Origin of the sequence: Montanilutibacter psychrotolerans (assembly GCF_003719825.1) — a bacterium.
Classification (GTDB): Bacteria; Pseudomonadota; Gammaproteobacteria; order Xanthomonadales; family Xanthomonadaceae; genus Montanilutibacter; species Montanilutibacter psychrotolerans.
Genome location: NZ_RIBS01000001.1, coordinates 519044 through 574924 on the forward strand (window position 1 = coordinate 519044; position 55881 = coordinate 574924).

Below are 55881 nucleotides of genomic sequence, written 5' to 3' on the forward strand. Positions count from 1 at the left end.
GAACCACGCGGCAAGGCGCGGCCGACCGGCGCGGAAATCGGGCAGTTCACGGAACTCTAGCCAGTCCAGCGCCGTCGCCACGGCGATATGGCCGACGTGCAACGTGCCGTCGACGTCCAGCTCACGTTCCAGCCAATCGTAGCTTTCCGTCAGCTTCAGGACGTAGCCGTCGCGCAGGGGCGCGTAGCGAAGTGCTTCGGGGCGTCGCACGGTTTCCCAGCGCACCGCGATGCCGGCCTCGGCCATACCCTGCGCCACTGCCTGCACACGCAGTGCGTGCCAGCGGGCTTCACCCTGCTCGGGAATCAGGCGAACGCCATCGTGCAGCGTGTCGAAGTAGGCGCAGATGACGTCCGAGTCGAACAGCGCGGGCTTGCCCTCGCGCAGCAGGACCGGCACCTTGCCGAGGGGGTTCTGATCGAAGACGAGCGGGTTGCGCTGCGTGGGGCTGGTTTCGTGATGCACCACCTCCAGCTGCGACGACAGGCCGAGTTCGTGGGCCACGACGAGAGCCTTGCGGGCGTACGGCGAATGGGTCTGATAGAGCAGTTGCATGTGGATCTCCAGCGGGTACGGGGGGAAGGTCAGGCTTGCGCGGCATCGTTGCCCGGCGCGTCGTGCAGCAGCTGCGCGAGCACCGCGGTGATGCGCAGTGCGGTGGGAATGTGGAGGAACTCGTTGGGTCCGTGCGCGTTCGACTGCGGTCCCAGCACGCCGGTCACCACGAAGCCGGTGGTGGGAAAACGGCCGCCAAGCATCGCCAGGAACGGAATGCCACCGCCACCACCCATCGATGCCGACGGCGCACCGAAGGCGTTCTGCGAAGACGCTTCGAGAGAATTCTGCAGCCATGGCGCCATGGGCGCGGCGTGCCAGCCCGGCGACACCATGTCGACAGTGAAGTTGATCTGCGCGCCGTAGGGCGGATCACGTTCGAGCAGGGTCTTCAGTTGGCGTGCCGCCTCGGCCGGGTCGAGGGTCGGCGGCAGGCGCAGGCTCACCTTCATGGTCGTGGCCGGTTGCATGACCGCGGCGGCGTGGGCAACGCCGGGCAAGCCGTCCAACCCGGTGATGGCCAGCTGCGGGCGCCAGGCGCGGTTGAGAATGAGTTCGGCCGGCGCCGCGTCGATCGGCTGCAGGCCTGGAACGCGCGGCAGGCTCTCGTGCAATCCGGCCCCCAGAGCGACGGCGGCATCGACCGCCTGCGTGCGACGCAGTGGCGGAATGTCTGCGTGGAATTCCGAGGCGATCGTGCCGTCGTCCTCGCACTCGATGCGCGAGAGCAGTCGCCGCGCGATGCGGAAGCTCGACGGCACCACACCGGACGCATCGCCCGAATGCACGGCTTCGTCGAGGACCTGCACGCTGAGTCGCCCGGCCACCTGGCCACGCACCGACGTCGTGAGCCACAGCTGCGAGTAGTTGCCGCAACCGGCATCCAGTGCCACGACCACGGACGGCGTGCCCAGTCGCGGTATGAGTTCCTCGATGTAGGCCGGCAGGTCCGGACTACCGGACTCTTCGCTGGCCTCGATCAGCACCAGCAGGCGAGGGTGGCGCGCCTTCTGCTCTCGCACGGCGCGCAGCGCCACCAGCGCGCTGAACAAGGCGTAGCCATCATCCGCGCCGCCACGTCCGTACAGGCGGTCTTCCTCCAGTACTGGCGACCACGCACTGCGGCCGTGCGTCCAGCCCTCCATCGACGGCTGCTTGTCCAGGTGGCCGTAGACCAGCACCGGCTCTCCGTCGCCAGGCACGTCGATCAGAAGCAGCGGCGTGCGCTCCGGTGCTCGCAACACGTTGATACGCACGCCGGGAACATCCTCGAGGTAGGAGCGTGCCCAATCGACCATCAACGTGACCGCGCGTTCCATATGACCGGTGGCGGACCAGGTCGGCTCGAACGCCGGCGATTGGCACGGAATGGCGATGTACTCGACCAGTGCGGGCATCACGTGCGCCTGCCAATCGCGTTCGATGAAGTGCTGCAACCGCGGGAAGTCCATGGATAAGCCAGTGGGGAAGGGGCCTTCATGCTGCTGGCGTCAGACTGCGCAATCCCGTCGATATCGGGCGCTTCCGTGCCAGAATTCGGCGCATTCGCTCCACTATCCTTGCTCCATGGATCTCGACCGCTTCGATCGCCAACTGCTGAATCTCGTACAGGAAGACGCCGGCCAGACCGCGGAGCGTCTGGCGGAGCAGGTGGCGTTGTCGCCATCGGCCATCCAGAGACGTCTGCGTCGCCTGCACGAGCAGGGCGTCATCGAACGTGAGGTGGCGGTCGTCGATCCCAAGGCGGTAGGACGTCCGACACTCTTCATCGTTGCTTTGCAGGTGGAACGCGAGCGTCCCGACCTGATGTCGCAGCTGCGCCGCTGGCTGTCCGCGCAGGAGCACGTGCAGCAGGCTTTCTACGTCACCGGCGAAGCCGACTTCATCCTCGTGGTGACCGCGCCCGACGCGGAGAGCTATGACGCGCTCATGGGGCGATTGATGAGCGAGAACGCAAACGTCAAACGCTTCACCACCAACGTGGCGATGAGCGTGGTGAAACGCGGGCTGAGCATTCCGATCACAATGGGTGACGGCGCCTGAGACGCGCGTCGGAGACAACTGCGGCGCAAATGTGCCGTTTGGCCGCGTGTCGGATTCCCTTGTTGCCGAAGTTCCCCGCAGGCAGTGCGCCACAGTGTGGGCATGAACCCGAACCCTTCCGATATCGCGGCCGAGTACGCCGCCCTGTTTCCCGATCACGGCCCCAGCCCGCTGCTGGAACTGCCCGCGCTGGCCCAGCACTGCGGTGTCGCGCGGGTCTTCATCAAGGACGAAGGTGCCCGCCCTTACGGCAACTTCAAGATTCTCGGCGGCATGCTGGCGGGGCTTCGCCTGCTTGCACGGCGCGGCGGCGTCGATTCGATTCAGGCGTTGCTGACGCGCACGACACCCGTCTCGTTGCCCACGTTGCTTTGCGCCAGCGATGGCAACCACGGGCTGGCAGTGGCGCTGGCCGCGCAGCGTGCCGGCACCACGGCGCGGATCTTCCTGCCGAACGCGGTCAGTGCCCAGCGCGCCGAGCGAATTCGCGCCTGTGGCGCGGACATCGTGTGGATAGACGGCACGTACGACGACGCCGTGAATGCCGCCGGTGAAGCCGCGCGAGAAAGCGGCAGCCTGCTGGTTGCCGACACCGGCGCGCGCATCGACGATCCAGTGGTCCAGCAGGTGATGGCCGGCTATGGGCTGGTCCTGCACGAGTTGCGTCGGCAGTTCCACGACGCGGATGCGCGAGCGACGCACGCGTTCGTCCAGGCCGGTGTCGGCGGGTTGGCGGCGGCGGTTGCCGATGGCATGCGCGACATCTCGTCGCCGCCGGGCCGCCTGCTGGTGGTCGAGCCCGAGGCCGCGGCGTGCGTCGCGCAAGCCCTGGTGCACGGCCAGGCCGTACAGGTCCCGGGCGATCTGCACACGGTGGCGGACATGCTGTCGTGCGGTGTGGCCTCCGCGCCCGCCATTCCTGTGCTGCGCCAGTACGGCGCGAAGGCGGTGGCCGTGGACGAGGCGCTGCTGCGCCATGCCGTCGAAGTGCTGTACGCGGCGCACGGCCCGCGCGCCACACCGTCGGGCGCCGCCGGACTTGCCGGCCTTCTGCACGTGGCCGGGCAACCGGATCTGCGGGACGAACACGCGCTGCAGCACGACAGCCACGTGCTGTTGATCGTGACCGAACGTCCCATCTCGGGCCTTGATGGTCACCGGCCACTCCCGCGACGGCGCAACCGCAACGCCATTCGCGCATCGGCACGGAAGGTTTGATGCAGTGCGGCGCCGGGTAGGCCGGCGGCCCGCTCGGTAGAGGCCGGTGCGCTCGTGGCCTGAGAAGCGCACGCGCAGGGCCGCGCCCCCTGGTGCAGGACCTCCGTACACGGCCAATCCCCTAAGATCGGGGCGACAGCTCGGGGGAGGTGACGCCATGTGCTACTCGGCCCAGGTCACGCAGAACTACCGCGAGTACGTGCGGCTGTTCGGTGCCGACATCGATCTGAAAGAGTTCGTGCGGCTCTACTGGGAGCGCCCCAAGAGCAAGGCGCGCATCGCCAAGGGGCTCGACGCCGCATTCGCCGATGCCGATGGCGACGACGCCAGGACCATCAAGTCGCTCATCGACACCTACAACGATGACCAGATCGCCCTGATCGAGGCAGACCTGGTCAAGCAACGCGATCGCCTCGCCGCGGCAAGACTGACGTTGCAGAAGCAGGTCACAAAGAAGGCGAGCGAGGACCTGCGCATCGCGACCGACAAGATCGCCAAGGGACTGGCGAAGCTCGAGGACATCCTGCGACCGGAACTGCAGCCGCGCGACTCGCGCATCTTCCCCGGCTGGTACGCGCCGGTGATGATCTCCGAGCAGGGCAGGCACGTCGTGAAGCCGATGCGGTACCAGTGTCGGCCGGCGGGCAAGCCCGAGTTCTACGACACGAAATTCCCGGGCACCTACAACGCGCGGCGCGACAGCCTGGAAGGCTTCTGGCAGCAGCAGTTCGGATACACGCATGGGGTCGTCATGGCAACCGCCTTCTACGAGTACGTGAGGCGATACAGGCCCGAGACGCGCGCGCCAGGCGACAACGATGTGGACGAGAAGGTCGTGCTCGAGTTCAAGCCCAGCACCGGCGAGCCAATGCTGATCGCCTGCCTGTGGTCGCGCTGGGAGGGGCCGGGCGGGCAGGAACTGCTGTCGTTTGCAGCAATCACCGACGACCCGCCGCCGGAAGTGCTGGCCGCCGGCCACGACCGCTGCGTCATCCCGATCAAGGCCAAGAACGTGGATGCCTGGCTCAACCCGGACCCGCAAAACCTGGCCGCGCTGTACGCCATTCTCGACGACCGCGAGCGACCCTACTACGACCACCGCCAGGTTCCCTGAGGCCCTGCGCTGGCGGCTCGCGATGGCAGGTCGGGTGCCGGGTGCTGCCGGACGTTTGCACATGTGCACGAATCACCGTTCTGTCACGCCGGGACGCGATATTCCGCTGCCTCGGCTAGCATTGGCACCATCCCCCACCTCGGAGCGCACCGGATGCGTCGTGTCGTACCAGTCGCGTCGTTGGCCTTGCTGCTGACGTGCCTGCCCATTGCGGGCGGTGCTGCCACGCCCTTGCAGGCGCCGCCGCAGGCCGTCGTCGAACCGCCCGTGGCTAGTGCGGACGAACCGGTCGCCGACCTCGGCCTGGTGGTGGTCAGCGGCGAATTGCCCGGCCCCGGGTTGTGGAAGATTTCGCGCGGCGAGCACGTGCTGTGGCTGCTCGGTGATCTGTCTCCGCTGCCGCGCGACATGCAGTGGCAATCGCGCGATGTCGAGGCGGCGATCGTGCAGTCCCAGGAGATCATCCAACCGCCCACCGTCGGCCTCAGCGCCAACATCGGCTTCTTCCGTGGCCTCACGCTGCTGCCGTCCTTGCTGGGCGCGCGCAAGAACCCCGATGGCAAGACGCTCCAACAGGTGGTGCCGCCCGAGCTCTACGCGCGCTGGAGGCAGCTCAAGGCCCGCTACATCGGTCGCGACAACGATGTCGAGCAATGGCGCCCGGTGTTTGCTGCCCTGGAGCTGTACGAGGCGGCCATCGCCAAGGCCGGGCTGACACGCAAGGGTGTGGTCGGGCCGTTCGTCGATGATGCGGCCAAGCGTCACGAGATCCGGGTGACCGCGCCGCGCGTGACGGTGGTGATCGACGACCCGAAGCAGGCGTTGAAGGAGTTCCGCGACGAAACGTTTGGCGACCTCGATTGCTTCCGCAAGACCCTCGACCACCTCGAAAGCGATCTGGGCACGATGACCGCGCGCGCCAACGCCTGGGCCACCGCTGACCTGGAAGCCATGCGGGCACTGCCGTACACCGATCAGGCCGCGGCTTGTCGTGAAGCGCTCAACGATATCGGCGTCGCGCGCAAGCGCGGCATGGCCGATTCCGAGGCACGCGCGTCGCGTGCCTGGATGGACGCGGCCGACGCGGCGTTGGCCCGCAACGCCAGTACGTTTGCGCTGCTGCCGATCGCCGAGCTGATCAAACCCAACGGCTACCTGGATCGGCTGCGCGCGCGCGGCTACACGGTCGAAGCGCCGTTGTAGTTCGTCGGTACCGGCGACGCGCGAGCGGGTCCGCCCCGCGCGGTCGCCGGTTTCCTCGCTCAGCCGCCTGCGGCAAACAGCGCCGCCTGCGCTGCCTCCTGGGCGGCGCGGCGATCGAACAGCACCTTGTGCAGCATCTCCGTCGACAGCCCATGCAACGTCAGGCGGAAGCCAGCGCGCAGGGTCGACATCGGCACCAGCGGGTGGCGGTTGTTGAGCAGCACCAGGTGCGAACGCGCATCCAGGATCGTCGCCGCATACAGGCCGATGGTTTCGTCCAGTTGCAAGGAGTTGGTGGCGCGCCAGAAGTCGTCGTCGGTCAGCAGCAACTGGTAGATCGGGGTGAACAGCTCGATCGAGCTTTGCAGGTCGAGGAAGTTGAATCGGCCGTCCGGCATGTCCTCCAAGCGCAGTCCGGGCTGGGCGATCATCGAGAAGTCCGGCTCGGCGACGTGTTCCAGCTCACGTCCGGCGGCGTGCAGCGCGCGGTTGAGGCGGATCACGAAGTTGTAGAGATTGAGGTCGTGCACCAGGAACAGGTCATCGCGCACGTCGCCGATCCGCTGCGGCGTCAGCGGGCTGGTTTCCACAGGTGCCGGAGAGTTGGCGCCGATGAAGGCAAGCACCTGCGACCCGACGTGGAAGTGGCGCAGGATCAGCCAGTTGGCCTCCGGGCGGATGAAGTTCTGCATGCCCCAGGCGAGCAGGCGGTGCAGCGTGCGCGAGAACGCCAGCTTGCGTGGCGTGACGAACTTCAGGACCTGGAACAGCACGATCAAGGTGCGGGCGAACGGCCGCACGAACGGCAGGATCACCTGCCGCGAACGCGAGCTGGAGTCGGCCAGCCAGGCACGCTTCACCTCGTCGTCGATCGGCGTGCTGCGGTCGAGATACATCGCCAGCCAAGGATTCGGATCGCGCGGATCGTGTTCCTGGGAAAGAAAATCGGGAGCGTGCTTCATGGCGTCGTTTCCTGGCTCAGGACAGCACGTGGTCGAACTGCATCAGGTACAGCTGCGCGGTGCGGCGTGCGGTGTCGATGATCGCGCGCGCGCCGTCGCCGTCGGCATCGTGTTCGAGAACGATCTCGACCGCGCGCAGCCAGCGCAGCAAGTGGTGCTCGTCGTTCGCACCATGGTATTCGAGGAAACGGAACGCATCGGCGGGTAGGTCGAGGCTGGCCTTCATCAGTGGCAGCAGCGCCGGAATGATGCGCTGACCCGTGCCTTCGATGATGTAGATCGCGCCCAGCAGGCCGAGCGGATTGGCGGTTGCCGCCAGCGCATGCAGGTAGGCATTGAGCGCCTCGCCGCCGGGATTGCGGCGCAGCGCGTCGAGTTCGGCGATGTCGCCGCCGGCACGCCGGTAGTCCTCGAACAGGATCAGGTAGTCGTCCTGCTCCTCGCCGGCGTGGGTGCCGATCAGCTCGGCCAGTGCCTGGTACGGTGGCTGCACGGACGCCGCGCCCTCGCGCATCCACAGGCTGCCCTCGCGCACCTGGGGAATCCAGTGCTGCATCCAGCGACGGTAGTCGGCGGCTTCGAAGCGGCGGTCGCGCAGCTTGCGGATCAACGGCGTGCGCCAGGCGCGCGATCGGTAATCGTGCCAGAGGGTGGCCAGCTCACCGAGTAGGTGGCGCAGTGCCTGGGGGGCGTCGGCGGGATCGTGGGGCGGGGCGATCAGATCGTCGTCGCCGGCCGTTGCCACGGGCGCCGAACGCAGGTCCGGTCGAACGTCAGGCATCGCCGCATCCGCGGCCTCCACCTCGATCAGCGCGAACGCCACGGTGAAGCGCCCGGATTCCGGGATGAAGCACAGGATCTTCTCGCCCGGACGCGGCGTGCGGGTGCGAAGGAACTCGTCGAGCATCACGAAGATCGAGGCCGAGCCCGTGTTGCCGCGCTGCACGAGATTGCTGAACCAGCGCTCGCGCGGAATCGCCAGGCCAGCCTTGACCATCAGTTCGTCCACCACGGGAGCGAAACGCTCGGACGAGTAGTGGCACAGGAAGTGGTCGATGGTGGTCGGATCGATCCAGCCTTCGTGGCACAGCTTGGCGTACTCGTGCACGCCCACGTCGAACAGGTGCGGCAGCAGGCGGATGTCCTGGCGCAGGAACAGCGCGCCGGCGGCTTCCGCGTCGCGCCAGGAGTCGTAGTCGAGATGGGCGGTCGTGCGATCGGCGGTGAGCCCCATCTGCATGCAAACCGGGTAGTCACCCGAGAACGAGCGCTGATGCATGAATCGCAGGCGCAGGCGGATGCCACCATGGGCCTGCGGCGTATTGCCCAGCAGCAGGGCGCCGGCGCCGTCGGACAGCATCCAGCGCAGGAAGTGCGCATCGAAGTCGGCGTCGTAACCGTGCGCGGCGAAACGCGAGCGCTTGAACAGACGCGACGGGAACTCTGCCGCCGCCACCAGCGCCCGCGTGTGCGAGCCCAACTCGACCGCCGCCGCCGCCGCTTCCCAGGCGCCCACGCCGGACGCACAGATGCCGTGGCTGGAAAGGGTCTGCATCGGCGGCGCGGACAGCTCGCCCTGCACCATGCTGGCGAACCCCGGCATCAGTGCGTCACCACCGGACGTGCCGCACGCGAGCAGGCCCACTTCGTCCAGGCGCGTCCCGGCGCGCTGCAGGCACGACTGGATCGCTGCCGCGGCCATGCCGGCGCAGCTGTGCGTCGCGGCGCCGTTGGCATCGAGTGCGTAATGGCGCGACTGGATGCCGTTCTCGGCGAGGATCCGTCGCTTGATCCGGTTCGACAGCTTGTTGAGCGGTGCGACGAAGCCATCCATGGCCGCGTTGTCGACCGGCTCGCCCGGCAGGTAGTGGCCCGTGGCATGGATCCACGTGCGGTCAAAGCGGGTTGGCATCAACATTCCTCGTAAGCGGAACAGGGGCGCGCAGAGAACGCGAGCGATGCCGCGCACTGGCGATTCCCAGCAGGTAGACCCGCAACACGTAGCCCGCAAAGCTGCGTTCGAGCAATCGCGGGTCGATACGGTGACGGTATTGTCGGTGCAGGCGCGGCAATTGCGACCAATGCGCGCGGGCGTGCAGATGATGGGCGGTGTGCAGCCCGATGTTGAACAGCAGGGGATTCAGCAGGCCCTCGAAGTTGCGCGCCGCACGCATGGGCTCGCGATCGTCGGCGTGTGCATGCTGGAGGTAGTTGGCCGCCAGCAGCCAGTGCAGGCCGAACAACTGCGGCGCGATCACCAGCACCAGCGCGCGCCACGGATCCAGCACCAGCAACGCGGCCCATGGAAGCAGCCATGCCGCGAACTGCAGCGCATACCAGCGTGCCACCGCCGGCTTGCGCGTGTACAGCGCAGACAGCCAACGCAACACGAAGGGATACAGCACCGCGATCGCCTGCAACGGGTGCATCAGCCAACCGGACAGGCGATTGTGGTCGCCAAATCGCCAGGTGCGGGCGACGTCGTCCGGCCCATGCCAATGACGGTGGTGGTTGCGGTTGTGGGCCGGGTGAAACACGAACGTCGGATGGCCCTGAAGCGCGCTGATGGCCAGATCGGTGAAGCGATTGAGCCCACGGTGCCGCCACATCGGCAGGTGCGCGTGGTTGTGGTGGATCACGCTGATCGCCACGGCGAGGTAGGCGTTGAGCGCGTACAGCGGCCACTGCAGTCCATGCCGCCATTGCCAGGCGATCAGCAACGGCTGCATCAGCAGGCAGACGATGCTGTACAGGTCGCTGCGATCGCGCAGCGGTCCCAGCGCGCGACTCATCCCGGTGGCACCCGCTTGCGCGCTAGGTGCGCGTCGGCGGCATCCCACGGCAGCACGCTGCCGGCGATCCGGTCGAACACATCCAGCAGAAAGCCGTAGTTGCCCTGGTAGCACGCGTGATGCAGGTGGTGCCGGCGACTGGCCGCCCGCCAGCCGCGTGCCGGCGCGGTCGAGCTGAACTCGTAATTGGAATGCCCAAGGTTGTTGAGCGCGATGCTCAGCACGGTCAACGCTGCCAGTGCGAACAGGCTGAAGTCGTGCAGCAGCATGGGCAGCATCGGAACACTGCCCAGCATCATCGCCTCGACCGGGTGCAGGGCGTAGGTCGAGAACGGCGTGGCCACGTGCGATCGATGGTGCGCGCCATGGAAGCGGCGCAGCCAGCGCGTGTGCAACAGCCGGTGGTTGGCGTAGAAGTGCAGCTCGTTCCAGACGAACAGCACCGCGATCTCCAGCGCCACTTGCCCGGCGGAAGGGGCATGGGCGAGCGTTGCCCAGCCCAGCTTGAGCGTCGCCCAAGGCGCCAGCAGGCCGATGCCGAAGATGAGAATGGCGACGATCGATTCGCCGATCTCGCGGCGCAGTTGTCCGGGGGGCAACGGACGCGGGTCGAGTTGGCGACCGTAGCCCAGCCGCGGCAACAACGAACGCGACAGCCACCAGGTCAGGCCGCCGAAACCGAAGTACAGCAGGGCAAACCATGCCACGCCATACGTGGCCACCTGCCATGGCCGCAGGTTGAGGAAGACCTCATCCACGCGAACGCAGCCCCAGCCAGGAACGCGTGGCGATGCCCGCGGTCGCGCGCTGCCAGACCGCGCCGACCGTGCCGGCAAGTTGCCGACACCACGGGACCGGGCGGCACGCGGGCGACGCGTGATGCGACGACGGGAACGGCGGGTTGGCGGTCGACATGCGGGGTTCGGCGGACGACCGGTGGACGAGGTTTACGCGCTGTGTGGCAAGGCCGACGGAACGGCCAGCTGCGGCCAGCGCGCCAGCACCGCGGCGCGGATCCCGGCGGCATCCAGGCCCGCCTCGGCCAGCAGCTGTTCGCGGCTGGCGTGGTGCTGGAATTCGTCGGGCAGGCCCAGGTGCAGGATCGGCATCACCACGCTCTCCGCGGCCAGCAGCTCGGCGACGCCGGCACCGGCACCACCGGCAACGACGTTGTCCTCGAGCGTGACAAGTCCGATGTGGCTGGCCGCCATCTCCAGCACCATGGCGCGGTCGAGCGGCTTGACGAAGCGCATGTTGACCACCGTCAGGCCCAGGGCTTCGCCAACCTGTCGGGCGGCCGGCAGGATCGCGCCGAACGCCAGCAGTGCGACGCGTGAACCGCGATGGCGCAGCTCGGCCTTGCCGATCGGCAGGGTGTCGAGATTGGGCTGCACAGCGACGCCGGGGCCGGTGCCGCGCGGGTATCGCACCGCGGCCGGACCGGGATGTCGGTGTCCGGTGCTGAGCATCTTGCGGCACTCGTCTTCGTCGCTGGGCGCCATCACCACCATGTTGGGCACGCAGCGCAGGTAGCTCAGATCGAGGTTGCCGCCGTGCGTCGCGCCATCGGGACCGACCACGCCGCCGCGGTCGATGGCGAACAGCACGTCGAGGTTCTGGATCGCGACGTCGTGGACCAGCTGGTCGTAGCCACGCTGCAGGAAGGTCGAGTAGATCGCGACCACCGGCTTGGCGCCTTCGCAGGCCATGCCGGCGGCCAGCGTGACCGCGTGCTGCTCGGCGATCGCGACGTCGAAGTAGCGGTCCGGGAATTCCTTGCTGAAGCGCACCAGGCCCGAACCTTCCCGCATCGCCGGCGTGATACCCAGCAGCGTGTCGTCGGCGGCGGCCATGTCGCACAGCCACTCGCCGAACACGTCGGTGTAGGTGGGCTTCTTTGCGCCGGGCTTGCTGATCAGTCCCTTCTCGGGATCGAACGGGCCGACCGCGTGGTAGCCGATCTGGTCGTCTTCGGCCAGTTCGTAGCCCTTGCCCTTGGTGGTGATGATGTGCAGCAACTGCGGGCCCTTGAGACCCTTGAGCGTCTTCAGCGCACTCAGCAATGCGGGCAGGTCGTGTCCGTCGATCGGGCCGGTGTAGTGAAAACCGACCTCCTCGAAGAAGGTCGACGGCACGAACATCCCCTTCCAGTGTTCTTCCCAACGCTTGACGAACTTCGCCGCCGGTTTGTTCTTGTCGCCGAGCAGTTTCTTGCCGCCTTCGCGGATCGCATTGAGCGTGCGGCTGCCAGTGAGACGACCGAGCATGCGGGTGACGCCACCGACGTTCTCGGAGATCGACATCTGGTTGTCGTTGAGGATCACCAGCAGGTTGGGCTCGGGCCCGCCAGCCCCAGCACCCATGCCGCCGGCGTGGGCGAGGGCCTCGAACGCCATGCCCGCGGTCATCGCGCCGTCGCCGATCACCGCGACCACCTTGCGGTCGTCGCCGCGCTGCTGCAGCGCGATCGCCATGCCCAGCGCCGCGGAGATCGAGGTCGAACTGTGGCCGACGCCGAAGGTGTCGTACTCGGACTCCTCACGCTTGGGGAACGGCGCGACGCCGTCCTTCTGCTTGACCGTGTGGATCTGGTCGCGCCGGCCGGTGAGGATCTTGTGCGGGTAGCACTGGTGGCCGACGTCCCAGACCAGGCGGTCCACCGGCGTCTGATAGAGCCAATGCAGCGCCACGGTCAGCTCGATCACGCCCAGCCCGGCGCCAAAATGGCCGCCGACCCGCGCCACCTGCTCGATCAGGTAGTTGCGCAGTTCCTCGGCGACAGCGCCGAGTTCCTCTTCGGGGAACTGGCGCAGATCGGCGGGAATCTGGACGCGAGACAGGCGCGGGTAGCGTTGCGGATCGATCATCACATCGGAATCTGGCGACTAGCCCGCAATTGTCACGCCGACGCCGGGGCGCGGCAAGGCGCAGCCCGGCGGTGGCCGTGCGCGGTCAGCGTCCGCGCAGTCGACCGAACAGGCCGCCGCCCTTCTGCGGCTCGGGTTCGGGGTCCGGCGCGCGTTCGATATCGGCAAAGCCGGTGGCCAGGTTGGCGTTCACGAAGTCCGCGACCTCCGGAAGCGTCACGCCGCTCGCGCTGGCAACTTCGGCCAGCGTGGACGGGCCCTTCATCATCACGGTGGCGATGCGGAAGTGCTTCGGGTACTCGCGTTCGGTCTGCGGCCATTTCACCAGCTGGTAGCGGGCGAAGGGGTCGAACCCCGGCAGCAACTTGCCATCGCCGGCAAGCAGCCCGCCAAACCACACCAGTCGAGACAGCGGCATCGCCTCACCCAGGCCGGCGACGGCTGCGGTCCATGAGGCGCTGTCGAGCATTTCGAAATCGGTGACGGACAGGTCGGTGGTGCAGTGGCCGATGAGCGCTTTCAGCGCTGCGGGGCCGTGGTAGACGCGCTGGCCAACATCGACCAGAAGGGCCGTGCCTTCGTGCTTCACGCGAACCCGGCCAGACAGTCGGCCCGAGGCCAGCCAGTCGAGCAGCTTGTTCTGGCTTGGAATGCTGGGAGCGGACGCCGGAGCGGGAGTCGGAGCCGGCGTTGGTACGGGCGCCGGCGCGGTTGGAGCGGGCGCAATCGGTGCCTGGGCGACGACGGGTGCCGGCGCCGGTGTCGGCGTCGGAGGTGCGACTGGGGGCGCGGTCGCGACCGCAGGTGCCGCGACGGGCGGAGCCGGAGCGGTCGTCACCGGGGCGGGCGTCACTGGCGCGGGCGTCACCGGCGTGGTCGCCACCGGTACAACGGGGGCCGGCTGGCTCGGCGCCGCAACGGGCACGTCCCGCGGCGCTGGCGCGACGGGCGCTGCCATGCCGCTGGACGGCGCGTCGGGCAGTGCACCGGGTCCGGCGATTTCCTGCAGCAGCGCCGCGACGGAGTTGACGTCGAAAGGCTGGGCCAGGCGGAACTCGGTCTGGGTACGGGCGGCGCTGGTCAGCCCGATCACCACCTTGCCGGCGGCATGCAGCCGCAGCCAGCTCATTGGACCGTACATGCTGTCCATGTCGACCACGACGTGGTCGGCCTGGGTTTCCGGCACCAGCTGCCAACGGCTGCCGTGTCGCGAATTGGCCTCGTTGAAGGCGCTTCGCAACGCGGTTTCGGTGGAGGGGTCCATCCCGGTCAGGCCAAACGTCAAGGACATGGTGAATCCGTAGTCTGCAATACCGTCGAGTGTTGCGGAGGGCGTCCCCCGCGTCAACGCGCGCTCTGCGGCGCAGACTGTCGTGATTGGTCACGCGGACGGCGGCCCGACGGCGCCGTCGATCACTCAGGAGCGCCGGCGTCGCGCATCCTTGGGCAGTTGGTTGCGCAGGAATTCCATCTGGTCGGCCAGGATGTTGCGGTTGGAGAGGATCAGGTGTTCGACCCAGCTCGGCCGGTACGGCACGGCCAACAGCGGCATGCCCGCCTGTTGGGGGCTGCGGTTGCCCTTGCGCGAATTGCAGTGGAAGCAGGCGGCGACAACGTTTTCCCAGATGTCGCGGCCGCCCTTGGACACCGGCACGACGTGATCCCGCGTCAGCAGCGGGCGGGCATAGGCGTGGCCGCAGTACAGGCACAGGTGGTCATCGCGCGCGAAAAGCGCGGCGTTGGTGAGCGCCGGCGTGGGGTCGAGGGCGTGCGCCCGCGCGTGCCCGCGGGCGGCCACGATCGGATGCAGCTCGATCAGGCTCCGGTTGCCGGTCAGGCGACTGGTCCCGCCCCGGACCTGCAGGCAGGGCTCGCCGAGCGTCCAGGCGACCGCATCGCGGGCGTAGAGGCACGCCGCGTCCTGCCAGTTCATCCAGTTCAGCACCCGGCCGTGAGCGTCCAGCGAGAGCAGGCGCACCGTGTTCAGGCGTTCGAGGGGGTGCAGGGGGATGGCCCTGAGGGCCAGTTCCGAGGTGAAGCGGGGAGAAGCCGGATCCAGATGGGCTCCGGTTCGGACCAAGCGCAGCGTCGCTGTATCGCTCTCCATTTGAACCGCAGCCTACACCCAAAACATGACGGAATGGGGTTGGGCTGCGGTGTCCAGCCGGAGCGGTCAGGCGTCGAAGGCTTCCGCGTCCAGGGCGAGCAGGGTGGCTGCGCCGCCGCCGATCGCACTGGCGTGTGCCAGCGTGCGCGGCAGGATGCGCGCGAAGTAGAAGCGTGCGGCCTCGCGCTTGCCGGCCCGGAAGGCTTCCGGATACGCCGAGGTGTCGCTGGCCACCACGCTGCGCGCCCACCAGTAGGCAAGCGAGACGTAGCCCGAGTACATCAGGTAGTCGTACGCCGCCGCGCCCACTTCGTCGGCATTGGCCACTGCGCGCTGGCCGATCTGCATGGTCAGCTGCTGCCACTCGCCGGCCTTGGCACGCAGGGGGGCGATGAACTCCGCGGCGGCCGGGTGGCTGGCGTTCTCGCTGCAGAACTGCTCGATCATGCCCAGGAACACGCGCAGGCCAGCGCCCTGCAGCTGCATGACCTTGCGGCCCAGCAGGTCCAGCGCCTGGATGCCGGTCGTGCCTTCGTACAGCGTGGTGATCCGCGCATCACGGGCCAGCTGTTCCATGCCGTGCTCGGCGATGTAACCGTGGCCGCCGAAACACTGCAGTGCGTGATAGGTGCATTCCACGCCCCATTCGGTCAGGCAGGCCTTGACGATCGGGGTCATGAAACCCAGCAGCGCGTCGGCCTGCTCGCGTTCGGCCGCGTCGGGCGCGTTGTGGGCCAGGTCGACCAGCAGTGCGGCGTGGTAACCCATGACCCGCCCACCTTCCACCAGCGACTTGCAGGTCAGCAGCATCCGTCGCACGTCGGGGTGGACGATGATCGGATCGGCCGGCTTGTCCGGGAACTGCGTGCCCGACAACGCGCGCATCTGCAGGCGATCGCGCGAATAGCGCAGGGCGTTCTGCAGCGCACGATCGGAAAGGCCCAGGCCCTGCAGACCGACCGCAAGCCGAGCGGTGTTCATCATGGTGAACATGCCCATGAGCCCCTTGTGCGGCTTGCCAACGAGCCAACCCTGGGCGCCGTCGAAGTTCATCACGCAGGTTGCCGAGCCGTGGATGCCCATCTTGTGCTCGAGGCTGCCGCAGCGGACGGCGTTGGGTTCGCCGAGCGTGCCGTCGGTGCCGACCTGGATCTTGGGCACGATGAACAGCGAGATGCCCTTGCTGCCGGCCGGGGCGTCGGGCAGGCGTGCCAACACCAGGTGCAGGATGTTGTCGGTGAAGTCGTGATCACCGGCGGTAATGAAGATCTTGGTGCCGGTGATCGAGTAGCTGCCGTCCTGCTGGGGTTCGGCGCGGGTCTTCAGCAGGCCCAGGTCGGTGCCGCAATGCGGCTCGGTCAGGCACATCGTGCCGGTCCAGCGGCCTTCGACCAGCGGCTTCAGGAACACGTCCTGCTGCCAATCGCTGCCGTGCTGGACCAGCGCCTCGGTGGCGCCGTGCGAGAGCAGCGGGAAATTGCCCCAGGCCAGGTTTGCTGCGTCGATCATCTCCTTGATCGGCACACCGGCGGCGTGCGGCAGGCCCTGGCCACCTGACTCGGTGGAGGCCGTCAGGCCGGCCCACCCGCCGTCGACGTACTGCGCATAGGCCTGCTTGAAACCCGTCGGCGTGGTGACCGCACCGGTTGCCTTGTCGTGCTTGCAGCCTTCGCGGTCGCCCACTTCGTTGAGCGGCGACAACACGGTTTCGGTGAAGCGCGCGCCTTCGTCCAGGATGGCGTCGAGGATGTCGCGGCTGGCGTCGTCGAAGCCCATCTTCTGGAATGCCGCCTCCACGCCAATCACGTCGTACAGGGCGAAGCGCATGTCGTTGAGAGGGGCTTTGTAGGTGCTCATGGGTGAGTTCCGGAATCGGGAATGGGTGGAGAAGGGTGGGGCGCCGGTCCGAGCCCGGGGCCCATGGGCGAAGCGAGTGCGCGCGCATGGCGCGGGGACGTTCGGCCGCGTGTTAGCGCATCACGCCCGGCAGACCGGGTGCCGGGCTCAGGGCGCTGTTGCGATCCAGGGTGAAGCGACGGGACTTGCCGTCCTCGGGGGTCGCTTCCAGCGTTCCCTGCAGGCTGTAGGCAAGTGTCCGGCCGGCGCCGAGCGCGTCGGCAACCGCCAGCTTGGCTGCAACGGCCGGGGTAAGCGCCACGGTCACGACATCGGCCGATTCCGGCCCGATCGAAACCGCGGGTTGGGCCTGCAGTCGGCCTGCGGCGTGCTCACCGAAGCCCAGTGAGAGGTCAACCGAATCGAATCGCATGGGGATGCTGCTGAAGTTCTCGATGCGCAGGTCGACCGCCCAGCTGCCGTCCGCACGAACGGTAAGCTGCTGGATGCGCGCGGATGGCTCGGATACGCGCCGCACCTGTCCACCGCCACAGGCGGCCAGAAGGCTCACGCAAAGCAACAATCCAAGCCAACGAATCGCCTTCATCCTGCCGCTCCGGTGTGTGGGAACGCGAGGATACACCGGCGCATGGTGGGCTCAGTCGGGTTGCGATACGGGGAGTGGCGTTGCGTTGCGTGTCGTTGCCAACGATTCCGGGGCGGCGGCGGGCAGTGCCGCCGAACGCAACGGGTCGTCGTCTGCCAAGCGCATGAGGAGCCCGCAGCGAGCGGGGGGCGGATTCGGTGGCGCGGCCGGACGTGCTGGGATCGGGGGCGGTCACCTGGGCCGGTCGGCCGATCGGCCAATCAAGTTTGCCTATGCTCTGCCTCGTTCAACGGCGGCCTTCCGCCAACGACGCCGCGGCTTGGCGCAGTGCAACGCCGGGGCGTTCGTGATCAGCAATGGCATCAGCCGGTGCTGCGAGGAAGCACCGCTAGGTGGCGTTGGGTCGGTCGACGACGCGGTTTGGCGCAATGCAACGCCGGGGCGTTTGTGATCAGCAATGGCATCAGCCGGTGCTGCGAGGAAGCACCGCTAGGTGGCGTTGGATCGGTCGACGCCGCGGCTTGGCGCAATGCAACGCCGGGGCGTTCGTGATCAGCAATGGCATCAGCCGGTGCTGCGAGGAGGCACCGCGTGCGGTGACGTTGGATCGGGCGACCCGTCAGCAGCCAAACGACCCTTCAGCGGCCAAGCGCCCCCTTCAGCAGCCAAGCGTCCCCTTCCGCAGCCAAGCTCTATCAGCAGTCGAGCGACCTATCAGCAGCCCTCGGCACGTAGCGCCAAGCGGCTGGATCCCACCCTGGGCAGGCCCGTGTGGGTGAGATAGGTGGGGCGGTTGTGTCGGGCTTATTCGTAGCGTGCGGCGAACACGCCTTCGCCATTGGCCATCTCAACGATGATGGCGGTGGGCATGCCCGTGGCCACATGGCGTTCGTAGGCAAAGCAATCGGCGGCCTTGAGCGCCCAGAATCGCGACGTGAACAGTTCGGCGATGCGGTCTCCGTCCAGCAGCAGCCACCCGGCCTGCGAGGGCGCCACAGTGAAGAATGGGGATTCCATCGAAGCGTTTCCGGAAAGGTGGAAAGACCGGCGGGGCTGACATCCTGGTCCAGTCCCGCGCTTGAGGTGACGTCCGAGTCACGCGTGCTGCCGGCGTGTGCTCAGGATGAGCGCCTGGCCTTGTCTTTACAGTCGGTGGAATGCGCAATGAAGAGTAGGGAAATCCCTACTCCGGCCTGCTTCGACGGCTGCCTGGGCGGATCTGCCAGGCCCGGCGCATGCCGCCATTTCCGTCAGCGACGAGGCAGGTAGCGATTGAGAGCGTGTTTTCCACCGCGAGAGGTGGTGTGACGGTCTGCCGGGTCATCGCGTCACGGGGCGGCCGGCGTGCGGGACAACATGGCTTCCCGCGCCGCGCGGGCCGGGTTACAAGCTATCCCAGCCGCGGTTTGCTCGGCGGTCCTTGCCTGAACGCCGGTCCGAGTTGAAGCGCAGCTCGTCGCGGCGTTCGTTCATGACGCGGCGGTTTCCGACCTTGCGCACGTCGGTCCGGAACTGGGCCTTGCCACTGACGGTCGTACACAGCGGGGCGTCCAGCGGTTCCAGCGACCACTCGCCAAAGGATTCCGCAACGTGGTGATTGATCGACATGAATGCGTCCCCGACCTGTGGTGGCTGCCGCGCGAGGGTCGCGGCCAGCCGGTTCACTTCCGTCGGTAACGAGTCCGGAGGCGGAGGTCGGCCAGTATTCACGTGATCGTATTCGCGGAGCGGCGGGTTCAGGCGCATCGAGCGCCCACCGCCTGCGGGCACGGCGGTCGGTTTGGCGGGAACTTCAAGGCCGCGCCGATCCAGTCAACGTCTGTGTCTGTTTGACAAGGACTGCTTGTCGGCAACGAGGGTGCCAACGAGTCGACGGCTCAAGGGGGCGTGTCGCGTGCTGGGTCTCGACCTCCAGAAATACAGAAGCCGCCGGCGTCGGCCGGCGGCTTCTGAGTCCTGGGGACGTCCGGCCCTGCTCGACGGGGCTGCGCGGTTCGAGCGACCATCCTGGGTCCCGCGACTGGACGGTGTCAGATTGCTACGCCGCCAAGCAGGGCGCCATCGGGGAAAGCCGGAACGGGGCGTAAGGAAAGTCTGATGTTTCAGTCAGACAACCGGCTGAAGGCGTGTCGGCAGGCGACGTCGCAGGAATCGCGGGGCCGTCGGGCGGTCGATGGCGAGGTCCCGAACCGCGGCGCCGTCGGGCGGCCGAGGCATTCCCTGTTCGGCAAGCAGCGGTGGCCCGAAAAAGAAAAAGGCCGCGATTGCTCGCAGCCTCGATCCGTCAACTTCACAAAGTCCACCAAAATGGTGGCCGGGGAGGGAATCGAACCCCCGACACGGGGATTTTCAATCCCCTGCTCTACCAACTGAGCTACCCGGCCACGTTCACGATTGGCCGTGAAGAGGAGCGGGATGATACGGATGGATTTCGAGACTGGCAAGCCCGGATCGCGGCTGAACCCGAATTTTTTCCAGTGTGCCGCCCCGATGACGCGGATGCATGATGCTGGCAACAGTCGTGCCGCTGCGGCGGCGGAGGTTTCACCATGAAATCGCCAGTCCTGCTTTTCAGCATGGCGCTCGCCGTTGCCGTGTGCGGCTGCGCCAGCAATCCCTCGATGGGCGACAGCGAACGGCTTGCGCTGTATCGCGCGCATGCAGGCGCACCGGTGCAGAGCTTCCACTACTTCGGCCGCATCGATGGCTGGACGCCGCTGGGCGACAGCGCGGTGGCGGTCTGGACGCGGCCGAACCGGGCCTATCTGCTCGAGCTGTCCGGCACGTGTCCGGATCTCGATTTCGCGCCGGCCATCAGCCTCACCCACCAGAGCGGAACCGTGTACTCCCGCTTCGACAAGGTGGTGCCGTTGAACAGTACCTCGCCGTCGATCCCGTGCTACATCCGGCAGATCAGCCCGCTCGACACGGCGGCGATCAAGCAGGCACAGCGCACCGCACGTGCGCAGGCTCAGGCCTCGGGAACGTAACCGGCGGGTTTCTCGGCGCCACCACCGAAGAGGAACTTCTCCATCTCCGCCTCGAGGAAGGCGCGGTGCTTGGGGTCCAACGGCGACAGGCGGTTCTCGTTGATCAGCATCGTCTGGTGCGCCAGCCACTTCGCCCACGCCGGCTTGCCGATGTGGGCGAACACGCGCTTGCCGAGGTCGCCGGGCCAGGGAACGAAGTCGAGGCCTTCGGCTTCGCGCTGGTCGTAATCGCAGTGGACGGTGCGGGGCATGGGGCGGCCTTCAGTGGGAGGGTTGGAGCAGCTTGCGGATTGGCGCCGGGATGCCCAGCGCGACCAATTCGTCGCGGGTCACCCAGCGCAGCTCGGCATTGTCGCCGACACCGCTGTGCAGGGCGACCGACTGCCAGCGCGTGGGTTGCAGTTGCAGCTTGAAATGGCTGAAGGCGTGCGCGATGGGTGGCAATACGTCGCCCGAGTCGAAGTTGCCGGTGATGTGCGTTGCGAACCACTCACGGGCGAGCGCTTCGTCATCGGCCTGCGGCAGCGTCCACAGCGACGACCAGATGCCCGTGGGCGGGCGTTGTTGCAGCAGGAGACGGCCGGCGGTGTCCTCCAGCCAAAGCACCTGGGCATGTTTCTGCGGGCTGGCCTTGCCGGGCTTGCGGGTGGGCAGCTCATCGGTGCGCCCCTCGATGCGGGCGCGGCAATCGGTTTGTACCGGGCACAGCACGCAGGCGGGATCGGAGCGGGTGCATAACGTCGCCCCGAGATCCATCTGCGCCTGGGTGTAGTCGGCGAGGCGGTCGTCGGGCAGGTGGCCTTCGGCCAGCGCCCACAGTTGCCGCTCGATCGCGGGCAGGCCCGGATGCCCGGCAACGCCGTGGTAACGGGTCAGCACGCGCTTGACGTTGCCGTCGAGGATCGCGTGGCGATCGCCCCAGGCCTGGGTTGCGATGGCCGCCGCGGTGCTGCGTCCAATCCCCGGCAAGGCCGTGAGCGCCTCCACGTCGCGCGGGAGTTCGCCACCGTGCCGCTCGACGCACCGCTTGGCGGCAGCGTGGAGGTTGCGCGCCCGGGCGTAGTAGCCCAGTCCCGACCACAGCGCCAGCACCGTGTCCGTCGGGGCCGCGGCGAGGGCAGGCAGGTCGGGCAGGGTTTGCACGAAACGCTCGAAGTAGGGCCCGGCGGTTTTCACCTGGGTCTGTTGCAGCATGATCTCCGACAACCACACGCGGTACGGCGTGCGCGGGTGCTGCCAAGGCAGGTCGTGGCGACCGCTGACGTCGAACCAGGCGAGGAGGCGGGAAGCGAAGGTATCGATGGTGTTCACGGCGGCAGCATGGGCGGTGGCGTCGAGGCGGTCGGTGTCGTGCCGCTGGTGACGGGCCTTGGGGTTGGCATGCGTGGCGCGCGCTGCGGTGGGTCCCGTGGACACGCTCACGGTCCCGGTTCCTCGTTGTCGTCCACTTCTTCGAATTCGATTTCCACGCCCTCGAGGACGGCGCCGGAGACCTCCATCCGGGGTGTCACCAAGCGGCCTTCGATGGGCGGAAGCGGTGCACCGGTGCCGGTGGCATCGATCCATTCGAGCACTTCCGGCAGGCGGAAGCGACCGTCAAAGCGCGTGCCGTCGCGCTGTAGTTGCAGTGTGGTGGTCGCCGACAGGTCGGCCGGGCCCTGGTAGTGCAGGACGAAGGGCAACGCGGCATCTGATTGTCCGATCGGTGGAGGCAGTGCAGGCCACGCATCGGGCCAGCGCGCGATCGCGCCGACAAGCTGCAGGCCCATGCCGTCCTGCCAGGCGAAGCGGCCCCGCGCGTCGAGATGCGGCACCACGCCCGTGCCGCGCAACGCGGCGCCAAGCGGGGCGATCGACAATCGCGCATCACGGTAACGCGCGTTTCCGGCGATTGCGTAGACGAACGGCAGATCGGTGTCGCCAGACAGGTAACGCGTCGGCGCGGCAAGTCGCATCGCATCCAGACCGATGCCATTGGCGTCGTTGGCCAAACGCCCCGAGAGCCGCAGTCGCATCGGCAAACGCCAGTCGTGTTGTTCGACGCTGGCCGTGCCGGCCAGGCCAAGGGCCGCGTCGGCTGTCGGGCCGCTCAGCGCGGCCTGCACCTGGAAGGGCACGCGTGTGCCGTTGCTGTCCAGGCGCCCGGACAACGCGGCGCGCACGGCGCGTTTGGGATGCAGCTTGGGCAGGTCCAGTGTCAATGCCTGCAGCGACCAGCCATCGCCCACGAGTTGGCCACGCACCACGCGCAGGCCGCGCGTCAAGGTGGGGATGCGGGTTTCCGACGGCGGCCGACCGGCCTGCCAATGCTGGAGTGCGGCGAGGTCGAGCTGCGGCGCGTCCAGTTCGATGCGCTGTACGGTGAGGTCGGTGCCGCGCGCGCGGATCGTCGACCACGGCAGTTCGAGCAGCACGCGCTCCGCGCGCAGCACCGGCGTCGTGGCGCCGGGCTCTCGGGCGACCAGGTCGCGCACCATCAGCATCGGCGTCCCACGCAGGCGGTACTGGCTGGCGCCACTGGCCGTGATGTCCAGGCCCAGGGCACTGCCGGCCTGGTTGAGGATCAGGCCCGCCAGGCGATCGGGGCGGGATACCCAGTGCAGCGAGAGCGCGACCGCCAGCAGCAATGCCAGCAGCGCCCAGGCGGCACGTCGACGTGGTCGACGGGCGGTGCCGGAGCCGGCGCTGGCGTCGCCACTGGCGTTGATGTTGGCGGCGGGGCCGGCCATGCCCCGCGGATCAGCCGCCCAGCGCTTCGGGCAACAGCGCGTCGACGAAGGCCTCGGCGTCGAACACGCGCAGGTCTTCAGGACGTTCGCCAATGCCGGCGAAGCGGATCGGAACGCCGAACTCGCGCGCCAGCGCGAACACCACGCCGCCCTTGGCCGTGCCGTCGAGCTTGGTCACCACCAGGCCGGTCACGCCGACTGCGGCGTGGAACTGGCGCAACTGCGACAGCGCGTTCTGGCCGGTGGTGCCGTCGATCACCATCAGCACCTCGTGCGGCGCGGTGGCGTCGAGTTTCTGCAGCACCCGCTTGATCTTTCCCAGCTCCGCCATCAGGCCCTGCTGGGTGTGCAGGCGACCGGCGGTGTCGGCAATCAGCACCTCGGTGCCGCGTGCCTTGGCCGCCTGCAACGCATCGAAGGCGACCGATGCGGCATCGGCGTTCTGGCCCTGTGCGACCACGGGCACGCCGTTGCGCTCGCCCCAGGACTGCAACTGCGCGACGGCGGCGGCACGGAAGGTGTCGCCGGCCGCGAGCATCAACGACCGCTGCTCATCCTTGAAACGCTTGGCGAGCTTGCCGATGGTGGTGGTCTTGCCGACGCCGTTGACGCCCACCGTCAGCAGGACGAACGGACGCGCGTTGCTGTCGATCCGCAATGGCTGGGCGACCGGCTTCAGCAGCGCGACCAGATCCGCGCGCAACGCCGCGAGCAGGCCGTTGGCATCGGCGAACTCGCGCGATTTCATGCGGCGGCGCAAGTCTTCGACCAGGTCGCTGGTGGCCGCCACGCCCACGTCGGCAGTGATCAATGCCGTCTCGATCTCGTCGAGGAGGTCATCGTCGAGTTTGGGGTTGCGCGAGAACAGGCCGCCGAGGCTGCGTGCGAACACGCTGTTGCGCAGGCGATCACGCCAGCCGGGGTTGCCGGCAGGGGCGGCCGGGCGCTCGGCTTCGGCGGGCATGCCGAACGCGGGCACGTCGCCGCCGGCGTCGATGGCCGCCGTGACGGGCCCGGACGGCGGGGCGACGCCGACCGCCGGCGCGGAGTCGGGTTCGGGTGCCGATGCAGGTTGGAGGGCGGCCGGGGCGTGCTCGACGACAATGTCCGCCGGCATCTCGTCCTCGAGTGCCGCGGCGATCACCTCCGGCGGCACCGGCTGCGTGGCACCGGTCGCGGCAGCGTCCACGATGGCTTCGCTGATGGCGGCGTTGGCTGCTGCCGGCGTAATGTGTTCCACCGCCGGCTCGGAAACGGCCGGTTGCGTGGACGTGTCGATCCCGGTGGTGTCGGACCGCGCGTTGTCGAGCGCTGCATCGTCGTGCGGCGCGTCGGATCGTTCGTGGACCGGGAAGGCGGCGGCCAGCTCCTCGATGCCCAGGCGTTGCTTGGCATCGGGAGACGCGGCCGTTTCCGGCTTCTTTCGGCGGAAAAAACTGAGCATCGCGTGGGGCGTTCCGTGAATGCGCGAGAATGTGCACATGCTAGCACCGGCCCCCGGAACCCCTCGATGAAGCCCGCCCCCGGAAAAGTCCGCCTGATTGGTGGTCGTTGGCGTGGCACGCGCCTGGACGTGCCTGAAGTCGCCGGTCTGCGGCCGAGTTCGGACCGCGTGCGCGAGACCCTGTTCAACTGGCTGGCACCGATGCTGCCGGGCGCGCGCGTGCTCGACCTGTTCGCCGGCAGTGGCGCGCTCGGGCTGGAGGCGGTGTCGCGTGGCGCGGCATCGGCGGTACTGGTCGAGCGCGACCGCGCGCTGGTCAACGCCTTGCGCGCGACGGCCGCCCGCCTGCCCGGCGGCGACGCCCTGACGGTGGTGCAGGGCGATGCGCTGGCGTGGTTGCCGACGCAGCCCGTGGACGCGTTCGACCTCGCGTTCGTCGACCCGCCATTCGCCGCAAACCTTTGGGAGGCGGTGTTGCCGGCCTTGCTGCCGCGCCTTTCGGGGCAGGCCTGGCTGTACGTCGAGGCCCCCCTCGCGGCGGTTCCGAACGTCGGGCCGGGCTGGGCATTGCACCGCGAAGGCGCCACGCGCGAGGTGCGGTACGCGCTGTACCGTCGCCATGCGGGCGCCGCTGCTACACTCGGCAGCGAGCCTGGCGCGGCAGGGATGGCGCCGACCCCGATCCCAACTCCATGACCCGCGAATGAGCCCGACGCGTAACCGAATCGCCGTCTACCCCGGCACGTTCGACCCCATCACCAATGGCCACATCGACCTTGTCGATCGTGCCGCTCCGCTGTTTGAACGCCTGATCATTGGCGTCGCGGCAAGTCCGGGCAAAAGCCCGGCGCTGCCGCTGGAGCTGCGCGTGGACCTTGCCCGCGAGGCGGTGTCGCACCATGCCAACGTCGAGGTCCGCGGCTTCGATTGCCTGCTCGCGCACTTCGTCGCCGAGGTGGGCGGCGGAGTGTTGCTGCGCGGCCTGCGCGCGGTCTCGGACTTCGAATACGAGTTCCAGTTGGCCAGCATGAACCGGCATCTGATTCCCGATGTCGAGACGCTGTTCCTCACGCCGGCCGAGCAGTACGGCTTCATCTCGTCGTCGCTGGTGCGCGAGATTGCGCGCCTGGGCGGCGACGTCTCGGGCTTCGTGCCGCCGGCGGTCAGCGCCGCGCTGCAGGCCTATCGGCGCAACAACCACTGACGCCACCGGTTTCCGTTCCAGGCTCCACTCCAGGTTCCACCCGCTCCACAGACGCAGATCCGCAACGCCCGCACCGGCTTCGCGAACACGCTGTCGAGGTAGCGCAAGCCTTCAATGTTCAAGTCGTCCACGTCCAAGCCATTCATGTCCAAGCCGTCCACGTCCAAGGGGAAATCGATGAAGACCACCACCCGCCTGCTGCTTATTGCCCTGCTTTCGCTGCCGATGCTGGCCGCCTGCAACAAGGAGGCGGAGAAGCCGGCCGTCGTCGATGCGCCGTTGAGCGCGCCCAAGACCTCCGATGAAGCGGCATGGGGCGACTACCTCAGCGACGTCATCAAGCGCAACGCCAACGGTGCCACCAACCTGTACGGCTACACGCTGCCGGCGCCGGACTCCGCGGATTTCCAGGGTTCCTACGATCGACAGCTCGAAGCCGCGACCGGCGGTGTTTCGCGCGGTGGTGTCGAGGGCACGATCATCGCGTTCGGTTCGCCGTCGTCGCCGAAGTCGGCCGACCTCGCGGTCTCTGCGTTCTCGGTCGCCCAGCCGGCGTCGATGAAGGGTGTGGTCGTGCTGTTCATCGGCGACACCGCCGACAGCGCGCGCGTCGAAGCCGCGGTGGTCCCGAGCGGCGCGACCTATCGGTTCGTCCAGGTCAAGTGACCCCTGCGCGCGTGGCCGTAACGCGGCCACGCGCGCAACTCGCGGTACCCGGACGCAGCAGGAAGCCACTCCCACGCTCCACCCGGCATGGAATGCCCCCGCTGCGGTTCGGAAGACAGGTTGCGATGTCCCTCAAGATCAACGAGTTGTGCGTCAACTGCGATGTCTGCGAACCGGCTTGCCCGAACCAGGCGATTGCGCAGGGCGAGACGATCTACGTGATCGATCCGTCGCGCTGCACGGAGTGCGTCGGGCACTTCGATGAACCGCAATGCGTGGTGGTGTGCCCGGTCGAATGCATCGACCCCGACCCGGCGTTTCCCGAATCCAACGAGCAGTTGCTGGCCAAGCTGGCCCGCCTGCAGCAAGCCGGTTGAACCAAACCCCTACGAACCGGGAGTGACCCGATGCGCGGAGCGTTGCGTGTGCGATTGTCGGCTGGCCTGTTGAGCGCCAGCCTCCTGTTGATGACGGCGTTTCCCGCAGCGATCTGCGCGCCCGCGGCCATGCCGGATGCTCCCGCCGCCGCCACGCGGCCGCCCGGCACCGCCATCGCCAGTGCGCACTCGTTGTCCACCGACGCCGGGCTGGAGATCATCCGCGCCGGCGGCAACGCGTTCGATGCCGCCGTCGCGGTGTCGGCGGCCTTGTCGGTGGTCGAGCCGATCAGCTCCGGCATCGGCGGCGGCGGGTTCTTCCTGCTGCACGATGCCAAGTCCAACCGCGACGTGTTCGTCGACGCGCGCGAGACGGCACCGGCGGCCGCAACGCCGGCGGCGTTCCTCGATGCGGCAGGCGAGCTGGACCGCAATCGCGCCACCAACGGTCCGTGGTCGGCGGGCATTCCGGGACTGCCCGCCGCCCTGGTGCATGTTGCGCAGACCTACGGTCGGCTGCCGTTGGCTACTTCCCTGGCGCCGGCGATCCGCCTGGCGCGCGAGGGTTTTCCGGTCTACCCGCGCCTGGTGAAGGGCTACGCGACTCGGCGCGAGGTCATGGAGCGCTATCGCGGCACGCGCGAGGTGTTTCTGGCCGACGGCACGCCGCCGCAAGTCGGCGAGATCCTCAAGCAGCCCGACCTTGCGCGCACGCTGGAGTTGCTGGCAGCGCAGGGCCACGCCGGCTTCTACCAGGGCGAGGTTGCCGGCAAACTGCTGGCGTCGGTCAAGGAAGAAGGCGGGCAATGGCGCGCCGAGGAACTGTCCGGCTACCGCGTGCGCGAGCGCGAGCCGATCCGTCTGCAATACCGCGACTGGGCGATCACCACCGCACCGCCGCCGTCTTCCGGCGGCGTGGCACTGGCCGAGATCCTGCAGCTGCTGAAGGGCTGGGACCTGGCCAAGCTGGACCCGCCCCATCGCGTCCACGTCATCACCGAGGCGATGCGCCGCGCGTACCGCGACCGCACCATCTACCTGGGCGATCCGGACTTCGTGAAGGTGCCGCTGGCGCGCCTGACCAGCGCCGACTATGCCGCCGGCCTGCGCGCCACCGTCCACCCGGACAAGGCCACCCCGAGCGATTTGTTGTCCGGCCAGCCGGCGCCGCTGGAGGACGACGAGACCACCCACTTCTCGATCATCGACAGCGAAGGCAACCGCGTTTCCGCCACCCAGACCGTCAACCTGTTGTACGGCTCGGGCCTGGTGGCGCCGGGCACCGGCGTGCTGCTCAACAACGAGATGGACGACTTCGCGCTGCGGCCCGGCACACCCAACGCCTTCGGTGTGATGGGCTTCGACGCCAACGCGCCGGCGCCGGGCAAGCGCATGCTCAGCTCGATGACACCCAGCTTCATCGAATCCGACGACAAGATCGCGGTGCTCGGCGCCCCCGGCGGCAGCCGCATCATCACCCAGGTGCTGCTGGGCATCCTGGCCTACGACGACGGTCTGTCCGCGCAACAGGTGGCCGCGCTGCCGCGCTTCCACCACCAGTGGATGCCCGATGTGATCTCGGTCGAGGCCGGTGGCCTGGACGCCGCCACGGTCAGCGCCCTGCAGGCGATGGGCCACACGGTCAACGCGGGCGAAACCACCTGGGGCAACCTGCAGACGGTGTCCTGGGACAAGCGCAGCAACACGCTCGACGGCGGCACCGACCCGCGCAACCCCGTCGGCAAGGCCGCGGTGCTGCCGTCCGCGCCACATTGACCACCGGGACATAGGCAGCATGGACATCGACGCGCTGAGAGCGCAGGCGGAGCAGGGCACGGTTGCGGCGCAGGTCGCGCTGGGCATGCGTTACCTGGACGGCGACGGTGTCGACGAGGACTTCGCACAGGCCCGTCACTGGCTGGCGCTGGCGGCAGAGCGCGGCCACCCGCGCGCGCAGGTCAATCTCGGCGCCATCCACGAGAACGGCTGGGGCGTCGAGGTCGACCTCGATCAGGCTCGCTCGCTGTACGAACGCGCTGCCGCGCAGAACGAGTTCATGGCGCTGGTGTTGCTGGCGCGCATGCACGCCGCCGGTCGCGGCACCGTGCGTGCGCCGGCACAGGCCGCTGCGCTGTACCGGCGTGCGCTGGCGTTCGATGGCCGCGTGGATGCGGACGAGGAACTCGCCGAGGCACGCGCGTTTGTCGCTGAAGCCGACCGCACCGCGGCTGGCCTGGTGCCGGCGACCGCGCGCTCGATCAAGCGCGAGGAGCGCCTGCCCGAACTGAGCTTCAAGGACCACGACGCCGACAAGCCCGCGCACGGCGCGAAGCCTCGCGGTGGCGATGGCGAGCGCAAGTCGCGCGTGTCCCATCTGCCGGCGATCCTGACCGGCGCCGCGGCGTTCCTCGCGGCGGCATCCACGTTCTACCTCAACGTGCGCAACGACCTGCGCGATTCCAGTCGCGAACCGGCACCCGCGTCCGCGCCGGCACAGGCGGGCGCGCCGCGCACATTGCGGCTGAAACTGCAGCGCATCGAAGTGCTCGACGACGGTAGCGTGGGCGCCACCGATTGGCGTTTCCGCATCGAAGCCGACGGCCGCGAACTGTTCGAGCTGTCGCGCCGGCCGTTCATCGACCGGGTCGGCGACAACGTCGTCATGCCCACCACGGCCGACGACGCGCAGGCCACCGTGTCCCTGCTTCCGGGGCAGCAGGTGCTGGTCAAGGTGACCGGCGACCACGGTGGCATGCTCGGCGGCGACAGCATCCACGGCACCGCGATGCTCACCGTCGGCGGCATGACCGGGCCGGTCGAGCTCAAGTCGGCCGATGCCGCGGGCCGTTTCGTGTTCCATTTCGGCGCCACGCCCGCGCGCGATTGATCGGTGCGGCGGGCCTGACAGCCAACGCTGGCGCGGCCCGCAGACGTGGCGTCGATACGCCGCCGCGCGCCGAGGTTTCAATGCCCGCGGCAATCGCCGATCATGGCGGCATTCCGCATTGGGAGACGGCGATGAAACTCTGGTCGCTTATCGGCAACAGCCAGAAGCTCGACGGTGGCGCGATGTTCGGCAACGCACCGCGCGCGCTGTGGGAGCGGTGGACCGCGCCCGACGAGCTCAATCGCATCGAGCTGGCCTGCCGCGCACTGCTCGCCAGCCCGCTGGCCGGCAAGACCGTCCTTTTCGAAGCCGGCATCGGTGCGTTCTTCGATCCGAAGATGCGCGAGCGCTACGGCGTCGTCGAAGAACGCCACGTGCTGGTCGATTCGCTCGCCGCTGCCGGCTTCACGCCGGCCGACATCGACGTCGTGGTGCTCTCGCACCTGCATTTCGATCACGCCGGCGGATTGCTTGCGGGTTGGCAGGAGGGTGAACCGCCGCGCCTGCTGTTCCCCAACGCCACCTACGTCGTCGGCCGTGAGCACTGGCAGCGCGCGATCCATCCGCACGCACGCGATCGGGCCAGTTTCATTCCCGAACTCGCCGGCCTGCTCGAGGCCACCGGCCGGCTCGAACTGGTCGACGGCGCGCACAGCCAGGTGCTGGGCAACACGGTGCGATTCCACTACAGCCACGGCCACACGCCGGGGTTGATGCTCTCTGAAATCGTCGGGCCGGAAACGGTGGACGGTGAGCCGCACGGCGGCGTCGTGTTCTGCGCCGACCTGATTCCGGGCCGGCCGTGGGTGCACGTGCCGATCACGATGGGCTACGACCGCAATGCCGAACTGCTGATCGACGAGAAGCAGGCCTTCCTCGCCGACAAGCTGGCGCGCAATGTGCACCTGTTCTTCACGCACGATCCGGGCTGCGCGCTGGCGCAGGTGGTGCGCGACGACAAGGGCCGTTACGGCACCGCGCACGAGGTGGCCGAGCTGCATGCGAGGACGCTGGCGGCATGATCCGTGGCGCGGCGTTGGTGGTGCTGCTGGCACTGGCCGGCGACGTGGCGGCGCAGGACGAGGAAACCCTCGAACCCGCGCCCGGTGCCGCGCTGGAAGACCCCGATTTCCGCGTCCGCAGTCGGCAGTTCGGGCTTGAGCGGCGTGTCGAGATGTACCAGTGGCGCTCGGATGCGGACAGCTACCGGCGCGTCTGGAACGCGGCCTGGATCGATTCCAGTGGGTTCGCGCCCGGCCACGTGAACCCGCCGGGGCTCCCCTTGCCCGGCGAGCGCTGGTGGGCGCGGGACGCGCGGATCGACGGCAAGCCCATCGCGCCGGAAGTACTGCGTGCGCTGGGTCACTGGCAGGTGTTCCGTCCGAATTTTTCGCGGCTGCCCGGCAACCTTGCCGCGACCTTCCAACCCGACGGCGACGGGCTGTCCAGCTCGGAAAACCCGCTCGACCCACGTGTGGGAGATCTGCGGGTGGCTTGGAGCGAACTGGTGCTGCCGCCGCTGGAGGGCAAGGTGGAGTTGCGCGACGGCCGCTGGCAGCTGTCATCGCAGGCCCGCGATGCCATCGCCGCCGGCGCACTGCCCGATCCGGCCACGCAGAGCGCGCCGCTGATCGCACCGACCCTGTTGCAGCGTCTGTGGCCGTGGGGCCTGGGGGCGCTGGTGTTGCTGCTGTTGTGGCTGGGCCGCCGTCGTCGACGTCGCGCAAAGCACCGCGCTGGCCACCGGGCCACGGACCACAACGGCGGGCACGCCAACCCGTCAAACCGGGATGGCAGCCCGTGACCGGGTCGATAGTGACCCTGCCGCTGGTGACGCTGCTGTTCGCTGCGCTGCACGCGCTACTGATGCTGGCGTTGCTGGTGCCGATCTCGCGTCATCGCCATGCCAGCCGCATCAGCCTGGGTGACGGGGGCGATCCGGCGCTGCTGCGCAAGATCCGCGTGCACGCCAATTTCGTCGAGAACGTGCCGCTCGCGCTGGTGATGCTCGGTCTGCTCGAACTATCTGGGCTGGGCCGTAGCTGGATCGCAGCGCTCGGCGCGGCACTGCTGGTGGGTCGACTGCTGCATGCCGCCAGCTTCTCGCGCCGCCCTGGAAACTCGTTCGGCCGCTTCTGGGGCACCGCCATCACCTGGGGCGTGTTGCTGGCGATGGCGGTGTCGGGCGCCTGGCTGGCGGGTGGGGCGTTGTTGGCAACGGGCGGCGCGTAGCACCGTCGGCCCGGCGATCGCGGACCAAGCCGCGATTGCCTGCTCAGTAGCGCGTACCGAAGATCTTGTCGCCGGCGTCGCCCAGGCCGGGGAGGATGTAGCCCACGTCGTTCAGGCGCTGGTCGATCGAGGCGGTATAAACCTCGACATCCGCATGGCGCGCCTCCAGCGCACGCAGGCCCTCCGGTGCAGCGACCAGGAACAGGCCCTTGATGCGGCGGCAACCGGCAGCCTTGAGCATCTCCACCGTGGCGATCAGCGTGCCGCCGGTGGCGAGCATCGGGTCCAGGATGAGCGCCGTGCGCTCTTCCATGCGGCCGCTCAGCTTCTCGTAGTAGCCAACCGGCAGCAGCGTGTGCTCATCGCGCTGCAGGCCGACCACGCCGACCTTGGCCGAGGGAATCAGTTCGAGCACGCCCGGCAGCATGCCCAGGCCCGCGCGCAGGATCGGCACCAGGGTGATCTTGGCGCCCTTGATGCGCCGGGTTTCGACCGGCCCGGCCCAGCCGTCGACAGTGACCGATTCGGTTGCCAGGTCGGCGGTGGCTTCGTAGGTGAGCAGCGTCGCCACTTCCGATGCCAGTTCGCGGAACTCCTTGGTGCTGTTGCCGGCGCGCCGCATCAGGCCGAGCTTGTGCTGTACCAGCGGGTGACGCACTTCAACGACTTTCATGATGGGTTCCCGGGCAGGTGGCGGAAGGCGTGCGAGTGCACCGACGGCATCGGCCGTGCGCTCTGTCGTAGTGACCGCATCCTACGTTGCCGGCGTCACGCGGCCCAGCCCGTCCAGACACGACAAGGCCGGGTTTCCCCGGCCTGGTGATGTGCCGTTGCGCGGCGTTGCGGCGTTCGCTCACGCCGCGCTGAAAAGGCGGGGCGCGGCGCGCCAGCCAGGCGCGCTCGCAACGATCACGCCGTGCGCGTGTAGCCGATCTCGATGCCGTCGCTATCGCCAATCGCGGTGCGCAGCACGGTTATCAGCGAGCCGGCGTTGAGGTGGTTGATCTCGATCATGTCGACCGTGGCGTGGTCGATCCAGTAGTCCTGGTCGCGGCTGTTCTCTTCTTCGAGCGCGGCCACGAGGATCTGCAGCTCTTCCTCGCTGATCTCGCCGATGGTGGCGCCGCTGTGCTTGTTGGTCAGTTCGATCACGGTGGTGTCCTTGAGGCAGGCAAGCGAATCGACAGCGCAGCCGGGCGCGCGGCCCGGCTGCGCGCAGGGCTCAGGCAGCCGCAGCCTGCTGGGCGCGCGGACCTTCCTTGAGCGCGCGACCGACCATCGTCACCAGCAGGTCGATCTCGGCGCTGGTGATGGTGAACGTCGGGGTGAAACGCAGCGAATTGACGCCGCCGTGGATCACGCCGATGCCGCGCTCGCGCAACCACTCCTCGGTGGACCCGCCGCCGTAGCACTTGAACTGCGGCGACAGTTCGCACGAGAACAGCAAGCCGGTGCCCTGCACCTTGGTGATCAGGCCGCCAAGTTCGGACTTGAGCTTCTCGAGCTTGGCAACTGCCTCTGCGCCACGCGCACGGATGTTTTCGCGCAGTTCGGGGGTGACCTGGGTCAGCACCGCGCACGCGACATCGAGCGCGCGCGGGTTGGTGGTCATGGTGTTGCCGTACAGGCCCTTCTTGTAGAGACCGGCGGCGAGTTCGGTCACCGCCAGCACCGAGAGCGGGTACTGGCCGGCGTTGAGCGCCTTGGAGTAGGTCTCCATGTCCGGCGCTTCCACGCCTTCGAAGCCCGGGTAGTCGATGATCGACAGCACGCCATTGGCGCGCAGTCCGGCCTGGATCGAGTCCACCAGCAACAGCGAGCCGTGCGCGCGGGTGAGCTCGCGGGCAACCGTGTAGAAACCGACCGGCACGCTGCGGCCCGGGTCGCCTTCGCCCATCACCGGCTCCAGGAACATCGCTTCGATGAACCAGCCGTTGCTGTCGGCATCGGCGAACACCTTGCGCAGCGCGTCGACGTCGTAGGGCTCGATCGCGATCACCGAGTCCTCGCCACGGAAGCTGGCCAGGTACTGCAGGTAGGTCTTGCGCGAGGAGTCGGAATACAGCGCCGGACGGTCGGTGCGGCCGTGGAAGCTGCCCTTGACGACCAGGCGCTTGATCGCGCGGCCGGCATGGCGGGCGCCCGGATCGGTCATCAGCTTGGCGTTGGTGTCGGTGATGCGTGCGGCCAGGCCGACCGCCTCGGAACCCGAATTCAGGCACAGGAACTTGTCGAACGGGCAGGCGCCGCGGCTCATGCCGATCGCGCCGCGCAGCAGGCGCTCGAAGCGCATGTGCGACAGCGACGGGGTCATGATGTTGGCCATCGCCTGCGGCTTGGCCATCGCCTCGATCACCGCCTTGGGCGTGTGGCCAAAGCCGAGCATGCCGTAGCCGCCGGAGTCGTGCAGCACGGCGCCCTTGAGCGTGACGATCCACGGACCGCGCGCGACCAGCGCGATGTACGGGTTGACCGCATCGTCCGGGTAGAAGTTGATGTAGCCGTCCTGCACGGCGCGCATCTGGGCGTCCTCGTCCAGGTCCAGGAGCGGTGCGAAGTCGTCCTTGATGCGCGCGTACTCGGCGCCGGCGGCTTCGATCGCTTCGACCAGCTCGGGGTGGCTGGCGGCAAACGCGGCGATGGTTGCGTCATCGAGGCCGGTGGTGCGGCGCGCGCCGGCATGGGCGCGCAGCGGCTGCAAGGTGTCGATCAGATTCATGAGGTCCTCCGTGAAGCGCAAACCAAAAGCGCGAGGAGGTCCTCGCGCGGGAATGGGAATGGTTAAAACAGTGAATTAAAACAAAGAGTTGCGCGGATTCTAGCACCGCGCTTCAGGGCGCGTAACCCCCGCCCGTTTGAATTACGGCGCGCACCGGCACGCGCCGGCGAACGCGGGCCGCAAGGTGCTGGCAGGGCAGGGCGCCGAACGGGTGGGGGCCGCATTGACCGCGTCGGGGCGCAGGTGGATCGGGCCGGCGTGGAGTGCGACGAGGCCGTCGATTTGGCGTGGCGGCTCGGCCCCCGGATAATGCCCGGCCGTGCCGGCGGCATCCGGTCGCAAAGACACCGGCCTTGAAGAAATCCGACTTCCATTATGAATTGCCGCCCGAGCTGATCGCCCAGGCGCCACTGGCCGAGCGTTCGGCCAGCCGGCTGCTGCTGGTGCCGCCGGGTTCCTCGGCGCAGCCCGCGCTCCAGGATCATCAGTTCCGCGAGTTGCCGCAGCTGCTGCAACCGGGCGACCTGCTGGTGTTCAACGACACCCGGGTGATCCCGGCGCGGTTGTTCGGCAGCAAGGCCACCGGCGGTCGCGTCGAGATTCTGATCGAGCGGTTGCTCGGCGGCGACCAGGCGCGCGCCCAGCTTGGCGTCAGCAAATCGCCCAAGCCCGGCGCGATGATCGCGCTGGATGCCGGCGGACAGGCCGAAGTGCTCGGCCGGGACGGCGAGTTCTACGTGCTGCGCTTCGAGGTGCCCGAGTCGCTGGAGAGCTGGCTGCTGCACGCCGGTCGCCTGCCGCTGCCGCCGTACATCCAGCGCGAACCCGGCCGCGACGACACCGAGCGATACCAGACGGTGTTTGCCCGCGAGTCCGGCGCCGTGGCCGCGCCAACCGCCGGCCTGCATTTCGACGACGCCCTGCTGGCAACGCTGAGCGAGCGCGGCGTGCAGTTTGGCCACGTCACGCTGCACGTGGGCGCCGGGACGTTCCAGCCGGTACGCGTGGACGACCTGGGCCAGCACGTGATGCACAGCGAATGGCTCAACGTGGGCGCCGAACTCGTCGACAAGGTGCGTCGCACCCGCGAGGCCGGTGGCCGCGTGATCGCGGTCGGCACCACCGTGGTGCGCGCGCTCGAATCGGCGATGCGCACCGACGACTCCGGCGAGCGCGTGCTGCAGCCCTATGCCGGCGAAACCCGGCTGTTCATCCTGCCTGGCTACCGCATCCGTTCGGTCGACGCGATGGTCACCAATTTCCACCTGCCAGAAAGCACCCTGCTGATGATGATTTCCGCGTTCGCCGGCAAGGACCGCGTGTTCGCCGCCTACCGGCATGCGATCGCCGAGCGTTACCGCTTCTTCTCCTACGGCGATGCCATGCTGTTGTGGCCGGCGGAGAGCGGCGCATGAGCCGCATGTCGTTCGCGCTGCTGGGCAACGATGGCGCGGCGCGCCGCGGTCGACTGACGTTCCCGCGTGGCACGGTGGAAACACCCGCGTTCATGCCGGTGGGAACCTACGGTTCGGTGAAGGGCGTCATGCCCGAGCAGGTGCGCGAACTGGGCGCGGAGATCATCCTGGGCAACACCTTCCACCTGTACCTGCGCCCCGGCCTGGAGGTGATCGCCGCGCACGGCGGCCTGCACGGTTTCGGCCGCTGGAACGGGCCGATCCTGACCGACTCGGGCGGCTTCCAGGTTTTCTCGCTGGCACACAAGCGCAAGATCACCGAGGCGGGCGTGACGTTCGCCGCGCCGATCGACGGTCGCAAGGTCTTCCTTGGCCCCGAAGAGAGCATGCACATCCAGAAGGTGCTCGATTCGGACATCGTGATGATCTTCGACGAGTGCACGCCGTATCTGGTGGACGGCGCGCCGGCCAGCGAATCCCTGGCACGCAGGTCGATGGAGCTGAGCCTGCGCTGGGCCGCGCGCAGCAAGAAGGCGCATGAAGGCAACGACGCCGCGCTGTTCGGCATCGTCCAGGGTGGCATGTACCCGGACCTGCGCACGCACTCGGCGCAGGGCCTGCAGGAGATCGGCTTCGACGGTTATGCAATCGGCGGACTGGCGGTTGGCGAGCCCGAGCATGAGCGCAACCGCATGCTCGAACACACCTGCCCGCAGCTCCCGGGCGACCGCCCGCGCTACCTGATGGGCGTGGGCCGACCCGAGGACCTGGTGGAGTCGGTGGCGCGCGGCGTCGACATGTTCGATTGCGTGATGCCCACCCGCAATGCCCGCAACGGCCATTACTTCACGGCCGCCGGTACCGTGCGCGTGCGCAATGCCCAGTACGAGCACGATCTCCGGCCGATCGAAGAGGGCTGCGACTGCTATTCCTGTGCCAATGGCTTCAGCCGCAGCTACCTGCGTCATCTCGACCGTTGCAACGAGATGCTGGCCCCGATGCTGGGCACCCTGCACAACCTGCGTTACTACCAGCGGTTGATGTCGCAGATGCGCGACGCGATCGAACGGGGAACCTTCCAGGCGTTCCGAGAGTCTTTCTACGCCTTGCGCCGTTGATCGCGACGCAGGACGGGCGGGGCACCGGACCACCCGGCGTCGCGCCTGTTCCGCGTTGCAGCACGGCCCCGACCGGAGGCCGCCGCTCGCAACTGCTTGTTCTGATTGCCTTGTTGCGCTTCATTGGCCTTTCCCGCACCGCAGGCCGCAAACGCAGGGCCCGTGCCATAATCCCCGGCTATTTTCTGTACCTGGAAACCGACGATGAACCTTCTCGACCTGCTGATCGCCCCCGCCCACGCCCAGGCTGCCGCGCCTGGTGGCATGGGAGGCGGCATGGGCCTGCTGATGCCGATCGTGCTGATCGCCGTCATGTACTTCCTGATGATTCGTCCGCAGATGAAGCGCACCAAGGAACACCGCGCGATGCTCGAGAAGCTGGCCAAGGGCGACGAAGTCCTGACCAACGGCGGCATCGCCGGCGTCGTCACCGAGATCGGTGAGAACTTCATCACGGTCGAAGTGGCCACCAATGTGCAGATTCGCGTACAGAAGGGCGCGATCGGCAACGTGCTGCCCAAGGGCACCTTGAAGTCGGCCTGAGCCGGCGCCACAGGTTCCAACGGCCCTGTCGCAGGGCCACCGGACCGGGGACGGTCCGGGCGCGGGGGAGACGCGCAGCGATTTCCCCGCAAAAGCAGGTCGGCGTCGCCGGCCCGCACCGTCCGGACCGGGCCAGTGACTGCCGGTCGGGACACCACCTAAGAGACACGGCGGCCATGGTGGCCGTCGCGGGGACATTCGATGCTGACTTACGCGCGCTGGAAATACTTCGTCATCCTGGTCGTCCTGCTGCTCAGCGCGCTGTACGCGTTGCCGAACGTGTTTCCACAGGATCCTTCCGTGCAGGTCACCTCGAGCCGCGGCGCCAAGGTCGACGCCGCCCTCCAGCAACGCGTCAGCGCCGAACTCGGCAAGGCCGGCGTCGCGCCCAAGGCGATCGAGATCGACGGTGAGAACCTGCTGGTCCGGCTCCCCGATGCCGACGTCCAGGTCAAGGCCGCCGACACGCTGCGCCCGGCGCTGGGCAGCGACTACGTGGTGGCGCTGAACCTGGCCTCGAACGTGCCCAACTGGCTGGACGCGATCCGCGCCAAGCGCATGCTGCTGGGTCTGGACCTCCAGGGCGGCGTGCGCTTCCTGATGCAGGTCGACCAGAAGGCCGCGCGCGACAAGCGCATCGAAGCCATCGTCGAAGACATCCGCGTACGCCTTCGCGAAAAGCGCGTGATCTACGAGTCGGTCGAACGCCGTCCCGACAACAGCATCGCCATCGTGCTGACCAGCGCCGCCGGCGCCGAAGAGGCGCGCAAGCTGGTCGCCCAATCCCAGCCGACGCTGGTCCTGGAGCTAGCCGGCACCACCCTGGTTGCCCAGATTCCGGGCGCGGACCTGCAGCGCATGGCGCTGGAGGCGATCGACCAGAACGTCACCACCCTGCGCAACCGCGTCAACGAGCTCGGCGTCGCCGAGCCGGTGGTGCAGCGCCAGGGCAACGACCGCGTCGTGATCGAACTGCCGGGCGTGCAGGACACCGCCGCCGCCAAGCGCATGATCGGCGCGACCGCCACCCTCGAGTACCGCGCCGTTGTCGAGGGCAATGCCGAGGACGCGCTCGCCACCGGCGTGCTGCCTCCGCAGGCGCGCATCTACTACCGCCGCGAGCTCGGTATCGACGGCAAGCCGCTGCCGGTGCTGCTCAACAAGCGCCTGATCGCCTCGGGTGACCAGGTCGAGCGCGCCCAGTCGATCGTCGATCCGCAGAGCGGCACCCCCGCCGTGTCGGTCAACCTCGACACGGCCGGCGGCCAGAACATGTTCGAGTTCACCAGCGCCAACGTCGGCAAGCCGATGGCGGTGGTCTACATCGAGCGCATCCCCGAGGTGCGCATGGTCGACGGCAAGGAAGTGCGTTCGGTGCGCGTGAGCGAGCAGGTGATCTCCGTCGCCAACGTCAACGAGCCCTTCGGCAAGCAGTTCCAGACCACCGGCCTGCAGCGTCGCGAGGCCGATGACCTGGCCAAGCTGCTGAAGTCCGGCTCGCTGGCTGCGCCGATGGACTTCGTCGAAGAGCGCATCATCGGACCGAGCCTGGGCAAGGAAAACATCGATCGCGGCATGAAGGCGGTGCTGTACTCCTTCGTCTTCGCGCTGGTGTTCTTCCTCATCTACTACCGCATGTTCGGCCTGATCACCTGCCTGGCGCTGCTGATCAACCTGCTGATGCTGATCGCGGTGATGTCGCTGTTCGGCTTCACCCTGAGCCTGCCGGGCCTGGCGGGCATCGCGCTCACCGTTGGCATGTCGGTCGACGCCAACGTGCTCATCAACGAACGCATACGCGAGGAGTTGAGACTGGGGCTGCCACCGCAGACCGCGATCGCGGTCGGCTACGAGAAGGCCTCGGGCACGATTGCCGACGCCAACCTCACCGCCATCCTGGCCGGCATCGCGCTGGCCGCGTTCGGCGAGGGCCCGGTCAAGGGCTTCGCGATCGCGATGATCGTGGGTATCGCAACCTCGATGTACACCGCGGTGTCGGTGTCGCGCGGCCTGGCGACGCTGATTTACGGCGGTCGCCGCAAGATCAAGTCCATCGCTATCTAACGGGCGCAGCCATATGAAACCCTTCAACGTGTTCCCGTACGACAGCAAGTTCGACTTCATGCGCCTGCACTGGGTGTCGCTGGGCCTGGCCCTGCTGCTCCTGCTCGCCGCGCTGGGCGCGATGGCGTTCAACACCGTGTCCGGCGGCGGCTTCGATCGCAGCAAGATGTTCAACTTCGCGCTCGACTTCTCCGGCGGCGCGCTGGTTGAGCTGCGCTTCGACAAGCCGGTCAACGTCGACGACATCCGTGAGCGGCTGGAAAAGGCCGGCTTCGAAAGCGCCCAGGTGCAGGGCCTGGGTGCCGGCAACGACCTCTCGATCCGCCAGAAGCTCGACGGCACCAGCAACGACGCCCAGGTGGGCAAGCTGACCGACGGCCTGGTCGACGCGGTGCGCATCGAGGGCAACCCGGTCAAGGTGCTGCGCAGCGAATCGGTGGGCTCGCAGGTCGGCAAGGAACTGGCGACCAAGGGCATCTGGGCCGTCCTGTTCGTGGTGATCGGCTTCCTGATCTACATCTCGTTCCGCTTCGAGAAGAAGTTCGCCATCGCCGCGGTCCTGACCACGCTGCACGACGTGGTGGTGGTGGCCGGCTGGTTCGCCTTCAGCGGCCACGAGTTCGACCTGACCGTGCTGGCCGGCCTGCTGTCGGTGATGGGCTTCTCGATCAACGACACCATCGTGGTGTTCGACCGCGTCCGCGAGAACTTCCGCTCGATGCGCGCGTCGCCGGAAGCCATCCTCAACGCCTCGATCAACCAGACGCTGTCGCGCACGGTGATCACCTCGTTCGTGGCGTTCCTGACCGTGCTGGCGCTGTACCTCTACGGTGGCAACTCGCTGCGTGGCATGGCCGAGGCGCAGATGATGGGCATCGTGATCGGCACCCTGTCGTCGATCTTCGTGGCCTGCCCGTTGCTGACGCTGGGCGTCCTCAAGGTCACCAAGCAGGACCTGCTGCCCAAGACCCGCGACGAAGAAGCGCTGGCGCGCCGTCCGTAATCGGGCGGCTCGTCTCACGGAAAAGGCCGCGCGATTGCGCGGCCTTTTTTTTGGTGCGAGGTCCCGAGGTCGGGTGGGAGTCGCCGAAACAGGACGCGAAGTCGGTAGAGGCGGGCGAGCGTCGGCCTCGCGGACAACCGGAAGGGGAAGGGGAAGGGAGCAACTGCGCACGTGTCCGCGTGCCCCGTCGTTCCAGTGGCCGAGAAAGCAGAAGGCCGCGCATCTGCGCGGCCTTCGTGCGTTTCAGCGGGATCCGTAGGGCGCATTAGCCAAAGGCGTAATGCGCCGGATGGGGCGTGCGATGAAAATCAAACACGACGGGAACGAGTCCGGCGCAATGCCCTTGGGTTATTGCGCCCGGCGTTGGCTCAATCGAACGCTGCCGCGTAACCGGTGTTGACGATGCGCGCCTGCAATGCGTCGCAGACCTTGAGGTTACCTGCCACCAGCGGGCGCGGCGCGGTGCCACGCGCGTCCATCGGGCCGGTGCCGCGGCCGCGGAAGTCGCAGACCTTGCCGCCGGCCTCGCGCACCATCAGCGCGCCTGCGGCGATGTCCCACGGCTTCACGCCCGCTTCGAAATAGGCATCGGCGCGGCCGCAGGCGACGTACGCCAGGTCGAGCGCGGCCGAACCGGTGCGGCGGATGTCTTCGGCATCCAACAGCAGGTTGTCGATGCACTTGAGGTGGGCGCTGGCACGGGCGCGCTCGCGCGGCGGGAAGCCGGTGATCAGCATCGCGCCGTTGAGGTCGCGGCGATCGGCAATGCGCACGCGCTTCTCGTTGACCTGCATGCCGCTGCCACGGCTGGCGGTGAACAGCTCGTTGCGCAGCGGATCGAAGATCACGCCGTGGATCGGTTCGCCGTTCTCGACCAGTGCTATCGACACGCAGAAGTGCGGGATGCCGCGCAGGTAGTTGCTGGTGCCGTCCAGCGGGTCGATCACCCAGGTGAAGCGGGTGCTGCCGTGCGCGCTGGGCAGCGGGCCGCTTTCCTCGCCCAGAATTGCGTAGTCGGGGGTTGAACGGCGGAATTCCTTGATGATCTCTTTCTCGGCCAGGCCATCGACTTCGCTGGCGAAGTCCATCCGGTCCTTCTCGACGACGTTCAGTGCGTCCAGCTTGTACATGTGCCGGAGCAACACGTTACCGGCGGCGCGGGCGGCCTTGACCATGAGGGTGACGGCGGGTTTCTGCATGGCAAACGGCCTCGAACTTGTGAGGGAATGGAAGGGCTGGCGGAGAGAAAGAGCGTGCCGGACATCGTCGTTCGGCGGACCGGCGCGGTGACCGGGCCGCGGAGTTTACCATTGCCGGCCCCGAGTGCCGAAGCTTCTGCCATGTCGACCCCCTCCCAGTCCGCCGACCGCCTGCGAATCGTCCTGGTCGGTACCCAGCACCCCGGCAACATCGGCTCGGCCGCCCGTGCGATGAAGACCATGGGGCTCACCCGGCTGGTGCTGGTGGCCCCGGAAAAGTCGCCCAACGTCGAGTCCTATGCGCTGGCGGCGGGTGCGGACGACGTGCTGGCGGCGGCCGTGGTGGTGCCCACCCTGGCCGAGGCGGTGGCCGATTGCCGGCTGGTGCTGGGCTGCACGGCACGCAGCCGGCGGGTGGCACTGGAGGAGCTGCTGCCGCGCGACGGCGCCGCTCGCGCGGTGGGCGAGGCCCGGTCGGGCGGCGAGGTGGCGCTGGTGTTCGGACGTGAGCGCACCGGCCTGGACAACGACGAGCTGCAGCTGTGCCACGCCGCCGTGCACATCCCGGCCAACCCCGACTACAGCTCGCTGAACCTGGCCGCGGCCGTGCAGGTGCTCAGCTACGAACTGCGCCTGGGTCTGCTCGAAGGCCAGCCGGCGGCACCTGCCGAACCGGCGGGTGAACGCGACCTCCCGGCCACCCATGCCCAATTGGAAGGCTTCTTCGGGCAACTCGGTGAAACCCTGGACGCCATCGATTTCCACAAGGGGCGCGCGCCGGAGTCGGCGATGCGCAAGCTGCGGCGCCTGTTCCTGCGCGCGGACCTGGACGTTCGCGAAGTCCGGCTGCTTCGCGGCATCCTCGCCGACGCCGAGCGCATGGCGATGCTGGCCGGGCGCAATCGCGGTGAGCGAGACGACTGAGTACGGTGCGGCCGGCCGTATCCGCGCTGCCGGCTTTCGATTAGGCTCCGGACATCTGCCCAGCTCCGGCATCCCGCCTTGACCGTACGCCAGCGTCGATTCGCGAGCTTGTTCACCAGCCTGCTGTGTACAGCGGCCTGTCTGGTCGGCGGCGCGATCCCCGCCCGTGCCGGTGACGACGCCCACGTGCTGGTGCTGGGCCGCATCAGCGACGACCCCAAGGCGCATTACGAGCAGCTCAAGCCGCTGCTGGATTACGTGGTGCCGCGCATGGCCGATGTCGGCGTGCGCGAGGGGCGGATCCTGATGGCCAAGGACTCGCAGCAGATGGCCAGCTACCTGCGGCGCGGCCGGGTCGACTGGGTCACCGAGACCGCCGGAACCGCCACCCTGCTCACCCAGCGTGCCGATGCGCGTCCGCTGCTGCTGACCGAGCGCGATGGCACCAGCCAGTACCACAGCATCTTCTTCGCGCGCCGTGACAGCGGCATCCGGACGCTCGACGACCTGCGCGGCCGTCGCGTCGCGTTCCAGCGCCCGTCGTCGACCAGCGCCTACTTCGCGCCCGCCGCCGAGCTGCTGCAGCGGGGCTTTTCGCTGGAAATCCTGCTCTCGCCAAACGATCGCATCGCCGCCCCCGCGGTCGGCTACCTGTTCGCGCGCTCCGAGCTCAACATCTCGACCTGGGTGCACAAGCGGTTGGTGGATGCCGGCGTGATGAGCAATCTCGACTGGGGCAACCCCCGGCGGATGCCCGAGGCTTTCCGCCAGGACCTGGTAGTGATCGCGCAGACCGACGACTACCCACGCGCACTGGAACTGGTGCGCTCGGACCTCGACCCGCGCGTGCGCGCCCGGCTGCGCCAGGTGCTGATCGACGCCGCCGCAGATCCCGCGGCCGGCGCTGCGTTGCGCCAGTTCTTCGGCACCACCCGCTTCCTGCCGATCGACGAGGCGTCGCGCACCAGACTGGAACAGATGGCCGGTGGCATTGGCCGGGTCCGCATGGAGGTCGAATGATCGTCCTGCGCTACGGCCTGCAGGCGCGATTCCTGGCGATGATGGCGCTGGCGCTGCTGGTGGTCCTGGCGTTGGTGGCCCTGCTGTGGAACCGGCAGGAGCGCGTGCAGGGCGAGGTGGAGGGCGTCAGCCGCGAGGCCATGCGCAGCATGGTCAACGAAGGCATCCGGCAGCGCGGCGAAGGCACGGTGGGCGAGCTCGCCGAGTCGCTGGCCAATCCGCTGTACTACTTCGACCTGGAGGCGATCGGATCGGTCGGTCGCACCGTGCTGCGCCAGGCCGGCACGCGCTACGTGATCGTCTACGACAACGCCGGGAACGTGCTGCACGATGGCAGCGAGTCGATTCCCAGCTACGGCAAGCGCATGGACGATCCGATGGCCGCCCAGGCCATCGCCGCGCGTGCCGTGCACACCCAGATCGACAGCAGCACCATGGACGTCTCGGCGCCGATCATGATCGGCCGGCAGCGTATCGGCGGCGTGCGCGTGGGCTACGACCTCAAGGTGGTGCGCGGCTCGCAGGATCGCGCCATCGCCAACCTGCGCGCACGATTGGGCGAACTCGGCCGTCGCCACCTGCTGTGGGTGGGGCTGCTGGGTACCGGCCTGCTGATGCTCGGCGCGCTGATGCTGTGGCTGATCCAGCGCACGCTGGTGCGTCCGATCCGGCAGCTCGCCGATGCCGCGCGCACCATCGAGGCCGGGCATTTCGACATCCATCTGCCGGCCAGTGAGCGCGAGGACGAGGTCGGCGATCTCATGCGCGCCTTCGCCCGCATGGGCCGCAGTGTCGCGCGGCACGATCGCGACATCCGCAAGATGGCTTACACGGACGCGCTGACCGGGTTGTCCAATCGGCTCGCGTTCCGCGAGTCGCTCGACCAGCGGATGGCGATGCTCGATGGCGGCGATCGCGAACTGGCCTTGCTGTTTGCCGACATCGACGACTTCAAGCGCGTCAACGACACGCTCGGTCACGACGTCGGCGACGACGTGCTGGTCCAGTTCGCGCGTCGCATCACCGCCACGGTCGAGCGCCTCGGCGGCGATGACGCGTTGCTCGCGCGTTTCGGCGGCGACGAGTTCGTGATTCTGGTGCAGAACGGCTTCTACCCGCACGACGACGTGCGCACGACGGCCAGTCGCCTGGCCGGCGCGCTGGTGGAAGAGCTCGGCCAGCCGATCCCGGTGGAAGAGCGCCAGGTGTTCCTGGGCACGTCGATCGGCATCACGCTGTTCCCCGACGACGCTTCGGGCGCGACGGCATTGATGAAGAACGGCGACATCGCGATGTACCAGGCCAAGGTTGCCGGCAAGAACTGCCATCGCTTCTACAGTCGTGCGATGGACCAGGCGGTCGAGCGTCGCGTGCACCTGGAGCATGAGCTGCGCGGTGCCTGGGATCGGGGCGAGTTGAGCCTGGCCTACCAGCCCGTGTTCCGGGTGTCGGACGGCGTGATGGTCGGTGCCGAGGCACTGCTGCGCTGGATGCACCCAACGCAGGGCCTGATCGCGCCCTCGGTGTTCATCGACGTGGCCGAGCAGTGCGGGCTGATCGAGACCCTCGGGCCGCAGGTGCTGCGCGCGGCCTGCTTCGACGCGGTCGCCTGGCACCGCAGCCGCGGCGGCGATCCCCTGTTTGTCTCGGTCAACGTCTCGCCGCGACAGCTGCGCCATGGCGATCTGCCGGAGGTGGTGGCCGATTGCCTGCGTGACAGCGGCCTGACCGCGCAGTGCCTGCACCTGGAGCTCACCGAGACGGCCGTGATCGGCGACGAAACCCACGCCAGCGCGCTGCTCTCGAAGCTGCGCGAAACGGGGGTCAAGGTCTGGCTCGATGATTTCGGCACCGGGTTCTCGGGGCTCAGCCACCTGCGTCGCGTGCCGGTCGACGGCGTCAAGATCGACCGGAGCTTCATCGCCGACATCCTGCGCGACCCCGACGATCTGGCCCTCACCACCGCGATCATCGCCCTGGCGCACTCGCAGGGCATCACGGTGGTGGCCGAGGGCGTGGAAAAGGAAGGCCAGTACGAACTGCTGCGAGAACGCGACTGCGATCTGGCGCAAGGCTATTGGCTGGGCCATCCGGTGCCGATGGCTGAGTTCCAGGCGCTGCTGTGCCCGGCGTGATCCGGCGCGGCGCGGCGGCAGCTGAAACGCCAGCGCGAAATCAAGATGCGAAACGGGAAACTGGATAGCAGGATGTCGGCGGCGGACGCTCGCCGACGGGCGTGTCGCAGGCGCGCTAGAACAGCATGTCCAGCCAGCGCGCGGCCAGCGCCGTCAGGCTGCCCGAAAGCACACCGAACACGCCGACCGCAATCGCGCCGCTCACCCAGGCCAGCCCCATCAGGCGGCCATCGCGCTCCAGCAGGGCGAACGCGAACAGCAACAGCAGCGCGCCGAACAGGAAATTGGTGAAGGGAATCGGCAGCGTCAGCAGCACGCCCAGCAACACCAGCAACAGGCCGGTGAAGGCACTGGCAACGCGGTGGTCGAGCAGGGCGGCCGCACGTGGGCGTACCAGCCGCTCCAGTCGCTCCAGCCAGGGGGCGAGGCGGTCGCGGAACTTCGCCATCGCGTAACGGTGCGGCCCGCGCCTGGCCACGAACCCGGGCAGCCAAGGCTTGCGCAGACCGATCAGCAGTTGCACGCCGATCAGCATCACCAGCGGTCCGCTGACGGCTCCACCGACGCCGGGGATCGGAATGAACGCGGCCAGCGTGGACACGAACAGCAGCATGCCGAACGAACGCTTGCCCAGCCCTGCGAATACGTCGCCGAAACGCAGCATTTCCTGAGGATCCCCGGTCGCGATCGAATCCAGCAGCGCGCGCGTTCCGGCCTCGGGTGGGTGGGGCTTAGCCGCTCGGGTCATCTATGCTCGATTCCGGTTCGTTACGGCGATGCAACAGCAGCTTGTCGATGCGCGGGCCGTCCAGATCGACCACCTCGATCCGCCAGTTGCCCCACTCGAAGGCTTCGCCGACGTGCGGAATGCGGCCGAAATGCGCAATCACCATGCCCGCCGCCGTGTGGAAGTCGTGTTCGTCTTCGTCCGGCAGGCGACCGCCGCCGACCAGTTCGCGCAGGTCCTCCAGCGACAGCGCACCGTCAAGCAGGAATGAGCCGTCGGCACGTTCGACCACCGGCGCGTCTTCGTCGGCGGCCTCGGTCGACTGCATGCGGCCGGTCTGCACCCGACCGATCACCGCGCCCATGAGGTCGTTGACCGTGACCAGGCCCGTGACATCGCCGTACTCGTCGACCACCAGCGCGATCGACTGCTGCTCCTCGCGGAAGATCTCCAGCAGCTTCAGGGCGTGGGTCGATTCGGACACAAACAGCGCCTCGCGCAGCTCGGCAAACAGCGCCGGCACGCCCTGGCCCAGGTCGTTGATCAGCGATTTGGCTTCGAGGATGCCCAACACGTCCTGGTCGCCGCCGCGGTACACCGGGTAACGCGAGAACGGCGTCTCGCGCATCGTCGCCAGGTTGTCGTCGGTACTGGAGGACGCATCCAGCCAGGCGATGCGCGTGCGCGGGGTCATCAGGCTGTCCGCGGTGCGGTCGCCCAGGCTCAGCACGCGATTCATCATCTTGCGTTCGTCGGCGTCGATCACGCCCTGCTCGTGGCTCTCGGTCACCAGCATGCGGATTTCTTCTTCGCTGATCGCGCTGCGCGCGTCGTCGCCGATGCCCAGCAGGCGCAGCACGCCACGGTTGATGGCGCCCAGCAGGCCGACCACGGGTTTGGCCGCGCGCGACAGGGCGTCCAGCGGGATGGCGACCGAGCTGGCGATCTTCTCCGGATTGGTCAGTGCCAGGCGCTTGGGGATCAGTTCGCCGAAGATCACCGAGGCGGCGGTGATCAGGGTCACCGCCGTGGCGAAGCCGATCTTTCCGGCGTATTCCGCGGCGCCAGGCCACACGCCCAGCACCCAGGTCGAGATGATCTGGCCAATGGCCGCGCCGCCGAACGAACCGGCGAGCACCGCGATCGCCGTGATGCCCACCTGCACCGTGGACAGGAGATTGTCCGGATGCTCGGCCAATTCCAGCGCCTTGCGCGCCCCCCGGCTGCCCTCGGCCATTTGCTTGAGGCGCAGCTTGCGCGAGGTCATCAGGGCCATCTCCGACATCGCGAAGAAGCCATTGACCACGATCAGGGCCAGTACGACCAGTAGCTCTAGCATCCGGTGCGCTCCGTCACGAGGGTGATCGGGGCGGGGTGGCGGGCGGACTGGGGCGTCGCACGCAGGGGGGCCGGAGCCGGCAGCGGTTTAGGGTCGTCGTCCATTTACTGAGGGGGGAGGCGGGGTAGGGAAGCCGCCAGATAGTAGCAGGCGGCGTTTGCGGCCTCGGGCGCGGTGCGCAGGGGCACCGTGAAACCGTCATAATCCCGCCCGCTGACCCCCCGGCCCCCACGCGCCGGACCCAATGAGGCTCTACCGCATGTTCTCCCTGCAAACCATCTTCGGCCAAGGCAACCAGTTCTACACGCTGCTCGAGGAGGCCGCCGTCGCTGCCCACGACAGCACCAAGGCGCTGCACGCAATGCTCAAGGAGGCCGACCGGGCCCCGGCCCTGGATGCCTTCAAGCTGGCCCGCCAGCGCGAGCGCGCCGCTTCGACCAAGATCAGCCAGGAGCTCGTCGACAGCTTCATCACCCCGATCGAGCGCGAGGACATCGAGGCGCTCGGATCGGCGTTGTACAAGATCCCCAAGCAGGTCGAGAAGTTCGCCGATCGCTATTCGCTGGCCACCCAGCACCTGGCGCACATCGACTTCGCGCCGCGTGCGGCGATGCTCGAGAAGGCCGCCAGCGTGGTGGTTGCCATGGTGCGTGAGCTGCGCACGCTCAAGCTGGAGCCGATGAAGAACCTCAACGACGAGCTTCGCTCGCTCGAGAACGAGGCCGACCGCCTGATGCTCGAGCTGTATCGCGACATCTACTCGGGCAAGCTCGACCATCTGCAGATGTTCCTGCTCAAGGAGTTCTTCGAGATCCTCGAGAAGGCCATCGACCGCTGCCGAGAGGCCGGCGTGGTGGCGTACGAAATCGTGCTGAAGAACTCCTGAGGTCGGGCCGATGTTGACCCTGGTCCTCGTCGTGGTGATTACCGCGCTGGTGTTCGAGTACATCAACGGCTTCCACGACACCGCCAATTCGATCGCGACCGTGGTCGCCACCAAGGTGCTGAGCCCGATGCAGGCGGTCAGCCTCGCCGCGGCGACCAACCTGGTCGGCGCGCTGTGGGGTACCGCGGTCGCCAAGACCATCGCCTCGGGCATCATCGATGCCGGCGTGGTCGACGTCAGTGCGCAGTTGATCCTGTGCGCGCTGCTGGGTGGCATCGTCTGGAACCTGATCACCTGGGCCCTGGGCCTGCCGTCGTCGTCGTCGCACGCGCTGATCGGTGGCCTGTGCGGAGCGGCGTTCGCCGCGGCCATGAACAACTTCGACGCGATCGTCTGGTCATCGCCCAAAGACCCCTGGTACAAGAGCGCCGGCGTGCTGTGGAAGGTGATCGTGCCAATGTTCAGCTCGCCGATGCTGGGCTTCGCCGCAGGTTTCCTGGTGATGGGCGTGCTGTTTGCCATCATCTCCGGAATGGCCGCAAGCGGCGGGCCGTTGCGGCGCCTGGCCCGGCCGCGCTGGGTCAACAGCTTCTTCGGCAAGGCGCAGATCGTCAGCGCTGCGGGCATGGGCTTCGCGCACGGTTCCAACGATGCGCAAAAGACCATGGGAATCATCGCCCTGACCCTGATCGGCGCGCAGTCCGCCGGCACCCTCGACAACCTGCCGGCGTGGCTGGCGTTCCTGCATCCCTCCAAGGAAGCGATCGCCAACAACGACATCGACACCTGGATCAAGATCAGCTGCGCGCTGGTGATGGCCGCCGGCACCGCCGCCGGTGGCTGGCGGATCATCAAGACGCTGGGCCACAAGCTGGTCAAGTTGCACCCGATCCACGGTTTCGCCGCCGAAACCAGCGCGGCATCGGTGATCCTGGCCGCCTCCTCGCTGGGCATCCCGGTGTCGACGACGCACAACATCTCGTCGGCGATCATGGGCGTGGGTACCGCCAAGCGCTTCAACGCCATCAAGTGGACGGTGGTCGAGAAGATGATCTGGGCGTGGATCCTGACGATCCCCGCCGCCGGCTTCACGGCGTGGCTGTTTTTCCAGCTGTTCCTGCTGGCGGGTTGGGTGTAACGCCCATCAGCACGCGGGGCGACGTCGCCCCGCCCTCCTTGAGCGAGGCATTGCCTCCGCGCCGCACGCGCCCGGTCCCATCGCGCGGGTGCTGCGCCGGCCGGGTCGGTCATCGGCCCGGGCAAGCCCCGGCGTCATTCGGCGGCGGGTGAGGGTGAGGGGCCGGCAACCTGCCCGGCCATGCCCTGCTGAAATGCCCGGTGCGAGGCAACGAACGGTCGGTCCGCTCGTTGCCCACTTCTCAATGCGTGCGCCTGCGCTTCAGAGCAGGTCGCCGCCGGCGGACATCATGCGTTCCATGCTGTCGCCCAGGCCGCCGATCTCGAGGATGAGGCGATCGACCTCGGCACTGTCGAGGCCGTCGTAGGGTCGGTTCTCGCACAGCTGCAGGTAGGGGACACCGTCGAGATCGCCGATGGCCAGGTAGCCCACCCGGCTTTGCCAGTTGAACACCAGCGCCCGCCGTGCATCCAGTCCGGTGGTCGGCGCCACCGCGGTGCTGACGCGCAGATAGGGACGACCGTCGTCGTCGTCGAGTTCGGACAGGAACAGCGCCTGGTGGCGTTTGCCCTGTTCCAGCGACAGTTCGATGCAGACCACTTCTTCTTCCTGCACCGAGACCTTGTAGCCGGCAGCCTTCACGTGACGGCGGATCGATTCGAAATTGCGCACGGGCTGCTCCTTCTGAATGACGGGCTATGCTACCGCGATGCCTACCGATGCAAAGCCTGCCATCGAAGCTGCCCGCCGGATCCTCGCCGCGGTGCGCGCCATTCCGCGCGGCGAAGTGGCCGGCTATGGCGAGGTCGCGCGTCGCGCCGGGCTGCCAGGGCGCGCCCGCATGGTCGCACGGCTGCTCAGCCACAATGAGGACCCGCGCCTGCCGTGGCACCGCGTGTTGCGCTCGGACGGCCGCATCGCCTTCCCTGAAGATTCGCCCGGGTACATCGAGCAGTGCGCGCGCCTGCGCAGCGAAGGCGTCCGGGTGGAGGGCGGCCGGGTGCGTGGCAAGCGCGCGGCCGCCACGCTGGACGAGCAGGTCTGGGGCTAGGGGCGCCGCCGGGGTTGCCCGCACCGCGCCCGCACACCCGCTGAGCTGCCGCATCGCCGGGGTGTCACCGCGCAATCGGCCTGTGGGACGTTGCTGTGGCTGCCACGCGATCCGGTGGCGATCGCAACGACGTAGGATGGGTTGAGCACCGCGATCCCATCAACCCGGGGCCAATCGGAGCGAGGGCAGTAACTCCTCGGAATGCCGAAGCGTTCAGGTCGAGCCGCCCTGCCTTCGGGATCGCAGCTGACGCATCGGCCGCCATGGCGTGCGATGGGTATCGCTGCGCTCAACCCATCCTACTGGGACTGCGTGGCATTGCGGTTCGTGAGAACGTTCCGAGCGCCCTCGCACGGGTGCCGGGTACCATGTGCACCTGCACAAGGAGCCGCGATGTTCTCGAACCTGCCCCCCGTCACCAAGGCGTTGCTGATCGCCAATGCGGTGGTGTTCCTGCTGCAAGCGGTACTGGGCGACGCCACGATGGCGCCCTTCATGCTGTGGCCGTTGGGTAGCAGCGGCGACGCGTTCGGCACCAGCGAGTTCCTGCCGTGGCAGTTGCTGAGTTACGGTTTCCTGCACGGCGACATCGTCCACCTGCTGTTCAACATGCTCGCGTTGCTGATGTTCGGTGCACCGCTCGAGCACACCTGGGGCTACCGCCGTTTCCTGATCTTCTATCTGACCTGCGTGGTCGGCGCGGCCGTCTGCCAGTTGCTGGTCGGCATGTGGTTGATGTCCGAAGGGCGCGAGGCCTACCCGATCCTGGGTGCGTCGGGCGGCATCTTTGGCCTGCTGCTGGCCTACGGCATGCTGTTTCCCAACCAGCGGGTCATGCTGCTTATACCGCCGATCCCGATGAAGGCGCGCACCCTGGTGATCGTCTACGGCGTGATCGAGCTGCTGATGGGCATCAGTGGCAAGTCGCCCGGCGTTGCGCATTTCGCCCATCTGGGCGGGATGTTGTTCGGCTGGCTGCTGATCCGTTATTGGCGCGGCCAGCCGCCGTTCCGCAAGCGGCCGCCGTCGGGCGGACAGCGACCGGGCGGGCCGGGGGCAGGTGGGCCCGGGCCGCGGCGCGGACGGGCGAAGTTGCGCGTGGTGCGCTGACCGGGTTACTGGACCGACGGCCCGGTGCCGTCTGAGGGCGCGGCATCGTCTGGGCAGGGTGCCGCCTGGCGCCGTCGAGCGGCGCCACGGTGATGGCAGCGCAGTTGCCTAGAAGCCCGGGCGCAACCGCACCTGTTGCAGCTCGCGGCGCACGGATCGCCAGAACAGTCCGGGCGCCACCCAGGTGTAGACGCAGAAGCCCAGCCACAACGCGGACAGCGGCATTTGCCAGTCGGGGTGGCCGTTGTCGTCCAGTGCCAGCAGGGCCGCGCGGTACGCCAGGTACATTCCCAGCAGCGACAGCACCGTGCGGGTGCGCGAGCCGGCCGAAAGAAAACTCTGGAATCGCCACCACACGCCCAGCACCCAGCTCTGGCGCGCCTTGATCGAACCCAGCAGTGCCAACGCGTTGCTGTCCGTCGGGTCCACCTGCAGCGCCCACGCCGCATGCGCACGCGCGTCGTCGGGACGGCCCGCGGCCAACGCGCAATGGCCGAGCACGCTCAGCGCCTCGACGCTTTCCGGATCGAGTTGCAGCGCATTGCGGGCGAGTTGGGCCGCGATGTCGCGGTTGCCGCGGTCGAACTCGAGCCTGCTGCGCAGCGATAGGAAGTGGACATCGTCAGGGGCCAGCTCGCAGGCGCGGCGGTTGTGATCGAGCGCTTCCGCGTCGCGGCCCCACGCCGAGTACAGGCGTGCAAGGGCATCGTCCACCGCCGGCGCGTCGGGGTAGAGCGCACGCGCATCGTGCAACTGGCGCTCGGCATCGCGAAAACGACGTTGCGCAATGGCGATCATGGCCGCGGCCAGTTGCGCCATCAGCAACTCGGGCTCCAGCTCCAGCGCGCGCCGCGCTTCCGTCTGCGCGGCGTACAGGCGCTTGTTGCGCAACAGCGCCAGCGCCAGCAGCGCATGTGCGCCGGCGTGTTCGGGGTCCTCGCCAAGCAGGCGGGTCAGGGAGTGGATCGCGGTATCGACCTGGCCACGGTCGAGCTGCTCTTCCGCCAGTTCCAACTGGTAGGCCTGGTGTGCGTCGCTCATCGCAGCATCACCGCGAGCAGGGGATGCAACTGGCCGAAGTCGACCAGCCGGGGAGCGAACACCGCCAGCAGGATCAGCAGCGGTGCGCCGTTGCGCGCCACGCCGCCGAAGTACTCCCACAGCTCGAAGCAGCGCGCCTGCATGAAGTACAGCGAGTAGGCGACGGCCAGCTTGAGCGCGATGATCGACAGGCCGGCGTAGCGCAGGGCGGGGTCGCCCAGCCAGTCGCGCCAGTCGGCGACGTTCAGCAGGTACAGCAGTGCGCAACTGCCCAGCGCCGACAGGGCCAGCGCCGCCCATTCGCGGTTGCGTGTGGGGCTGCCCAGGGCGAGACCGTTGAACACGAACCACGCGCTGCCGAACACGGTGCCGCCAAGCATGGTGGCCAGCAGCGGCCACAGCGGGTCGACCGCCCAGCGCGACAGCCCGGAGGGCAGGGGCTCGTCGGGCAATTGGTAGACGGCGGCCATCAGCCTTCCCCGTGCTGCTTGAGAAACGTCAGCACGTCGTCGTACTGGCCGCCCTGGTTGGCGTAGCGAGCGTGGTTGCGGGCGGTGGTCAGCCACTCCAGCGTGGTCGCGCGGGTGTCCTTGAGTGCGGCGCGCAGGTGCGTCATCGACAACGGCACCTCGCGGCCCTCTTCGATCGATTGCTCGATGGCCTCGTCCACCGCCGTCTCGACCAGGTGACGCAGGTCGGCACCGGAATAGCCCGGGCTGCGCTTGGCGATATCACGCAGGTCGACGCCATCGGCGTGCGGGCGCCCTGCCAGTTGCAGGTCCAGGATGGCGTGCCGGGCGGCCTCGTCCGGTGGCGGGACGAACAGCACGCGGTCGAAGCGCCCCGGGCGCCGGAACGCGGAGTCCACGGCCCACGGCACGTTGGTTGCACCGAGGATCAGGACGCCCTGGTTGTTCTGTGCGAAACCGTCCAGCTCGGTCAGGAACTGGCTGACCAGCTTGGCCGAGGTGGCCTCGCGGGAGTGCTGGCGCTTGCCGCCCAGCGCCTCGATCTCGTCGAAGAACACCACCGCCGGCGCGCCGCGACGCGCCTGTTCGAAGATTGCGTGCAGCTTGCGCTCGGATTCGCCGATGTACATGTCGAGTACGTCGGTGATGGCGACGTTGTAGAACTTCGCGCCGCACTCTCCCGCGGTGGCGCGCGCGAGCAGGGTCTTGCCGCAGCCAGGCGGGCCGTACAGCAGGATGCCGCCGCCGGACCGGCGCTTGAAGCGCTCGAACAGCGAGGGCTTGAGAAACGGGGTAATGATGCGGCGCCGAACCTGCTGCTTGACCTCGTCGAGACCGCCGACATCGGCGAACGTGATGCGCTCACCGGCAACCTGCAGCAGTCGCACCACGTCGGCATCGTCGGTGTCGTCGTTGGCCACGCTGGTGACGCGGCCGCCGCGGGCATCGGCCAGGGACACCACCTTGCCGCTGAGGCTGGCGGCATAGGCCGCATCCTCGAACGTGGGGTTCACCGTGACCGCCTGCCGGTACAACTCGCGGGCCTCGTCGCGTCGGCCGTCGCCGAGCGCCACGCGAGAGCGGGCCATCAGCGCCTGCGCGGAATCTTCAGGCGCCAGGCGCAGCACGCGCACGGTATCGCCGGCGGCAAGCAGCAGGCGGAGCGCGTCGTCTCGCCGCTGTGGGTCGGTCAGCAAGGAGTCGCCGCACAGGTCGCACGCCTGGCCAAGCGACTGCGCGTCGTCGTTGGCCAGGCAGGCATCCAGCACCAGCGCCGCCAGCGCCGTGTTGTCGGGGCTGGCGCGCAGCGCGGTCAGCAGGGCATCGGGCGGTGCAGGGACCATGCGGGTGTCCGAAAGAGACGGCGGCCGCGGGACGGCCGCCAGTGCGGAGCGCGCCAGCGGCGTGCCGGCGCAGGCGTGGGATCAGGGTTTGGCGGGCGCCGGCGCGGCGGCCTGCGGCCACAGTGCGATGCGTTCCTCGAGCTTGGCCTGCATCGGCGTGCCGGCGCGACAGCCGAACGCCTCACCAAACGCCGCCTGATTGACCAGCGGGCCGTTGCTGCGCCACTTGCCGGGCGTGTGCACGCTGCTGGCGGCGCGCTGCGTGGCCACCGCGGGCGTCACCTGCTGCGGCCACAGACGTGCCCAGCCGTTGAAGAACGCCTGCTTGTTTTCCTTGGTGGCCGCCGGCAGTGCGGTGCCCATGGCCGTCCAGGCAAGCTCGACGCCGGCGAGATCGGCGATGTTGACGTCGCGCGTCTGGCTGCCGTTGACCTTGATGCCGGTCAGGCCGGGGTAGTCGTATTGCCCGTACTGCGCGCTGACACGGTTGGCCATCGCGTCCCAGGCGCCGTTCTCGGACGGCGTCCACCAGTCGCGGACCGCGCCCTTGGCGTCGACCATGCGACCGCGCACGTCAAAGCCGTGGCTGAGCTCGTGGCCGACCAGTGCGCCAAATGCGCCGTACTGCGCGGCCAGTTCGCGGGTGGGGTCGAACACCGGCGCCTGCAGCATCGCCGCGGTGACGATCAGGCGGTTCTGTGCGATGTCGTACGCCAGCGCGGGCTGCTGCGGCAGCACGTCCCAGCGACGGTCGGCATTGCCGCGACCGATCCGCTTCATCTCTTCGCGGTGGCGCCAGGTGG

The 55881-nt window shown here is 68.1% G+C and carries 53 protein-coding genes, 1 tRNA gene and 2 pseudogenes (2 of these 56 only partly in view); 27 read left to right on the forward strand and 29 right to left on the reverse strand.

The window, feature by feature from the left end:
* A protein-coding gene (locus tag EER27_RS02215) for a glutathione S-transferase family protein (protein WP_123086379.1) crosses the window boundary here: on the reverse strand, window positions 1-555 show its 5' portion. The gene continues 63 nt to the left of window position 1, outside the view; only the first 555 of its 618 coding nucleotides appear in the window; the start codon lies at window positions 553-555; its stop codon lies off the left edge, out of view.
* Between the two features lie 29 nt (window positions 556-584).
* Window positions 585-2006 (reverse strand): M20/M25/M40 family metallo-hydrolase, encoded by a 1422-nt coding sequence (locus EER27_RS02220; RefSeq protein WP_123086380.1) that lies wholly within the window; start codon window positions 2004-2006, stop codon window positions 585-587.
* Window positions 2007-2121: 115 nt separating this feature from the next.
* Between EER27_RS02220 and EER27_RS02225 the strand changes: the two genes are divergently transcribed.
* From EER27_RS02225 to EER27_RS02240, 4 genes are all read left to right on the forward strand, one after another.
* Window positions 2122-2598, forward strand: coding sequence for an Lrp/AsnC family transcriptional regulator (locus tag EER27_RS02225; protein ID WP_123086381.1), 477 nt, complete (start codon window positions 2122-2124; stop codon window positions 2596-2598).
* A gap of 102 nt (window positions 2599-2700) precedes the next feature.
* A complete protein-coding gene (locus EER27_RS02230) occupies window positions 2701-3816 on the forward strand; it encodes a pyridoxal-phosphate dependent enzyme (protein ID WP_123086382.1) in 1116 nt (371 codons plus the stop codon).
* A 157-nt stretch (window positions 3817-3973) separates the two neighbouring features.
* Window positions 3974-4930 (forward strand): SOS response-associated peptidase family protein, encoded by a 957-nt coding sequence (locus EER27_RS02235; protein ID WP_123086383.1) that lies wholly within the window; start codon window positions 3974-3976, stop codon window positions 4928-4930.
* A gap of 153 nt (window positions 4931-5083) precedes the next feature.
* Window positions 5084-6133: a TraB/GumN family protein gene (locus EER27_RS02240; protein WP_123086384.1), complete on the forward strand. Its 1050-nt coding sequence runs from the start codon at window positions 5084-5086 to the stop codon at window positions 6131-6133.
* Between the two features lie 59 nt (window positions 6134-6192).
* Here the strand turns inward: EER27_RS02240 and EER27_RS02245 are convergent, their stop codons facing one another.
* From EER27_RS02245 to EER27_RS02300, 12 genes are all read right to left on the reverse strand, one after another.
* Window positions 6193-7095: a DUF6999 family protein gene (locus tag EER27_RS02245; RefSeq protein ID WP_123086385.1), complete on the reverse strand. Its 903-nt coding sequence runs from the start codon at window positions 7093-7095 to the stop codon at window positions 6193-6195.
* A gap of 16 nt (window positions 7096-7111) precedes the next feature.
* Window positions 7112-9007 carry an iron-containing redox enzyme family protein gene (locus EER27_RS02250; protein WP_123086664.1) on the reverse strand — a complete coding sequence of 632 codons (1896 nt, stop codon included), beginning with the start codon at window positions 9005-9007 and terminating at the stop codon, window positions 7112-7114.
* Window positions 8991-9887: a fatty acid desaturase gene (locus EER27_RS02255; protein ID WP_123086386.1), complete on the reverse strand. Its 897-nt coding sequence runs from the start codon at window positions 9885-9887 to the stop codon at window positions 8991-8993. The genes EER27_RS02250 and EER27_RS02255 overlap by 17 nt, the downstream gene beginning before the upstream one ends.
* Entirely contained in the window at window positions 9884-10645 is a 762-nt protein-coding gene (locus tag EER27_RS02260; protein WP_123086387.1) for a sterol desaturase family protein, read from the reverse strand. Before EER27_RS02260 ends, EER27_RS02255 begins: the two co-directional genes overlap by 4 nt.
* A 189-nt stretch (window positions 10646-10834) precedes the next feature.
* Complete coding sequence (gene dxs, locus EER27_RS02265; protein ID WP_123086388.1) at window positions 10835-12754, reverse strand: 1-deoxy-D-xylulose-5-phosphate synthase; 1920 nt, start codon at window positions 12752-12754, stop codon at window positions 10835-10837.
* An 85-nt stretch (window positions 12755-12839) separates the two neighbouring features.
* The gene (locus EER27_RS17025) at window positions 12840-14045 is read right to left on the reverse strand and encodes a hypothetical protein (RefSeq protein ID WP_190285603.1); all 1206 of its coding nucleotides are present in this window, start codon (window positions 14043-14045) and stop codon (window positions 12840-12842) included.
* Window positions 14046-14171: 126 nt separating this feature from the next.
* The gene (locus EER27_RS02275; protein ID WP_425480812.1) at window positions 14172-14780 is read right to left on the reverse strand and encodes an HNH endonuclease; all 609 of its coding nucleotides are present in this window, start codon (window positions 14778-14780) and stop codon (window positions 14172-14174) included.
* Window positions 14781-14927: 147 nt separating this feature from the next.
* Window positions 14928-16718 (reverse strand): acyl-CoA dehydrogenase C-terminal domain-containing protein, encoded by a 1791-nt coding sequence (locus tag EER27_RS02280; RefSeq protein WP_123086390.1) that lies wholly within the window; start codon window positions 16716-16718, stop codon window positions 14928-14930.
* Between the two features lie 112 nt (window positions 16719-16830).
* Window positions 16831-17304 carry an LEA/WHy family protein gene (locus EER27_RS02285; RefSeq protein ID WP_123086391.1) on the reverse strand — a complete coding sequence of 158 codons (474 nt, stop codon included), beginning with the start codon at window positions 17302-17304 and terminating at the stop codon, window positions 16831-16833.
* 804 nt (window positions 17305-18108) lie between these two features.
* Window positions 18109-18321 (reverse strand): hypothetical protein, encoded by a 213-nt coding sequence (locus EER27_RS02290; protein WP_123086392.1) that lies wholly within the window; start codon window positions 18319-18321, stop codon window positions 18109-18111.
* A gap of 366 nt (window positions 18322-18687) precedes the next feature.
* Window positions 18688-19050, reverse strand: a complete 363-nt coding sequence (locus EER27_RS16810) for a hypothetical protein (protein ID WP_148040897.1) — start codon at window positions 19048-19050, stop codon at window positions 18688-18690.
* A gap of 562 nt (window positions 19051-19612) precedes the next feature.
* A tRNA-Phe gene (locus EER27_RS02300) sits at window positions 19613-19688 on the reverse strand.
* 165 nt (window positions 19689-19853) lie between these two features.
* Here EER27_RS02300 and EER27_RS02305 point away from each other — a divergent pair.
* Window positions 19854-20294, forward strand: coding sequence for a DUF6491 family protein (locus tag EER27_RS02305; RefSeq protein ID WP_123086394.1), 441 nt, complete (start codon window positions 19854-19856; stop codon window positions 20292-20294).
* Here the strand turns inward: EER27_RS02305 and EER27_RS02310 are convergent.
* The 4 genes from EER27_RS02310 to ftsY form a co-directional block, all read right to left on the reverse strand.
* Window positions 20276-20545 (reverse strand): oxidative damage protection protein, encoded by a 270-nt coding sequence (locus tag EER27_RS02310; RefSeq protein WP_123086395.1) that lies wholly within the window; start codon window positions 20543-20545, stop codon window positions 20276-20278. The two genes, EER27_RS02305 and EER27_RS02310, sit on opposite strands and share 19 nt — an antisense overlap.
* Window positions 20546-20555: 10 nt before the next feature.
* Window positions 20556-21605, reverse strand: a complete 1050-nt coding sequence (gene mutY, locus EER27_RS02315) for an A/G-specific adenine glycosylase (protein ID WP_223807154.1) — start codon at window positions 21603-21605, stop codon at window positions 20556-20558.
* Between the two features lie 107 nt (window positions 21606-21712).
* Window positions 21713-23023: a hypothetical protein gene (locus tag EER27_RS17240; protein ID WP_223807127.1), complete on the reverse strand. Its 1311-nt coding sequence runs from the start codon at window positions 23021-23023 to the stop codon at window positions 21713-21715.
* Between the two features lie 10 nt (window positions 23024-23033).
* The gene (gene ftsY, locus EER27_RS02320; protein ID WP_123086397.1) at window positions 23034-24467 is read right to left on the reverse strand and encodes a signal recognition particle-docking protein FtsY; all 1434 of its coding nucleotides are present in this window, start codon (window positions 24465-24467) and stop codon (window positions 23034-23036) included.
* Between the two features lie 66 nt (window positions 24468-24533).
* Here ftsY and rsmD point away from each other — a divergent pair, with 66 nt between their 5' ends.
* The 9 genes from rsmD (at window position 24534) to EER27_RS02365 (ending at window position 31833) form a co-directional block, all read left to right on the forward strand.
* A complete protein-coding gene (gene rsmD, locus EER27_RS02325; protein WP_123086398.1) occupies window positions 24534-25163 on the forward strand; it encodes a 16S rRNA (guanine(966)-N(2))-methyltransferase RsmD in 630 nt (209 codons plus the stop codon).
* Window positions 25164-25170: 7 nt separating this feature from the next.
* A complete protein-coding gene (coaD, locus tag EER27_RS02330) occupies window positions 25171-25671 on the forward strand; it encodes a pantetheine-phosphate adenylyltransferase (protein WP_123086399.1) in 501 nt (166 codons plus the stop codon).
* Window positions 25672-25848: 177 nt separating this feature from the next.
* On the forward strand, window positions 25849-26337 hold the full coding sequence (locus EER27_RS02335; protein WP_148040898.1) for a hypothetical protein: 489 nt from the start codon (window positions 25849-25851) through the stop codon (window positions 26335-26337).
* A 125-nt stretch (window positions 26338-26462) separates the two neighbouring features.
* Window positions 26463-26714, forward strand: coding sequence for a YfhL family 4Fe-4S dicluster ferredoxin (locus EER27_RS02340; RefSeq protein ID WP_123086401.1), 252 nt, complete (start codon window positions 26463-26465; stop codon window positions 26712-26714).
* A 90-nt stretch (window positions 26715-26804) separates the two neighbouring features.
* The gene (gene ggt, locus EER27_RS02345) at window positions 26805-28490 is read left to right on the forward strand and encodes a gamma-glutamyltransferase (RefSeq protein ID WP_123086665.1); all 1686 of its coding nucleotides are present in this window, start codon (window positions 26805-26807) and stop codon (window positions 28488-28490) included.
* 19 nt (window positions 28491-28509) lie between these two features.
* Complete coding sequence (locus EER27_RS02350) at window positions 28510-29601, forward strand: tetratricopeptide repeat protein (protein ID WP_123086402.1); 1092 nt, start codon at window positions 28510-28512, stop codon at window positions 29599-29601.
* Window positions 29602-29732: 131 nt separating this feature from the next.
* Entirely contained in the window at window positions 29733-30623 is an 891-nt protein-coding gene (locus tag EER27_RS02355) for an MBL fold metallo-hydrolase (RefSeq protein ID WP_123086403.1), read from the forward strand.
* Window positions 30620-31405, forward strand: a complete 786-nt coding sequence (locus EER27_RS02360; protein ID WP_123086404.1) for a TMEM43 family protein — start codon at window positions 30620-30622, stop codon at window positions 31403-31405. Before EER27_RS02355 ends, EER27_RS02360 begins: the two co-directional genes overlap by 4 nt.
* Complete coding sequence (locus tag EER27_RS02365) at window positions 31402-31833, forward strand: MAPEG family protein (protein ID WP_148040899.1); 432 nt, start codon at window positions 31402-31404, stop codon at window positions 31831-31833. The genes EER27_RS02360 and EER27_RS02365 overlap by 4 nt, the downstream gene beginning before the upstream one ends.
* A gap of 43 nt (window positions 31834-31876) precedes the next feature.
* Here the strand turns inward: EER27_RS02365 and upp are convergent, their stop codons facing one another.
* The 3 genes from upp to EER27_RS02380 form a co-directional block, all read right to left on the reverse strand.
* Entirely contained in the window at window positions 31877-32506 is a 630-nt protein-coding gene (gene upp / locus EER27_RS02370) for a uracil phosphoribosyltransferase (RefSeq protein ID WP_123086406.1), read from the reverse strand.
* 236 nt (window positions 32507-32742) lie between these two features.
* A complete protein-coding gene (locus EER27_RS02375) occupies window positions 32743-32985 on the reverse strand; it encodes a hypothetical protein (RefSeq protein ID WP_123086407.1) in 243 nt (80 codons plus the stop codon).
* 70 nt (window positions 32986-33055) lie between these two features.
* Window positions 33056-34552, reverse strand: a complete 1497-nt coding sequence (locus tag EER27_RS02380) for an aminotransferase class III-fold pyridoxal phosphate-dependent enzyme (RefSeq protein ID WP_123086666.1) — start codon at window positions 34550-34552, stop codon at window positions 33056-33058.
* A 353-nt stretch (window positions 34553-34905) separates the two neighbouring features.
* Between EER27_RS02380 and queA the strand changes: the two genes are divergently transcribed.
* From queA to secF, 5 genes are all read left to right on the forward strand, one after another.
* Window positions 34906-35967, forward strand: coding sequence for a tRNA preQ1(34) S-adenosylmethionine ribosyltransferase-isomerase QueA (queA, locus tag EER27_RS02385; RefSeq protein WP_123086408.1), 1062 nt, complete (start codon window positions 34906-34908; stop codon window positions 35965-35967).
* Window positions 35964-37085: a tRNA guanosine(34) transglycosylase Tgt gene (tgt, locus tag EER27_RS02390; protein WP_123086409.1), complete on the forward strand. Its 1122-nt coding sequence runs from the start codon at window positions 35964-35966 to the stop codon at window positions 37083-37085. The genes queA and tgt overlap by 4 nt, the downstream gene beginning before the upstream one ends.
* Before the next feature lie 204 nt (window positions 37086-37289).
* A complete protein-coding gene (gene yajC, locus EER27_RS02395) occupies window positions 37290-37628 on the forward strand; it encodes a preprotein translocase subunit YajC (protein ID WP_123086410.1) in 339 nt (112 codons plus the stop codon).
* A gap of 201 nt (window positions 37629-37829) precedes the next feature.
* The gene (gene secD / locus EER27_RS02400; protein WP_123086411.1) at window positions 37830-39692 is read left to right on the forward strand and encodes a protein translocase subunit SecD; all 1863 of its coding nucleotides are present in this window, start codon (window positions 37830-37832) and stop codon (window positions 39690-39692) included.
* Between the two features lie 13 nt (window positions 39693-39705).
* Entirely contained in the window at window positions 39706-40695 is a 990-nt protein-coding gene (secF, locus tag EER27_RS02405; protein WP_123086412.1) for a protein translocase subunit SecF, read from the forward strand.
* 368 nt (window positions 40696-41063) lie between these two features.
* Here the strand turns inward: secF and EER27_RS02410 are convergent, their stop codons facing one another.
* Complete coding sequence (locus EER27_RS02410; RefSeq protein WP_123086413.1) at window positions 41064-41894, reverse strand: inositol monophosphatase family protein; 831 nt, start codon at window positions 41892-41894, stop codon at window positions 41064-41066.
* Between the two features lie 141 nt (window positions 41895-42035).
* Here EER27_RS02410 and EER27_RS02415 point away from each other — a divergent pair, with 141 nt between their 5' ends.
* The 4 genes and pseudogenes from EER27_RS02415 to EER27_RS17545 form a co-directional block, all read left to right on the forward strand.
* Window positions 42036-42818 carry an RNA methyltransferase gene (locus EER27_RS02415; RefSeq protein WP_123086414.1) on the forward strand — a complete coding sequence of 261 codons (783 nt, stop codon included), beginning with the start codon at window positions 42036-42038 and terminating at the stop codon, window positions 42816-42818.
* 78 nt (window positions 42819-42896) lie between these two features.
* On the forward strand, window positions 42897-43838 hold the full coding sequence (locus EER27_RS02420; RefSeq protein WP_425480805.1) for a phosphate/phosphite/phosphonate ABC transporter substrate-binding protein: 942 nt from the start codon (window positions 42897-42899) through the stop codon (window positions 43836-43838).
* Window positions 43839-44467: 629 nt separating this feature from the next.
* Window positions 44468-45151 (forward strand): annotated as a pseudogene (locus EER27_RS17540) (diguanylate cyclase domain-containing protein); the annotation flags it as partial.
* Between the two features lie 75 nt (window positions 45152-45226).
* Window positions 45227-45973, forward strand: a pseudogene (locus tag EER27_RS17545) (putative bifunctional diguanylate cyclase/phosphodiesterase); the annotation flags it as partial.
* Window positions 45974-46088: 115 nt separating this feature from the next.
* On the opposite strand, the gene EER27_RS02430 reads toward EER27_RS17545, so the two are convergent.
* Window positions 46089-46721: an exopolysaccharide biosynthesis protein gene (locus EER27_RS02430; RefSeq protein WP_123086416.1), complete on the reverse strand. Its 633-nt coding sequence runs from the start codon at window positions 46719-46721 to the stop codon at window positions 46089-46091.
* Window positions 46705-48039 (reverse strand): hemolysin family protein, encoded by a 1335-nt coding sequence (locus EER27_RS02435; RefSeq protein ID WP_123086417.1) that lies wholly within the window; start codon window positions 48037-48039, stop codon window positions 46705-46707. The genes EER27_RS02430 and EER27_RS02435 overlap by 17 nt, the downstream gene beginning before the upstream one ends.
* Window positions 48040-48298: 259 nt before the next feature.
* Here EER27_RS02435 and EER27_RS02440 point away from each other — a divergent pair, with 259 nt between their 5' ends.
* Both EER27_RS02440 and EER27_RS02445 read left to right on the forward strand, forming a co-directional pair.
* Complete coding sequence (locus EER27_RS02440) at window positions 48299-48925, forward strand: DUF47 domain-containing protein (protein WP_123086418.1); 627 nt, start codon at window positions 48299-48301, stop codon at window positions 48923-48925.
* A 10-nt stretch (window positions 48926-48935) separates the two neighbouring features.
* A complete protein-coding gene (locus EER27_RS02445; RefSeq protein ID WP_123086419.1) occupies window positions 48936-50063 on the forward strand; it encodes an inorganic phosphate transporter in 1128 nt (375 codons plus the stop codon).
* Between the two features lie 261 nt (window positions 50064-50324).
* Here the strand turns inward: EER27_RS02445 and EER27_RS02450 are convergent, their stop codons facing one another.
* Window positions 50325-50735, reverse strand: coding sequence for a hypothetical protein (locus EER27_RS02450; RefSeq protein WP_123086420.1), 411 nt, complete (start codon window positions 50733-50735; stop codon window positions 50325-50327).
* A gap of 37 nt (window positions 50736-50772) precedes the next feature.
* Here EER27_RS02450 and EER27_RS02455 point away from each other — a divergent pair, with 37 nt between their 5' ends.
* Together EER27_RS02455 and EER27_RS02460 are read left to right on the forward strand one after the other, a co-directional pair.
* Complete coding sequence (locus tag EER27_RS02455) at window positions 50773-51114, forward strand: MGMT family protein (protein WP_123086668.1); 342 nt, start codon at window positions 50773-50775, stop codon at window positions 51112-51114.
* Window positions 51115-51507: 393 nt separating this feature from the next.
* Window positions 51508-52224: a rhomboid family intramembrane serine protease gene (locus EER27_RS02460; RefSeq protein ID WP_123086421.1), complete on the forward strand. Its 717-nt coding sequence runs from the start codon at window positions 51508-51510 to the stop codon at window positions 52222-52224.
* A 108-nt stretch (window positions 52225-52332) separates the two neighbouring features.
* Here EER27_RS02460 and EER27_RS02465 read toward each other — a convergent pair whose 3' ends face one another.
* The 4 genes from EER27_RS02465 to EER27_RS02475 form a co-directional block, all read right to left on the reverse strand.
* Window positions 52333-53265, reverse strand: a complete 933-nt coding sequence (locus EER27_RS02465; RefSeq protein ID WP_190285605.1) for a tetratricopeptide repeat protein — start codon at window positions 53263-53265, stop codon at window positions 52333-52335.
* The gene (locus EER27_RS17030; protein WP_190285606.1) at window positions 53262-53735 is read right to left on the reverse strand and encodes a hypothetical protein; all 474 of its coding nucleotides are present in this window, start codon (window positions 53733-53735) and stop codon (window positions 53262-53264) included. Before EER27_RS17030 ends, EER27_RS02465 begins: the two co-directional genes overlap by 4 nt.
* Complete coding sequence (locus EER27_RS02470; protein WP_123086423.1) at window positions 53735-55078, reverse strand: ATP-binding protein; 1344 nt, start codon at window positions 55076-55078, stop codon at window positions 53735-53737. Before EER27_RS02470 ends, EER27_RS17030 begins: the two co-directional genes overlap by 1 nt.
* 81 nt (window positions 55079-55159) lie before the next feature.
* Window positions 55160-55881, reverse strand: the 3' portion of a protein-coding gene (locus tag EER27_RS02475; RefSeq protein ID WP_123086669.1) for a M13 family metallopeptidase. 1321 nt of this gene lie beyond the right edge of the window; only the last 722 of its 2043 coding nucleotides appear in the window; its start codon lies off the right edge, out of view — the gene reads right to left on this strand; it ends in the stop codon at window positions 55160-55162.

What these genes read in the sequence shown, in the direction of transcription:
- EER27_RS02220 (WP_123086380.1), bottom strand. Translation starts at nt 2,006, where the DNA reads ATGGACTTCCCGCGGTTGCAGCACTTCATCGAACGCGATTGGCAGGCG.
- EER27_RS02225 (WP_123086381.1), top strand. Translation starts at nt 2,122, where the DNA reads ATGGATCTCGACCGCTTCGATCGCCAACTGCTGAATCTCGTACAGGAA.
- EER27_RS02230 (WP_123086382.1), top strand. Translation starts at nt 2,701, where the DNA reads ATGAACCCGAACCCTTCCGATATCGCGGCCGAGTACGCCGCCCTGTTT.
- EER27_RS02235 (WP_123086383.1), top strand. Translation starts at nt 3,974, where the DNA reads ATGTGCTACTCGGCCCAGGTCACGCAGAACTACCGCGAGTACGTGCGG.
- EER27_RS02240 (WP_123086384.1), top strand. Translation starts at nt 5,084, where the DNA reads ATGCGTCGTGTCGTACCAGTCGCGTCGTTGGCCTTGCTGCTGACGTGC.
- EER27_RS02245 (WP_123086385.1), bottom strand. Translation starts at nt 7,095, where the DNA reads ATGAAGCACGCTCCCGATTTTCTTTCCCAGGAACACGATCCGCGCGAT.
- EER27_RS02250 (WP_123086664.1), bottom strand. Translation starts at nt 9,007, where the DNA reads ATGCCAACCCGCTTTGACCGCACGTGGATCCATGCCACGGGCCACTAC.
- EER27_RS02255 (WP_123086386.1), bottom strand. Translation starts at nt 9,887, where the DNA reads ATGAGTCGCGCGCTGGGACCGCTGCGCGATCGCAGCGACCTGTACAGC.
- dxs (WP_123086388.1), bottom strand. Translation starts at nt 12,754, where the DNA reads ATGATCGATCCGCAACGCTACCCGCGCCTGTCTCGCGTCCAGATTCCC.
- EER27_RS17025 (WP_190285603.1), bottom strand. Translation starts at nt 14,045, where the DNA reads ATGTCCTTGACGTTTGGCCTGACCGGGATGGACCCCTCCACCGAAACC.
- EER27_RS02280 (WP_123086390.1), bottom strand. Translation starts at nt 16,718, where the DNA reads ATGAGCACCTACAAAGCCCCTCTCAACGACATGCGCTTCGCCCTGTAC.
- EER27_RS02285 (WP_123086391.1), bottom strand. Translation starts at nt 17,304, where the DNA reads ATGAAGGCGATTCGTTGGCTTGGATTGTTGCTTTGCGTGAGCCTTCTG.
- EER27_RS02290 (WP_123086392.1), bottom strand. Translation starts at nt 18,321, where the DNA reads ATGGAATCCCCATTCTTCACTGTGGCGCCCTCGCAGGCCGGGTGGCTG.
- EER27_RS16810 (WP_148040897.1), bottom strand. Translation starts at nt 19,050, where the DNA reads ATGCGCCTGAACCCGCCGCTCCGCGAATACGATCACGTGAATACTGGC.
- EER27_RS02305 (WP_123086394.1), top strand. Translation starts at nt 19,854, where the DNA reads ATGAAATCGCCAGTCCTGCTTTTCAGCATGGCGCTCGCCGTTGCCGTG.
- EER27_RS02310 (WP_123086395.1), bottom strand. Translation starts at nt 20,545, where the DNA reads ATGCCCCGCACCGTCCACTGCGATTACGACCAGCGCGAAGCCGAAGGC.
- EER27_RS17240 (WP_223807127.1), bottom strand. Translation starts at nt 23,023, where the DNA reads ATGGCCGGCCCCGCCGCCAACATCAACGCCAGTGGCGACGCCAGCGCC.
- ftsY (WP_123086397.1), bottom strand. Translation starts at nt 24,467, where the DNA reads ATGCTCAGTTTTTTCCGCCGAAAGAAGCCGGAAACGGCCGCGTCTCCC.
- rsmD (WP_123086398.1), top strand. Translation starts at nt 24,534, where the DNA reads ATGAAGCCCGCCCCCGGAAAAGTCCGCCTGATTGGTGGTCGTTGGCGT.
- coaD (WP_123086399.1), top strand. Translation starts at nt 25,171, where the DNA reads ATGAGCCCGACGCGTAACCGAATCGCCGTCTACCCCGGCACGTTCGAC.
- EER27_RS02335 (WP_148040898.1), top strand. Translation starts at nt 25,849, where the DNA reads ATGAAGACCACCACCCGCCTGCTGCTTATTGCCCTGCTTTCGCTGCCG.
- EER27_RS02340 (WP_123086401.1), top strand. Translation starts at nt 26,463, where the DNA reads ATGTCCCTCAAGATCAACGAGTTGTGCGTCAACTGCGATGTCTGCGAA.
- ggt (WP_123086665.1), top strand. Translation starts at nt 26,805, where the DNA reads ATGACGGCGTTTCCCGCAGCGATCTGCGCGCCCGCGGCCATGCCGGAT.
- EER27_RS02350 (WP_123086402.1), top strand. Translation starts at nt 28,510, where the DNA reads ATGGACATCGACGCGCTGAGAGCGCAGGCGGAGCAGGGCACGGTTGCG.
- EER27_RS02355 (WP_123086403.1), top strand. Translation starts at nt 29,733, where the DNA reads ATGAAACTCTGGTCGCTTATCGGCAACAGCCAGAAGCTCGACGGTGGC.
- EER27_RS02360 (WP_123086404.1), top strand. Translation starts at nt 30,620, where the DNA reads ATGATCCGTGGCGCGGCGTTGGTGGTGCTGCTGGCACTGGCCGGCGAC.
- upp (WP_123086406.1), bottom strand. Translation starts at nt 32,506, where the DNA reads ATGAAAGTCGTTGAAGTGCGTCACCCGCTGGTACAGCACAAGCTCGGC.
- EER27_RS02380 (WP_123086666.1), bottom strand. Translation starts at nt 34,552, where the DNA reads ATGAATCTGATCGACACCTTGCAGCCGCTGCGCGCCCATGCCGGCGCG.
- tgt (WP_123086409.1), top strand. Translation starts at nt 35,964, where the DNA reads ATGAGCCGCATGTCGTTCGCGCTGCTGGGCAACGATGGCGCGGCGCGC.
- yajC (WP_123086410.1), top strand. Translation starts at nt 37,290, where the DNA reads ATGAACCTTCTCGACCTGCTGATCGCCCCCGCCCACGCCCAGGCTGCC.
- secD (WP_123086411.1), top strand. Translation starts at nt 37,830, where the DNA reads ATGCTGACTTACGCGCGCTGGAAATACTTCGTCATCCTGGTCGTCCTG.
- secF (WP_123086412.1), top strand. Translation starts at nt 39,706, where the DNA reads ATGAAACCCTTCAACGTGTTCCCGTACGACAGCAAGTTCGACTTCATG.
- EER27_RS02410 (WP_123086413.1), bottom strand. Translation starts at nt 41,894, where the DNA reads ATGCAGAAACCCGCCGTCACCCTCATGGTCAAGGCCGCCCGCGCCGCC.
- EER27_RS02415 (WP_123086414.1), top strand. Translation starts at nt 42,036, where the DNA reads ATGTCGACCCCCTCCCAGTCCGCCGACCGCCTGCGAATCGTCCTGGTC.
- EER27_RS02430 (WP_123086416.1), bottom strand. Translation starts at nt 46,721, where the DNA reads ATGACCCGAGCGGCTAAGCCCCACCCACCCGAGGCCGGAACGCGCGCG.
- EER27_RS02435 (WP_123086417.1), bottom strand. Translation starts at nt 48,039, where the DNA reads ATGCTAGAGCTACTGGTCGTACTGGCCCTGATCGTGGTCAATGGCTTC.
- EER27_RS02440 (WP_123086418.1), top strand. Translation starts at nt 48,299, where the DNA reads ATGTTCTCCCTGCAAACCATCTTCGGCCAAGGCAACCAGTTCTACACG.
- EER27_RS02445 (WP_123086419.1), top strand. Translation starts at nt 48,936, where the DNA reads ATGTTGACCCTGGTCCTCGTCGTGGTGATTACCGCGCTGGTGTTCGAG.
- EER27_RS02455 (WP_123086668.1), top strand. Translation starts at nt 50,773, where the DNA reads ATGCCTACCGATGCAAAGCCTGCCATCGAAGCTGCCCGCCGGATCCTC.
- EER27_RS02460 (WP_123086421.1), top strand. Translation starts at nt 51,508, where the DNA reads ATGTTCTCGAACCTGCCCCCCGTCACCAAGGCGTTGCTGATCGCCAAT.
- EER27_RS02465 (WP_190285605.1), bottom strand. Translation starts at nt 53,265, where the DNA reads ATGAGCGACGCACACCAGGCCTACCAGTTGGAACTGGCGGAAGAGCAG.
- EER27_RS17030 (WP_190285606.1), bottom strand. Translation starts at nt 53,735, where the DNA reads ATGGCCGCCGTCTACCAATTGCCCGACGAGCCCCTGCCCTCCGGGCTG.
- EER27_RS02470 (WP_123086423.1), bottom strand. Translation starts at nt 55,078, where the DNA reads ATGGTCCCTGCACCGCCCGATGCCCTGCTGACCGCGCTGCGCGCCAGC.